This is a genomic window from Iodobacter arcticus (genome assembly GCF_042664895.1).
In the GTDB taxonomy this organism is placed as follows: Bacteria; Pseudomonadota; Gammaproteobacteria; order Burkholderiales; family Chitinibacteraceae; genus Iodobacter; species Iodobacter arcticus.
Genome location: NZ_JBHTBQ010000004.1, coordinates 114,998 through 172,668, shown reverse-complemented (window position 1 = coordinate 172,668; position 57,671 = coordinate 114,998). Strand labels below are relative to the sequence as shown.

Below are 57,671 nucleotides of genomic sequence, written 5' to 3'. Positions count from 1 at the left end.
CTCGCCGTCGCTAGTAAGCGCAGTCAGGTAGTTAGAAATCGCACCATCGTAAGCAGCGGTATGGCTAAAGGCTTTTTTTGCCAGCACTTTACGGGTAGCCAATAATAAAGAACCGTCGTTGGCTTGCATTTCTTTGATCAGATCAGCGTAATCGCTGGCATCAGTCACAATCGCCACATGCGCATGGTTTTTTGCGGCTGAGCGCACCATGGCTGGGCCGCCAATGTCGATATTTTCAATCGCATCTTCGTAGCTGCAATCAGGCTTAGCAATGGTCGCTTCAAATGGGTAGAGATTCACGCAGACTAAATCGATATTGCCGATTTGGTGTTCTGCCATCGTCGCCACGTGTGCAGGTAAATCGCGACGGCCTAAAATACCGCCATGGATTTTTGGATGCAGCGTTTTTACACGCCCATCGAGCATTTCAGGAAAGCCGGTGTAATCAGCCACTTCGATCACAGGCACGCCGTTGTCGCTAAATAATTTGGCAGTCCCACCTGTGGACAAAATTTCAACGCCTTGCGCTGCCAATGCCTTGGCAAAATCGAGCACACCGGTTTTATCGGATACGCTGATAAGCGCGCGGGTAATTTTGGTCATGATTTCAGCTTCCCTGTATATAAAGATACAACACGTTTCTTGTGAAAACTTACAGTAAATCGTAAATCTGTAATTTCTTACGCAAGGTATTGCGGTTAATACCCAGCATATCGGCCGCTCGGGTCTGATTGCCCTCTACGCGTTCTAATACTAATTCTAACAGTGGCTTTTCAACACGAGCCAAGACCATATCGTACATTGCACACGGCGGTTCGCCGTCCAGGTCCTGGAAATACTGATCGAGAGAAGCGTAAATCGCCTCGGCGATCAGATCGGTTTGAGTACTCATAAATCTCCCGATTCATTTTTTTGTGATTCTGTATCTACGGCTAAATCATCAAACTGCAAGCGCTCACCAAGGGTAAGCAAGCCATCAAAGTAATTACGGGTGGCGTTGGCCTGCCCCGAAGTCGATTCCTGAGCATACATAGACTGGCGAAATTCATTACTGCCGCGTAAGCCTTTGGTGTACCAAGCAATATGTTTACGCGCAATACGGCAGCCAGAGTATTCGCCATAAAAGGCATAAAGATCATCCAGATGGCCGAGCAATACATCGCGAACCTCTACCACTTCGGGCGCGGGCAAAAGCTCACCGCTAGCCAGATAATGGGCAATTTCGCGGAAAATCCACGGCCTGCCCTGCGCTGCCCGCCCAATCATAATTGCATCTGCACCAGTTTCTTTAAGCACCAGCGCCGCTTTTTGCGGGCTATCAATATCGCCATTGGCGATCACAGGAATCTGAATCGATTGTTTTACTTGAGCAATCAAAGCATAGCGCGCGTTGCCCAAGTACATATCTTCACGCGTTCGGCCATGAATAGCCAGCGCGGCTATCCCTGCTTCTTCAGCTATTTTGGCCACACGCATAATGTTTTCTTCGCCATTGGCAAAGCCGAGGCGGGTTTTCAGTGTAACTGGCACATCTACGGCGCGCACCACGGCATGCAGAATCTTTGCAACTAAGTCTTCATTTTGCAACAGGGCTGAACCCGCCAGCTTATTGCAAACCTTTTTAACCGGGCAGCCCATATTAATATCAATGATTTGCGCGCCGTGCGCCACATTATGCCGCGCCGCGGCAGCGAGTAATTCTGGATCAGAACCGGCAATTTGCGCGGAAACCGGCGCAAGTTCGCCTTCAAAATTAGCGCGGTGTAAGGTCTTCTGGTGCGAGCGCATGCTGCTGTCAGCCGTAATCATCTCGCTCACCGCATGTCCCGCGCCAAATCGCTTGCAAAGCATGCGAAAAGGACGATCGGTCACACCCGCCATGGGGGCGACAATCAGATTATTTACAAGGGGATAGGGGCCGATATGCATATGCTGCTGGCGCAGTAAAAGGCCGCGCATTCTAACGCCTGCCTAATTTTTAAGCAACAGCCTTAAAGCGGATTTTTGTGAAAAAAGTTGAGAAAAAACCTTAAATCTGTAGACACAGAGAACACGGAGTTTAAAAAGCAGAACACAGAGAAACCGCAAGTTAGAACAAAGGCGGCATGCAACGCTTTGGTGATCGCTAATGCTTTACAAGCATCGCATCATTCATAGGGAGGGTGAAACTCCATGTGCGCTAACCAAAATACAAAAAGATCTTTTTAGTGCCTTCGGCACGTTGATTTAGGTGCGGGCGTCCCGCGGGACCTTCCTTTCTTGTGTGGCCAAGAAACGAAGCCAAACCACAACACCAATAACACGAAAGCCCCTTCTGCGGTCCAATCGAGTCGGCGGCGGGCGGGATTGGCGCGCTGCCTCGCTCCCTTGCCGAAACCCCGCCCCGCTTGTTCCTCGCACCGGCGTGTTTCAAGGGGAGATTTAAGCCCTATACAGAGAGTGTGGTTATATATGCTGGTTCGTTGTTTACTACTAAAAAACAAATTGCTTAACACACATGGGGTGAAACCCGCGTATTTATTCAGCATTGCTCAAGGGTTTCAGCCGCCCTACATTTTTGCAAAAAAATAGCGAGCCCGTAGACTCGCTATTTTTAACAACTAAGCAATCATCAGCTTAGTTTCTTAGTCAGAATCTCAGTCACCATTCCTGGGTTGGCTTTGCCCTTGCTGGCTTTCATACACTGGCCCATTAAGGAGTTAATCGCAGCCAGTTTGCCGCTCTTATACTCTTCAACCGCCTTAGCATTCGCTGCCAGCACTTCGTCGATAATCGCTTCGATTGCACCGGTGTCGGTGGTTTGCTTCAGACCATCGCGCTCGATAATCACGTCCGCTGTGTCGCCTGATTCCCACATCTTTTTCAGCACGTCTTTAGCGGTTTTATTGTTGATGGTGTTATCCATCACACGCTTCACCAAACTAGCCAAAGCGGCAGCAGAAACCGGGCTATCACTGATCGATTTTTCTTCACGATTGAGCGTGGCCGATACATCGCCCATGATCCAGTTGGCGGCGAGCTTAGCGTCCGCGCCTGCGGCAACCATGGCTTCAAAGTACACAGCCATATCTTTAGAGCTAGTCAAGGTGCTGGCGTCATAAGCAGACAAGCCGTATTGTGTGCTAAAGCGCTCGCGCATCAGCTGTGGCAGCTCGCTCATTTCACTCTTAACGCGCTCTATCCAGTCTTCCGAGATGCAAAGTGGCGGCAAATCTGGGTCTGGGAAATAGCGATAATCGTGCGCGTCTTCCTTGCTGCGCATCATGCGGGTTTCGCCGCTATCTGGATCAAACAAGATGGTGGCTTGCTGAATCTTATGCCCATCTTCGATCTGATCGATCTGCCACTGCGTTTCAAACTTGATCGCCTGTTCCATAAACTTAAAGCTGTTCAAGTTTTTAATTTCGCGGCGTGTGCCTAATTCTTGCTGGCCTTCTGGGCGCACCGACACATTCACGTCACAACGGAAACTGCCTTCCTGCATATTACCGTCGCAAATACCGATCCATGTCACCAAGCTATGTAAGGCTTTTGCGTAAGCAACGGCCTCGGCAGCGGAGCGCATTTCTGGCTCGGAAACGATTTCTAGCAGCGGAGTACCGGCACGGTTCAGGTCAATTCCCGTCATACCGTGGCAATCTTCGTGCACTGATTTACCTGCGTCTTCTTCCAAGTGAGCACGCGTTACATTAATGACTTTCGTGACGTCGCCAACCTGAATCTCAATCGCACCACCCTCAACCACCGGCAGTTCAAACTGGCTGATCTGATAGCCCTTAGGCAAATCAGGGTAAAAATAGTTTTTACGCGCAAAAATCGACTTACGATTAATCTTGCCGCCAATCGCCAAGCCCAGCTGAATCGCACGCTCTACCGCGCCACGGTTCATGACCGGCAAGGCACCCGGCATCGCTACATCGACAACCGAAGTCTGTGTATTTGGCTCAGCGCCGTAAGCGGTGCTGGCGCTGGAAAAAATTTTCGACTGAGTCGAGAGCTGGGTATGCACTTCCAGCCCGATCACTACTTCCCATTTCATTTTGGTGATTCCTGTGACGGGTTAAAGGCTGGGCGCACGCGTGTGCCAGTCTGTGACTTGCTGCAATTGATGCGCCGCATTCAGCATTTTGGCTTCACTGAAATAGTTGCCAATCAGTTGCAAGCCAACCGGGCGGCCATTTGCAGCAAAGCCTGCTGGCAAGCTCATGCCTGGCAAGCCTGCCAAATTCACCGCCAGCGTGTAGATATCTTCTAAATACATCGCAGTTGGGTCGGCATTTTTCTCGCCCAGATTCCACGCGGCCGTTGGCGCAACCGGCCCGGCAATCAGATCACAATGCTCAAACGCAGCTTGAAAATCGTTGGCGATAATGCGGCGGATTTTTTGCGCTTGCAGATAGTAAGCATCGTAATAACCATGGCTCAGTACATAAGTACCGGTCAGGATGCGGCGTTTTACTTCTGCGCCGAAGCCTTCCGCACGGCTTTTTTCATACATTTCAGCCAAGCCCGAATATTCCGCAGCACGATGACCAAAACGCACGCCATCAAATCGGCTTAGATTACTCGAAGCCTCCGCCGGGGCAATGACGTAATAGGCAGGAATCGACAGCTTGGTATTGGGTAAGCTGACTTCCACAATGGTGGCGCCTAGCTTTTTGTATTCGCTGATGGCTGCATCTACGGCAGCAGCCACATCGCTCGCCAGCCCTTCCGCAAAATACTCCTTGGGCAGGCCAATTTTTAAACCCGCCAGAGGCGCGGCTAAATCGCGGCTGTAATCTTCTTTGGCATACTCAAGCGATGTGGAATCACGCTCGTCGAAGCCCGCCATCACATTCAGGAGCAGCGCGCAATCTTCGGCGCTTTTACCAATCGGGCCACCTTGATCGAGCGAGCTGGCGAAAGCGATCATGCCAAAGCGGCTAACAATACCGTAAGTAGGCTTAATGCCGGTTACACCGCAAAATGCCGCAGGCTGACGAATCGATCCGCCGGTGTCCGTTGCCGTAGCAATCGGGGCCAAACGTGCAGCCACCGCAGCAGCCGAGCCACCTGATGAGCCACCAGGCACCGCGGATTTATCCCAAGGATTTTTTACTGCGCCATAAAAGCTGTTTTCATTGGATGAGCCCATCGCAAACTCGTCCATATTAGTGCGGCCCAAGCTCACCAAACCCGCCTTGCGGCATAGCTCGATTACATTGGCATCATAGGGTGCAACAAAGTTATCCAGCATTTTGGAGCCACAGGTGGTCTTCCAGCCCTGCTGACAAAAAATATCTTTTTGCGCAATCGGTACACCCGTCAACACGCCAGCTTGCCCACTTGCCAACAGCGCATCAGCAGCTTTTGCTTCGGCAAGGGTTTTATCCTCGTCCAAAGTAATAAAGGCATTCAAGTCGCTCATGGCTTTAGCACGCGCTAAATATTCGCTGGCCATTTCAACCGCAGAAATTTCTTTGGCTGACAGCATGGCTGACAGTTGTTTTACTGATTTTTCTATCATTATTTTTTAGCGGGGATGATCCCTGCCCCTCACTCAATCACTTGCGGAACAAGATATAAACCAGCTTCAACCGCTGGCGCCACCGCCTGCCATGCCTCGCGACGATTAGGCTCACGCGCCACATCATCCCGCAGACGCAGCATCACATCTTGCGCATGCGCCATCGGCTCGATACCTGTGGTATCGACGGCGCGCATTTCTTCAATCAAAGTAAGAATTTGGTTTAACTGGCCTTGGGTAGCCGCTAATTCATCACCGGTCACCGCGATGCGGGACAAGCGGGCGATGCGCGCTACATCTTCAATAGACAGGGACATGTCGGATTTACCCCGTAAACATTTATTAACGTCAACTCGATAGGGTATCATACAGGGTTTGATTACTACCACCCGTCGTCATGCTAGGGTGGAGGCATCGAGGTTCAAATGTGCCGCGGAACTTTTTCGCTTGCACCACCGCCCAACAGGCCCTGCCCTTACTGATGTAGCGCAAGGCAAAGTCAGGTGGCAAAACCCTATATCGTGCCGTGGGTGAAGATGCCGGCGGCCTGCAAGATGCATTTATAATATTGTGCGAGACCCGAATATTTGGGCTTCTTTCCGCGGTGAATGATCCATGATCGCTCGCCTGATTGACGAACAAATCATTCTAATCTTGCTTGAAAATGAGCAAAACTTAATAGCCCGTGGGTATTTTACCGGCGGCCTTCAACACCTCTATTAAAAGTGTGAGACCCGAATGTTTGGACTTCTTTCCGGCTACTTTGCCAACGACATCGCCATTGACCTTGGTACTGCCAACACGCTGATTTATATGCAAGGCAAAGGCATTGTGCTTGATGAACCTTCCGTAGTGGCCATCCAGCAAGAAGGCGGCCCATCAGGCAAGAAAACTATTTTAGCAGTAGGTGCAGAAGCCAAGAAAATGCTGGGCCGAACACCTGGTAGCATTAACGCCATTCGCCCAATGAAAGACGGCGTAATTGCCGATTTCACCATCACAGAACAAATGCTGAAGCAGTTCATTAAAAAAGTGAACCCAAGCCGCATGTTCTCCTCCCCTCCCCGTATCGTGATTTGCGTGCCATGCGGCTCTACCCAGGTTGAGCGCCGTGCAATCCGTGAATCCGCTCTGGGCGCAGGCGCACGTAAAGTTGAATTGATCGAAGAGCCAATGGCCGCAGCGATTGGTGCAGGTATGCCCGTTGAAGAAGCAACTGGCTCGATGGTGGTGGATATCGGCGGCGGCACCACCGAAGTTGGCGTGATCTCGCTGGGTGGTATTGTTTACGCATCAAGCGTGCGCGTAGGCGGCGATAAGTTCGATGAATCGATCATCAATTATATTCGCCGCAATTACGGCATGCTAATTGGTGAAGCCACCGCTGAAGAAATCAAAAAACGCATCGGCAGCGCCTTCCCCGGCGCAGAAGTGCGTGAGATGGAAGTCAAAGGTCGCAACCTAGCCGAAGGCATTCCACGCTCGTTCACGATTTCTTCCAATGAAATTCTGGAAGCGCTGACTGAACCACTCAACCAAATCGTATCCGCAGTAAAACAAGCACTGGAGCAAACTCCGCCAGAGCTGGGTGCCGATATTGCCGAAAAAGGCATGGTACTGACCGGCGGCGGCGCATTGCTGCGTGATCTGGATCGTCTGTTAATGGAAGAAACAGGCTTGCCGGTATTTGTAGCTGAAGATCCGCTGACTTGCGTTGTACGTGGCTCGGGCAAAGCGCTAGAGAAGCTAGACAAAGCAGGCAGTATCTTTACTTACGATTAATCACATCTTGAGGCGGCAAGTCGAAATAACGATTTGCGATAAAACATACGCAAACCATCCTGAGCAAGATGGTGGTTTGCGTTTTACTTAGCTTTTGAGAATCATCGGCCGTCTTTCATGCAAGCCTCTCAGCCCGCCTTTTTTAAGCAGGGACCTAAACCGCTGACGCGGTTTTTCCTGTTTTCTGTCCTGTCTATTTGCCTAATAGTCGGGGATGCCAACTTTCAAATGCTTGGTCCTGTCCGCCAGCAGCTTTCAGTGTTGCTTTATCCCTTACAGTGGCTGGTTACCGCGCCCTTTGAGCTACTTAAAGACACCAGTACTTTTTTATCAAGGCAAGCTGAATTACTCAGTGAGAATCGTAAGCTACATGATGCCCAATTACTGGCCAGCGTCAACGCCATGAAATTGAAAGCATTAGAAGCTGAAAATGCACGACTCAGGCAGCTCAACACCGTACAAGCCAGCCAGCCCAGCCAGCTTACAGAAATCCTCTATAACGGCCGCGATCCGTTTACGGCCCGGCTGATTGTAGACCGGGGCGAAAGGGCCAATATTCGAGCGGGGCAAATTGTGGTCGATGCCAGCGGCGTGGTCGGCCAGGTTGTGCGTGTGCAACCCATGACCAGTGAAGTGCGGCTGATTTCTGATCGCAACCATATGGTGCCAGTACAAATTGAGCGCAATCAACTACGCACCGTCATCTATGGTATGGGACGAGATTTGCCCTTAGAAATTCGCAATATGTCATCTAATTCAGATATTAAAGAAGGTGACACGCTGATTACTTCAGGAATTGATGGTTTGTATCCTGCTGGGCTACCTGTTGCTAAAGTCAATAAAGTTGAGCGCAACAATGCCTTTGCGCGGATTTACTGCACCCCGCTGGCCGGAATTGAGCAACACCGCTTCTTGCTAATTCTAGAAGCCAATCGTGCCCTTACACCTTATCCTGCCCATGCCTCAGATGCGGTCACCAAGCAAAAGAAAGGTCGCTAATGCCCATTTCACGCCAGTTACTTCGCCCGGTCAGCAGCAGCTTTATTCTGTCTACTTTTATTCTTTCTTTAAGCGTTAATCTTTTGCCATGGCAAGCGGGTTTAGTGGGTTTTGCACCTGATTTTGTTGCGCTATTTATTATCTACTGGACACTCAATCAACCTCGCCGCGTAGGTGTAGGCTTAGCGTTTTTCCTAGGCCTTTTGATGGATGTAGCGGATGGCAATATCTTGGGGCAGCATGCACTGGCCTACACCGTCATCGCCTATCTCACTCTTGCCCGCCAGCGCCAGCTAGCTGTCTTTCCTTTTTGGCAACAAGCTTTTGTTGCGCTTGGGTTAATGCTGGCCGGGCAAGCTTTAATGCTGCTGCTACGCACCGCGATGGGCGCTCCTTTTCCGGGTTGGGCTTACTTTGCCGGTAGTTTTGTGGCGGCCTTTATCTGGCCACCTCTTTCCAATATTCTGCTTTCCCATCAACGCAGACCGACGACTGACGAACTATGAGCCGCGGCGAACTTAAAAATCAGCACCGAGAGCGTTATGCTTTCCAGCTGCGAATTATCGCGGCTGCCCTCTTTGTTTTATCCTTATTTGCCTTGCTATTTGGGCGTTTTTTTTGGCTGCAAGCCGTTCAGCACGATAAATACATGACGCTGGCCGAACAAAACCGCATCTCACTCGTGCCTATTCCGCCATCACGCGGCATTATCCGGGATAGAAACGGCGTGGTTCTGGCGCATAATTTCTCTGCCTATACGCTGGAAATCACGCCCTCCAAACAAGCCAATCTGGAAGAAACAATCGAGCAACTCTCCAGCATTGTTGAAATCACTGCCAAAGATAAACGCCGCTTTAAAAAGCTGCGTGATGAAACACGTGATTTTGAAACGCTACCGATCCGCACTCGCTTAAGCGATGAAGAAGTCGCCCGCTTTGCCGCCAATAGCTACCGCTTTCCCGGCGTAGAAATCAAAGCGCGCTTATTCAGGCATTATCCACTAGGTGAAATTGCCAGCCATTTAATCGGCTATATCGGCCGCATCAATACCAAAGATTTAGAACAGCTTAATGAAGAAGGAGTCGTTGCCAATTACCGTGGCACTGATCATTTAGGCAAAATTGGCATTGAGCAAAGCTATGAGCAGCAATTGCATGGCAAAACAGGCTTTGAAGAAGTAGAAATTGATTCCGGCGGGCGGGCCGTGCGCACTTTACGCCGCACGCCTCCTGTGCCGGGCAGCGATCTCACGCTCTCTATCGACATTAAATTACAAAAAGTAGTAGAAGATTTATTCGATAAGCGCCGTGGCTCTTTGGTGGCCATCGATCCAAAAACAGGCGGACTATTAGCCATGGTTTCCAAACCGGGCTTTGATCCTAATTTATTTGTAGATGGAATTGATCCTTTAAACTGGAATGAGCTCAATACCTCGCCAGATAAACCCCTGCTTAATCGTGCCACGCGTGGCGAGTATCCTCCGGGCTCAACCTTTAAACCTTTTATGGCATTAGCCGCGCTTGAGGGCGATTTTCCCTTAACCCGCCAGACGATTAGCGATCCCGGCTATTTTATATATGGCAATAATAAATTCAGGGATTCACACGCAGGCGGCTATGGCTCGATGAGTTTTGATCGCTCTATTGTGGTATCCAGCGATACATATTTTTACCAGCTGGCCGTGCAAATGGGCATCGATAATATCGCCAAATTTATGGCAACACTCGATTTTGGTCGTCCAACTGGCGTTGATTTAAATGGCGAGCGCCCGGGTATTTTGCCTAGCCCGGAATGGAAGAAAAAACGCTTTAAAACCCCGGCTACACAGAAATGGTATTCAGGTGAAACCGTATCGATTGGTATTGGTCAGGGCTATAACAGCTACACCCCCATGCAAATGGCGCATGCAACAGCTACTTTAGCTAACCGCGGCGTGATGTTTCGTCCGCATGCCGTCAACAAAATTATCGACCCCATTACCGGCATTGTTAAAGTGGTTGAGCCACAACCTGTTAAAACCATGACATGGAAAAGCGAGAACGTAGAGCGCGTCATTCGCGGCATGGAAGGCGTAATCCGCGAAGGCACGGGCGCACGCTCTTTTGCCGGAGCTAATTATATTGCCGCTGGTAAAACCGGTACGGCGCAGGTCTATAGCTTGAAAGGCAGCAAATACAATAAAAATATCAGCGAGCGATTACGCGATCACTCTTGGTTTATTGTCTTTGCCCCCGCAGCAAATCCAACCATTGCACTCGCCGTTATCGTAGAAAACGGCGGCTTTGGTGCGCAAGCGGCTGCGCCAATCGCAAAGCAGGCACTGGATTACTATATCAACGGCAAATTGCCTGCTATCCCTAAAGCCAGCGCCAGCAGTACAGCCACTCAAGCCGCCAGCAATCCAGAGGAAGCCACCGGTGATTAAGCATATTTGGATGCGTTTTATTCGGCCTATTGATCCTTGGCTCTTATTGTTTACATTTTTAGTACTGCTGCTTTCCACGATTTTGCTATTTTCTGCCTCAAATCGTGATCTGGATATGATCATCAATAAAATCACCTTTATGGGCATTGCTCTTACGGTGATGTGGGTGGTGGCTAATACCTCGCAGCAAACCTTGATACGTCTCGCCGTACCCGCCTATGTGGTGGGCTTGTTGTTACTGATTGCCGTGGCGCTTTTTGGCGATATTAGCCACGGTGCGCGGCGCTGGCTGCATGTTGGTGTAACTAAAATTCAGCCTTCAGAATTAATGAAGTTGGCTTTGCCGATGATGCTAGCCTGGTATTTCCATCATTTTGAAACCAGCATTCGCTGGAAGCATTATTTATTTGCCGCCATGCTGATGATTGTGCCGGTTGGCCTGATTATGAAGCAGCCTGATCTGGGCACCAGCTTACTGATTGCATCATCAGGGTTTTATGTGCTGTTTTTTGCTGGCCTGTCTTGGAAATTTATCGGCCTGATGGGCGCTGCGGGCGGTGGACTAGCCTATGTAGTCACCCACTGGAATTTATGCATTAATATCTTGCACGAATACCAATGCCGCCGTGTTGCCACCATGCTTGATCCCATGCAAGATCCGCTGGGCGCCGGATACCATATTATTCAAGGCACCATTGCCATTGGTTCGGGCGGCCTCTTTGGTAAAGGCTGGCTTAACGGCACACAAACCCACTTAGATTTTATTCCTGAACGTACTACAGACTTTATTTTTGCGGTATTTGGTGAGGAATTTGGCCTGCTCGGTAATGCTATTTTACTGATCTTATATTTACTGATTATTGGCCGTGGCTTAGTCATTGCCAACAACGCATCGACTTTATTTGGTCGCTTATTGGCCGGAGCCATTACGCTCACCTTTTTCACCTACGCCTTTGTCAATATGGGCATGGTCTCTGGCATTTTACCGGTGGTGGGAATTCCCCTACCACTGGTGTCTTATGGCGGCACCTCGATGGTGTCGCTGCTCACCGGCTTTGGCCTCTTAATGAGTGTCCAGGGTGACCGCAAGTTGATGAAATCATGAAGCTACAACATTATTCTGCACTGATCGCCGCGCTATTACTGGCAGCATGCAGCACAACGCCCTTGCCTCCACCACCTAGCAAACCCTTACCCACCAATTTGCCGCCTGGGCCAACTACACCGCCCCAGTACAGCTGTAGCTACGTGGCCAAAGGCAGCGGTGCATTTTATAAAGATGATGGCCCAATGGAAGCCTTGCCCACAGGCATCGATCAGATTCCTGAGCCTCTAGCACGTTGGGAGCCGCTACATCGTTGGGCAAATAATCCTTATACCGTGCTGGGGCAAAACTTTAGCCCTCTGCCGCGCCCCGGCGAGCTGAAGCAACGCGGCACTGCATCTTGGTACGGGCGTAAATTTCACGGGCAAAAAACATCCACCGGCGAAATCTACGATATGTTCGCGATTACGGCAGCGCACCCCACGCTGCCTATTCCATCTTATGCTCGGGTCACCAATGTAAAAAATGGCCGCAGCATTATTGTGCGTGTCAACGACAGAGGCCCGTTTCTGCATGGCCGCGTCATCGATTTATCTTTTCTAGCCGCCTGCCGCCTTGGGTACACCATGAATGGCAGCGCCGAAGTGGAGGTAGAAAGCCTGCTAGCCAGTGATACGCCAAGCAATATAGCGGCAGCCGTTCAGCCAGTCATAGCAGCCAAACCCAAGCCCATAAGTATTCCGCTGGCGGATGCAGGTAATGGCGCAATCTACTTACAGCTAGGTGCTTTTGGCTCGCTCGCCAATGCCGAAAACTTCCGCAATCATGTATCTGGGCAGCTCGATAGCGAAGCCAATAAGCTCCTAATTCAAACCATAGGCCAGCTTCATCGCGTAAGGCTTGGCCCCTACCCCGATCGAAAAACCGCCGAACTGGTAGCAGCCAAAATTAGCGGTGAGTACCAAAGCGTGCTTAGCCACTAGCACCGTGACGAGCTTAAGTGCCCGCATTAGGCCCTCGCCATCACTGGCGAGGGCCTTTTTGTAAATCATCATCTCAATTTAAAACATTGCTTAGCCAGTAATAGGCTCTTTCCCCAGTCATTAACTTTTATCTAATCCCAGCAATAGACTGCACTGATTAATATTGGCTATAACACATTCAGCAATACCCAATCATCTTAAGTAGATCACATTACATTAAGGCTGTTTTAAACGATGGGATAATATTTCCAAGAAATAAACTCAGCGTTTTAATCTCTGTATTGCATTTAATTCAAGGTGATTGTGTGTCCCATCATCAAGCGGTGTCATCACATGAAGCCGAACACTCTTTTGAGCAGATTCGCCGCCTGCTCAGCGTACTTTCCGCCTGCGTGTTTATTTTTAGTATTGCAGCCGTCAGCTGGTCTATTTATCGCGGCTACCATGACACCCTTAGCAGCACCGAAAAAGAAATCCTCACCTTGGCCCGGGCCATTGATGAGCACTTAAGCCGCACGATGGAAAACAGCCTGCATGGCCTGACTAATCTTCAGAATGATGAGATTTTCCAAAGCTGCCTCGCTGCCAAAAACGAGCCCTGCCTCTATGCCTTGCTAAGCCGCCAGTTAGGCCCCTACCCTCAGCTCAGCACCTTTGCCGCCGCCGATGCCAAAGGCGAGATAGCCGTATCCACTTTGCAGCACCCTGCGCCTGAGCACAATATTGCCCAATCGCGGGCCTTTAACGTGCCCAAAATGCAGCCACAGGCGCGATTCTATATCGCGGAACAACAAACGGATCCCAGTGGAAATCTGGAAATTATTCCGCTGGTACGCGCCCTGATAGATAAACAAGGGCAGTTTAATGGCGTATTAATTGCCGGTATTAAGCCAGCTTACTTCGAAACATTCTACGCATCACTCAGCCAGAGAAAAGGCATTATCATTCGCTTATTCAGAGATGATGGTATTTCGCTCGCGCGCTTTCCCCGCGATGAGCGTGATATTGGCCGTGATATATCCGGCAAGCCATTTTTTGAATCTGATTTTTCCCGGCAAGAAAGCGGCTTATTTACCGAGCATAGCCATGTGGAGCAAATGACACGTATTTTTGGCTGGCGCTATTTAAATCAATGGCATTTAGGCATTTCTGTAGGTTTGGATAAAGATGAAGCATTACAGCCATGGAAACACGAAAGCCTGCTCAATGCAGGTATTACACTACTGATGTTGTTTTTTGGTGGCTTATTACTTATCTATGTATTTCGCCAATTATCACGTTTAGAAAAAACGGAAGCCGATCTTTATCTAACCAAAGTAGCCGTAGAGCACGGCGCTGATATGGCTATCTGGCTAGATTCGCAAGGCAGAATTCGCTATGTCAATACCACTGCATGCACTCGGCTTGGTTATAGCGAAGTTGAACTACTATCCATGCAATTGCGTGATATTAATCCTAACTTTAACCCGGATCATTGGCAAAGATTTTGGCATAAATTAAAAACCAATAAATATTTAAGAGATGAGATATCACTAAAAGCACGGAATGGAGAAAGCATTCCCACCGAAATCAACTCCAATTTTATTGTTTTTAAAAAGCTCGAATTTAACTGTGCTGTAGTGCGTGATATTTCTGAACGCCGCATGGCTGAGCTGGCCATTATTAAAAGCGAACAACAACTGCGTTTAGCTTTGGAAGCATCCAGCACCGGCTTATTTGATATGCCTATGCTAGGCGACCAAATTGCAATCACTAGCCCGGAATACGACCGGCTTCTTGGCTTAAAGCCCGGCGATGAAAGCTTTAAAAAATGGCAAGACCAAGTACACCCTGATGATAAAGTGCAATCACTTGCTCATTTTCAGCAATATTTAAAAGGAGAGGCAGCACAATTAATCAGCGAATACCGCCGTAAAACACAATCCGGTGAATATCGCTGGTTTCAATCACGCGGCAAATTTGTAGCCTTTGATGCTAGCGGTAAGCCTACCCGTATTATTGGCACGATGACCGATATTACCGAACGCAAAGAAGCGCAAGAGCGCATTATTGAATTAGCTAACTTTGATTCTGTAACTGGCTTGGCTAATCGTAATTTACTGCGTGACGAGCTGCGACTTGCACTCGCTTCTGCGGCGCGCAACCAGCAAAGCCTAGCCGTATTTTTCCTCGACTTAGATCGCTTTAAAACAATAAATGATTCACTTGGCCATGCAGCAGGTGATGCGGTGCTGGCTCAGGTGGCTAATCGCTTTAAAAAGTTGATTAGCCCGGGCGATATTCTGGCTAGATTGGGCGGCGATGAATTTGTGATTGTGCTGACCAATATCTCTCATTCGCTGATTGCTGGGTCGATTGCCGAAACAATTCTAGCGTCTTTTGCTAAGCCATTTGAATTAGAAGCAGGCCATTTTTCAACCTCCACCTCAATTGGTATCAGCATTTACCCAGAGGATGGCACAACAGCAGATAATTTAATCCGCAATGCCGATGTAGCGATGTTTCAAGCAAAAGCACAGGGGCGCAGCAATTTTCAATACTTCACACCAGAAATGAATGCCCGTGCCTCTGAAAGGCTGGAGCTGGAAACCAGTATGCGAACGGCGCTGCTTAATCATGAATTTATTCTGCATTACCAACCGCAAATCAGCTTAGAAGATGGCCGTATTATCGGGGCAGAAGCACTCATTCGCTGGAATCACCCCAAACATGGGCTTATTTCACCGGCTAAATTTATTCCTATTGCAGAAGAAAGCCGCTTGATTATTCCGATTGGTAATTGGGTACTGCAAGAAGCATGCAGGCAAGCGGCCAAATGGCAAGCAATCGGCTTAGCGCCGATTAATATGGCCGTTAACTTATCGCCACATCAATTGCATCAGGCTGATTTCCTTAACCTCATTAAATCTGCCTTAAATGATGCACAACTCGACGCGCGTTATTTGGAATTAGAAGTCACCGAATCGGTGATTATGCAGGAAGTAAAGCAAGTCATGACCACCCTGCATGATATTAAGCAGCTTGGGGTTAAGCTTTCTTTAGATGATTTTGGAACGGGCTATTCCAGCCTTAGTTACCTCAAGCGCTTTGCTTTTAATAAATTAAAAATAGACCAAAGCTTTGTAAGAGACGCATGCAGTAATAATAACGATGCAGCAATTGTATTAGCCATTATTGGTTTGGGGCAAACACTGGGCATGGATGTATTGGCAGAAGGAGTAGAAACCCGTGAACAATTGGCCTTTCTAAAGCAAGCACAGATTGCTTCAATACAAGGCTATTTATTTAGCAAGCCTGTAGCAGCGGCTGAATTTGAAGATATGTTATCTGCACATAGAAAATTGGCACTATAAAAAATGCCGGGCGATTAAACCCGGCATTTTTTTATTCGTCGTTGGCTTTTAATTCTGTTACCAAATCAATATATTTCTGTTTGGCATCATCAGAGCTCATTTCTGCTAATTCAGACCACGCATCAAACTTGGCACGGGCTACAAATTGAATGGCCGATGGGCGATCGCCTGTTGCATTGCCTTCCGCAGCTTGTTTAAATAAAGAATAAAGCTTGAGCTTAGTCGCCACATCCGGCGCATCGTTTAATTTAACCACATCATCTTGCGCGGTTTGAAACAGGGTAGCCAGATCAGACATTGTGTTCTCCAAGGAAAAAATTAAACGATCGTTTCAATAAGGCAAAAGTATAGCCCGAGTACCCAGATAAACCAAGCAGCGCGGGCCTGTTGATATCCCTTAGAGCGCTAATTGATACACTCGCTTACCTTTTACCAGCGTATGCACCACCTGCCCCTTCATTTCCATGCCCACAAACGGCGTGTTTTTGCCTTGACTCTTTAATGCAGCAGGCGTCACTTGCCAATGGGCTTCAGGGTCAAAAATCACCAAATCTGCACGATGCCCCACTTCTAAACCTGCGGCAAAACCCAGCATCTTTGCGGGAACAGCGGTGATCTTCGCCAGTGCTTGCGCCAACGGAATATGCTGGCGCTCTGCCCATGCAAGGGTGAGTGGCAAGAGCAGCTCCAAGCCTGTTGCACCCGGCTCTGCCTCAGCAAATGGCAGTAATTTACCGTCGTCATCCACCGGGCTATGATCCGAGCAAATGGCGTCAATCGTGCCATCCGCCAGCGCGGCCACAATGGCATCACGATCGCGCACCGATCTTAAAGGCGGATCAAAGCGGTAATTGCTATCAAAAAAGCCAATGTCCACATCGGCCAGATGAATATGATTGATGCTCACATCACAAGTAATTGGTAAGCCCTGCTTTTTAGCCGTGCGCACCAAATCGAGCCCAGCCATCGATGAAAGGCGGCATAAATGCACACGTGCACCGGTTTCTTTCATCAGCAGCAGAATATTAGAAATAGCCACGGTTTCGGCCAGCACCGGAATACCCGCCAAACCCATACGAGTAGCGTAATCGCCGTCATGTGCCACACCGGCGTTTAAATCAGCCTCCTGGGGTAGCAAGCGTAAAGCCACATCAAACGTCGCTGCATATTGCATGGCACGATACAGAATCTGTAAATTGCCTACCGCTTGATCGCCTTGCGAAAACGCAACACAACCCGCATCGCGCAGCTCGGCCATTTCGGTGAGTTCAAGGCCTTTAAGTTGACGGCTTAACGCGCCCACCGGATAGAGTCGAGCCAAATCCAGATTTTTAGCGCGCTGGCGCAGCATGGTCACCAAGCTAGGCTCGTCGAGTGGCGGATCGGTATCTGGCGGGCACACAATGCTGGTGACACCACCGGCCACCGCAGCGGCCATTTCAGACGCTAAGGTCGCTTTATATTCAAAGCCCGGCTCACGTAGGCGGGCAGCTAAATCAACCAGACCGGGGCTGACTAATAAACCCTTGGCATTGATGGTTTCATCAATCACAAAGCCAGCAGGAGTAGCTCCCACCCCAACAATTTTGCCGCCAGCAAGGTATAAATCAGCCACCTGATCGGTGTTATTTAGTGGATCAATTAAACGCCCACCAAGAATTGCGATATTTTTCATTTTTGTTTACCCACTTTGCGGGCTAAACATCCCGAATACGGCCATACGCAGATCAATACCGAAGAAACATTTTTCATTTTATTTATTCGCTTTCTGATTACGGGCCACAATCGCTAATACCGCCATGCGCACAGCAATACCAAAGGTTACTTGCGGCAAAATCACCGCTTGCGGGCCATCGGCTACGGCAGAATCGATCTCTACGCCACGATTCATTGGGCCGGGATGCATTACGATGGCATCCGGCTTAGCCAGCGCCAGTTTTTCTGGAGTAAGGCCGTAATACTTAAAGAATTCTTGAGTAGAAGGCAAGAAAGCCCCCGCCATCCGCTCATTTTGCAAACGCAGCATGGCAATCACGTCGACGTCTTTCAGGCCTTCGGCCATATCGTGATACACGTGCACACCCAACTGCTCGATGCCTGTCGGCAGCAAGGTTTTAGGTGCAATCACGCGAATTTCCGGGCAACCTAAAGTACTAAGCGCATGAATTTGCGAACGCGCCACGCGCGAATGCAAAACGTCGCCGACAATCGCCACGCGCAGCTTGGTAAAGTCGCCCTTAAAGTGGCGAATGGTAAACATATCCAGCATGGCTTGCGTAGGGTGGGCATGGCGACCATCGCCTGCATTCACTACGGCAATGCCTTTCTTAACGTGCTTGGCAATTAAATGCGCCGCGCCTGACTCTGAATGACGCACCACAAATAAATTAGCCCCCATCGCTTCCAGATTGTGGATGGTATCGAGCAGCGTTTCGCCCTTGGCGGTGCTAGAGGCTTGGATATTAAGGCTGGACACATCGCCACTTAAACGCTTTGCGGCTAGCTCAAAGGTAGTGCGGGTGCGGGTCGAGTTTTCAAAAAACAAATTAAAAACGGACGTACCGGCTAGATCTTGCCATTTATTATTCAGTAATTCGCCGTTCTCAACGTATTCGGCCGCCTGATCGAGGATTTGCGTCAGAATACGCTTAGGCAAGCCTTCGGTCGTCAACAGGTGGATCAGCTCACCTTGAGCATTTAACTGCGGGTTATACATCGGTATCCTCGTCGGAGCGATCAACAGAAACCTCGGCCGAGCGGTGGCTTAATGCCTCGCCAATCTCCGGGGAATCGAGATAAGTTTGTAAAATCTGCATCGCAGCCACTTGATCAAGGGCTGGCTTCTGACGGCGGCCACGTACCCCGGCCTCATTAAGTGCGCTGCAAGCGGCGGCGCTAGATAAACGCTCATCTACCAAAAATACCGGCAAACCAAAACGCCCGTGCAGGCGATTGGCAAATTTGCGTGAAAGACGCGTCATCTCATGCGGCGTGCCATCTAAATGACTAGGCAAGCCGACAATTAAACTAGCAGGCTGCCACTCGCGAATCAGCTGCTCAACCCGCGCAAAGCGACGCTCGTTTGCGTCACAGGTGATGGTTTCTACAGGGTGGGCAATACCCAACTCGGATGAGCCAACGGCTACGCCGATCCGCACTTCACCAAAGTCAAAAGCTAGGAGAGTACTCATTATTTTCCAGATGACAGCCCAGATTTCGAGCGTTTTCAAAATGTGGTGTGCCCAAACAAAGCCGCAGCAGAATTAAGCGTGGCCTGCTTCTTTGGACAACATTGCAATATCAATACCCAGCAAGCCCAAGGCCGCGGCATAACGCGCTTCAGGCGGTAAATCAAAAATGATTTTCGGATCGGCTTCTACGGTGAGCCAAGAGTTCTGTGCGATCTCGTTTTCTAACTGCCCTGCATCCCAGCCGGCATAGCCCAAGGTTAAAAACACCTGATCCGGCCCTTCACCGTCCCCCAGCGCCTGCAAGACATCTCTTGAAGTAGATAGCCCCATTTCATCCGAAACAGCCAAGCTAGATTGCCAGCTACCCAGCGGCGTATGCAGCACAAAGCCGCGATCGGTTTGCACCGGCCCGCCAAAGTGTACCGACAGCGCAGCCATATCGGGGCGATGCAGCTCGATATCGATCTGCTCAAATAGCGACGCCAGCGTCATACCCAGCGGCCGATTCACAATCACCCCCATCGCTCCCCGCTCATTGTGCTCGCACACAAAAGTCAGGGCTCGGGAGAAAATGGGATCAACGAGGCTAGGCATCGCAATCAAAAAATGACGAGAAAAGTTCATTGCGTTATCCATGCCTGCAATTATCGCACAAGGTGCTAAAAATGGGCGCATCACCAATGCCAATGGCACAATACGACATTCATATTCATTACGCCTCCTCTGCCCATGACATCACTCATTTGGTTTCGCCGCGATCTGCGCTTATTTGACCACGCAGCCCTGCATCACGCCTTAAAAGCATCCCAAAACGTGATTGCGGTATTTATTTTTGATACTGCCATTTTAGATGGATTATCAAAAGAAGACCGGCGCGTGGCTTTTATTTGGCATAGTTTGCAGCAATTAAAAGCAGCGCTGATTGAGCAAGGCTCGGATTTAATCATTCGCCACGGCATGGCCAGCGATGAAATCCCCCGTCTAGCGGCGGAGTTCAAAGCCACAGCAGTTTACTGCAACCACGATTACGAGCCAGCGGCCATTGCCAGAGATCTCAGTGTAGCCGAGCAATTAGCCACCATGGATTGCCGCTTTTACAGCTTCAAAGATCAGGTTATTTTTGAAAAAGACGAAGTGCTCACTAAAACCAGCGGCATGTATAGCGTATTTACCCCGTATAAACGCGCTTGGCTGGCTAAGGTGAATGACTTTTATTTCAAGTCCTACCCTATACGTCCTTATTTAAATCGCCTTGCGCCTCTGAGTGGCAAAGCGATGCCCACACTGGCAGAGCTGGGCTTTGATGAAATCGATGTCAGTAATCTTAAGCCCGGCATGGATGGCGGCGAGGCACTGTTTGATGACTTTTGCGAGCGCATCGGTGATTACCAGCAAGCAAGGGATTTTCCAGCGATAAAAGGCGTGTCTTATTTATCTGTGCATCTGCGTTTTGGCACGGTATCGATCAGAGAATTAGCAAAAAAAGCCTGGCAGATAGGCGGTGCAGGAGCAGAGACATGGCTTTCTGAGCTCATCTGGCGCGAGTTTTACCAGCAAATTTTATGGCATCGACCAACAGTCGTTCAGCACGCATTTAAGCCCGAATACGACACGCTGCCCTTCCCAAATAATCCTGAATACTTTGCCGCATGGTGCGAAGGCCGCACAGGGTTTCCGATTGTGGATGCCGCCATGCGCCAGTTAAATCAAACCGGCTTTATGCATAATCGCCTGCGCATGATCGCCGCCAGCTTTTTAGTGAAAGACCTATTAGTAGACTGGCGCTGGGGCGAGCGTTATTTTGCCGAAAAACTCAATGATTTTGATTTAGCCGCCAATAATGGTGGCTGGCAATGGGCCGCATCCACCGGCTGCGATGCCCAGCCTTATTTCCGGATATTTAATCCTGTAACGCAATCGGAGCGCTTTGATCCGCAGGGTAAGTTTATCCGCCGCTATTGCCCCGAGCTGGCAGCGCTCAGTCATAAAGAAATCCATGCGCCATGGTTGGTTAAAGCGATTTTTGGACAAAAAGCCAGCGATGACTATCCGCCACCGATTGTTGACCATGCGGTACAACGCCTCGCTGCACTGGCCTTATTTAAACGAAACTAAACCGATAGGGCGCATCGCCCATCTCATTTGCCTCAAGCAGACTCAAGCTCATGCCAATCATTTTTACGCCAGCCCGGATTATTTTTACCGTAATCTGCCTGCTCTGTACTTCTGCAGCGCTCGCTTTTTTTATCATCATGCAAGAAAAAGAGCAGGACGGGCACTGGCCATGGCCGGTGAATGGCGTGCTAATTAATCAATACTCACAAGCTGCCCAAGTATGGGATGACGATCACCGCTTTTACACAGTTCCCGCTCACACCCGCTCTGGCGATGAGCTGGATGTTGATCATGCTTTTGAGCCTGCCTCAGGACGCTGGTGCAAAATCGGCCCTCACACTGTTACCCTAAAAACCGATGGCTATTTTAAAAATTGCCCCTGCTTTGCGCTTGATGCGGGCCGGGCTTGTATTCAATTTTAACGTTCTAAAGCGGCAATAGATCACAACCAGAGGCCAAGCAATAACGGCATGATAGCCAGCTGACTTTTCCATGCATTGTGCCCATGACTCGTACTACCCGAATTATCTATACCCTGCTTTTTCTGAGTATCAGTTGCCTTAGTACCTATGCTTCTGCCATGTATTGGCCCTGGCCCTTAAATGGCAAAGTGGTGAATCAAAGCCGCTTGCCCGTTGCCGTATGGGATGGAGAACACGGTATTTATACCCTGCCCGCACATAGTTTTAGCCCCAAAGTGCTTGATATCGATCATCTGTACTCCAGCCAGAATAATCGCTGGTGCAAAATTGGATTACTCAAAGTACAAATTGATAGCAAAGGCAATATTAATCAGTGTGAATGCTGGGTAGATAATGCTGGAGACGCATGCAATAGCAGCCCTGTCGTCACCGAAATAAAATCCAGCCAAGCGCCAAAAGTAGCTCAGGCCGCACAACCTGCCAGCATTCCGGCCAGCTCAAACTAAGGCTGCACGCTTATACCCCCACATACTTCGGATAGGTAAAGCAAAGAAAATGGATAAGATTAAATCCAAAGTGCAGCAGAATCGCCATCTCAATGCGCCGGCTCTGTTGATACACCAAGGCATAGCCCAAGCCTGCCAAACTAGCTAAAGCCATATACATCGCGCCACCTGCAAAATGAGCCAGCCCAAATAACAGCGCCGAAGCGGCCACCGCCAGCACCGAACCCGAAGGTTTACTACTGATCCGGTGCAAAGATTCTTGCACAAAGCCTCGAAAAAACGCCTCCTCAGCGATGCAAGTCAGCAATAAATTAACGACAACAAATACCGCCGTAGCCGATGGCAACTTAAAATCAAAACGGAAAAACTGGCTCAGCAGGCCGGCAATGCTCAACAGCCCAATCGTTGCAAAAACAACTAGCCATGAACGCCTAAAATCCGCTTTTAGCCCGGCGAAGCTTGTCGCCTTGCGGCAAAACAAAACCAGCAACAATAAGCCTGCGATTCCCTTATCAAAATTGGCATAGAGCGTAAATGGCGGCGCATCTGCACTCAATTGCACGCCCTTAAAAATCAGTAAATTATTAAACCCCGGCACCTTATGCATCGCCAAAGCCAGCGCCAGCACCGCCGCAATCACGCCCAAAGCTAGCCGTAAAACAAAAGATAGCCGATCGCAGCTCGCCCCCGATAGTGCCAAAGCCAGCACTAAAACGAGCAATAAAGCAGTAAACCCCATCACTCCCGTTGCCAACGCAACAGCGAGTGCCAGCACAAAACACACTAGCCAAGGCCAAATAGCAAACCTGCCCCACTGCACCGCAGGTAACCATGCACATACAATGGCCAGAATTAAAAACACATAGGCTGGGGAGCTTAGAAGTTTGAGCATTTTTAATCAGCAAGAGGGGTAGAGAGGAAAGATGATACGGGAAATAGCTGACATAAAATGGCCTCCGAAGCAGGAGGCCATTATGCATCTCAAACAGAATTAACGAGCGATTTACGTATAGTGATGCTCGTCGTAAGCACGGCTTAGATAATTATTAACTTGATCGTTAAAAGCGATCCAGTGAGGCGTCTTCTGATGAGAAAGCAAGCAGTCCTTGCCCTCCCAATGCTCAATCAGAGCAAAATTGAGTGGCTGAGCATGATTCTGCCACAGTTGATAGTAACGGCAACCATCCTCCTTGATTGACTCTACAACCATGGTGTTGAGTAGCGCAAGAAAAGCGTCTTTATGCGCAGGGTTAATCTCAAAAAATACATTCAATATAATCATGGGGTGCTCCATTATAAAGATCCTTGCTGGATCAACTCGATTTGATGGCCATCTGGGTCTTCGATAAAGGCGATAATGGCCGAGCTTTGCTTCATCGGCCCAGGCTTGCGGCTAACCCGATAAGCTAACTCGCTGGCCTGCTTACACAGGCCTTTGATATCATCGCTCTCTATCGCGATATGGCCATAATAATTTCCATGCGTGTAATCCTGCTTGTCCCAGTTCCAAGTCAGCTCGATGGCAGCCTGCTCGCTCTCTGGGCCATAGCCTAAATACACAAGGCTAAAGCGTCCTTCCGAAAAATCAATACGACGTAGCACCTGCATTCCCAGTACTGCTTGATAAAATCTTATCGATGCATCTAGGTCTGCCACACGAAGCATGGTGTGCATCAATCGCATCATTGGCATTCCTCTTAGTAGTGAATGGAGAAGACCATTATTGCAAGTTTACCTATTCATAAAAAGTGAAACATAATGAACATATAATTCACTTTTTATGAAAGATTAAATCGCATGATAAATAGCAGCCAACTTAAAGCCCTCTGTGCCGTCATAGAACAAGGTGGTGTCAGTGCAGCGGCAAACACGCTGTTTTGTGTGCCGTCCAATATCACAAAAAAAATTAAAGAATTAGAAAGTGAATTTGGGCTTTGCCTCTTCCACCGCGAGCGAAACCGCTTGATCCTCACCGCAGAGGGAAGAACCTTCTACCAAAAAGCGCAGGAATACCTCGCCTTGCACGCGCAAGGAAGATCATTGTTTTACGACGAGCCCATCGTGGGAGAATTACGAATCGGTGCACTCGATATTGCACTTAGCCATCATCTACCCGAACCCATCGCCCACTACCGCATAGCCCACCCCGAAATAAAGCTGAACATTGTGCACGGCCATTCGCTTGAGCTAGAGCGCCAGTTACAAGCAGGAGAATTAGATCTTATTTTTTCAGATGGCCCAATCGAGCATCCTCTGATGGGCGGGGTTTTGGCTTTTACTGAACAACTGGTGCTGGTCGGTGCCGAGCCAGTAGAAATCCCCAAGCAAACGCTCTACGCCTTTCCCTCCACCTGCCACTATCGTCATCTAATTGAGGCGAGTTTAAATATGCAGGGAATTCGGCCACAAACACTGCTTGAAATCGAATCCTACCCTATTATTTTTGCCTTAATCCAAGCAGGAAAAGGCTGCGCCTTTATCCCCAGATCCCTCGCCGAGGCTCAAGGCGTGCCCCACTATAGCGAGCCAATCCAGAGCAATATCTACGCCCTGTGGCGTAAAGGAGCAATCTGCCATTTGGGCAGCGAGTTTATTGAAAAGGTTACGAATGTGAGCTTGATAAGCGATGCAAAAAATAACGAAGCCAAAGTGATAAAAACACAGCAAAAGCCAAGCCAAACGTAACTCCTACTTATTTCACCCCAATCAATTTAAGCAAACCAACTGAAATACCATCAATTTAAAGCAGTTAAAGCCGCCTCTGTAGCTACTAAGCGAAACAAGCCTATCTGTTCGCCCATGACCATGCTGGCTTATCCAAATCATGCTGCCCTAAAATCGACGTTTCACCGCAGTCTTTTTGCAAAATAATCGAATTGCAATCTGCTTCACGCTCAAGTGCTGCAACCAGACGGCTGGCATGGCTAACAACAATCACCTGGCTGTGCAGCGCAGCGGCAGAAATCAAGCGTGCTAAAGCAGGCAATAAATCGGGATGCAAACTGGTTTCTGGCTCGTTCAATACCAAAAGCTCCGACGGGCGCGGGCTAAGCAAAGCGGCGATCAGCAATAAATAGCGTAGCGTGCCGTCCGATAACTCCCTTGCCGCCAAAGGGCGCAATAAGCCACGCTGCCACATCAAAACACTAAAGCGCCCATCACTCACGGCAATCTCGATCCGTGCGCCGGGAAAAGCATCGTCAACCGCCGCCATCAAGGCCGCCGCATCGCCGATCTCAATAATGGTTTGCAGCGCTGCAGCCAAATCAGCGCCATCATTCGCCAAAATAGGCGTGTAAGTGCCAATCTGCGCCTGCCTAGCGGACGCGCTGGCATCGGTACGTAAATGATCATAAAAACGCCAGCGACGCATCGCCTCGCGCAGCTGCAAAACCTCGGGCGCATTAATCGGATCAGCACATTGGCTAAAAATACTATCGTAAGCAGGCACATGCTGGCTGATTACTTGCCAGCTACGCCCCAGCCGCGTTTTGGCAACAGCATTACGCCTGTCCATCAGCAAGGTAACTTCCCGCTGAACACTTCCCGCCCAGATCTGCTCACGCTTTATTTCAGGATCGGCTGCAAATAACGATGAGCTGGGTGTGGGCAAACCTAAATCAATCGCATAAGAAAAATCATCGCCAGCAAAGCCCAACTTGAGTGAAACCACAGCCTTCCTTACCGTAGCTTGAATCGGCACCTCACCACGGCGCATTGCACTAGAAATACTCTCCGGCCCCGCCCACAAAGTGGAAGCAAAGCCCCCCTCCTGCGCCAAATGCCCAATCAAACGCCCCGCTGCCGATTCCGCAATTAAGCGTAAAGCACGGTATAAACTCGACTTCCCGCAGCCATTAGCACCACTAATGACATTGAGCTGAGCCAAGGGAACAACTAAATCGCGTAAGGAGCGGTAATTGGCAATAGCAAGTTTATGCAGCATGGCAATCAATCAGCAAAAACACCATCATAAAGGCAAGTGCGCCCTGTGACATGGGTGTTTCTTTACAAAATGCACAGAGATGGAAAGCTTGGAATAAGAGACTAGGATTTCAGATTAATAGCAGGGCACAGCTTATTTGCATTAATTAAAAAAATCACCTTTAAAACCATAAATAAATAATTAAATAAGCTGTTTATTACTGACTACCATATTTAATCGATCGACCTGATTATGCCTCTTACTCAATGGACTCTGTGTAAATGGATTTCTTGAATGCGGGGCTTGGTTTTTGAATTTGTAGGGCGGGTGAAACCCGCGAGCGATACTGAATAAATACGAGGGTTTCACCCACCCTATGATATTTATAATGAGATTGAGCAGGAGGCATAATCAGGTCGATCGTGCAGATCATAACAATATTACTGGCTGCGTTGCGCAGGGCGTTAATGTCGTCGATGCGGCGTAAATTGCTGGCGGCATCGTTTTATTTAGTAAACATTTGTTGGGCTTTGCAGGCTTAGGCATAAGGTACAAAGCCCTATGTGAAGAGTGGCGGGTTAGCCATAGGCCTAACCCGCCACTCTTTATTACCGCCGGAATGATGATGAATACAGACAGCCTATTTGATTGACATCAGCGCGGGTTGATCAAGAGAGAGCGTTAAATCTAATAGATAACTGATCAAGGGCAATTTCTAATGCAGCAGCTTCTGAATCGCATAAAAAATCAGACCATTCACAAGAGTCATCTGCAACAGTCACTTCAATAATGACTTTATCTAATAAGTGCTCTCTTTGCTCATAATAAGCAGGTTCGGCATATATTCGTTCTTTACGTAACACACGTGGAAAGAACCTGCCTTTCGGTGAGTAACAAATTTGAATAGAAAGCTTTAAATATCCAAAGACATTAATATCAGGAGTTTCAATTGGTGCGAGCTCATACTCAGAAATTATTTTGATCAAACTATCTGTCGTAAACATTCTTACTTACCTCCCCCAACTTCATGACAATGTCGCTTGTAGCATCCGCGAGGAATCCGACTATTGGCATCCTTTTGTGCCGCCACACAAGCGTCTGGCTTCGTTTTAGCTGTAGCAGAACCATACATTCTGTCAGGGCAAATCGCTTTAACATCAATTTGCTGAACATTACAAACTACTTCACAAGTTTGTGATTTATTAAGCAAATTATCTAACCAATTAGCCGCTCCTTGTATGCAGCCTTCAATAGAAGGGATTTTCATAGGGGGTATTGGCATAGGCATTGGAGCGGGAACAATAACGCAAAGCGGTGGGAGACACAAAGGAACTGGTATCGGGTAGGGATATTTTGGCTTTGTTAAGCCAAAATCTTCACTCAAACCAAATTTATCCGTGCTACCAACCGGATTCCCACCCACATACCCATAAGTATTAATCCCGCCAGCCAAACCAATCGGATCAGATTCAATATATCTGCCTGTTGCAGGGTCGTAATCGCGGAAGTAGTTGTAGTGTTTACCGGTTTCTTTATCAAAATACTGACCGGGGAAGCGCAGGTTGTAGCTGAACGTTTTACCTGTTTTACCTGTTTTACTTGGGTCTTCGTCAGCCAAGCTATTGCCGAATGGCTCGCCATCCCAGCGCCAGAGGATTTGCTTGCTGGTTGGATCGGTAATCTGGCGGGGCGTGCCAAGGTGGTCGGCCCAAATATAGCTGATGCGGCTTGAGCCAACCGTCGCCACCGGTATATCGCCTAACCAAACGGTTTCCTGCACGCGCTGACCGCTTGGCAGATATTCACCCAACAAACGGCCCTGTGGATCATAGACAAACAGGGTAGTGCCCGTGGGGGAAGTTTTTTGTACTCTTTGCCCAAGCGCATTGTAGCTATAGCTGACGACCACCTTAGCTTTAGTGGATTTTATTAAGCGGCCAGCGTTGTTGTACGTCAGCACCCAGCCATTATCGTTAGCACGATTACCTGCCGCATCGTAAGTGTAAGTGGCTTGATTTGCACCGCTGGATGACAGCAGGCGGTTGCTATTGTCAGCGTGCTTATAATTTGTACTCGCCGCTCCAACGGTTTGGTCGCTGCGGTTGCCATTGAAATCGTAAAAATAGTTAAACGAGCTGTTATTACTGACGGCCAGATTTAGCCGGTCGAGCAGATCGTAACTATATTCCTGGCTGCGTTGCGGGGCGTTAATGTCGTCGATGCGGCGTAAATTACTGACGGCGTCAAAGGTATAAACGCGGTTGCCATCGGCAAGGCTTTGCCCAGCAAGCAGGCCTGTATTGGCTGCAACCCTTGCCCAAATCTGACCATTACTCCAGCGCCAGCTTTGTGCACCGATATGGCTGGACCAAACCAGCTGATCCAGCAAAGGCTTGCCGTTAATTTGCACACCACTGATTTGCCCCGCTGCATTACGCAAGTAGCTGATGATGATGCCACTAGGGTAGTTGATGGTTTCTACTTGACCGAGGTGGTTAGAGGTATAGCCAATTTTTGCAAGCGTCTTGCCAATTTGGTGCTGCGCTTGAGCAAGATTGCCCTGTGCATCATAACGGTAGCTGGTGCTGCCACTTGGATTAGTGATGCTGGCGACTTTCCCCACCAAGCTTGTGTCATAAGTAAAAGCATTGATGCCATCACCAAAATCAACACTCCGCACACGACCCAGATCGTCGTAGGTATAGGTGGCGGTCTTTTTTCTGGCGTCGGTATAGGCTTGAATCTGCCCGCTGGCCGTGCGGGTATAGCTACTGGTGCCTGTATCTGGGCTGACTAATTTAATCAGATCATCAAAACCGTTGTAGCTGTAGCTGGTTTTAAAGCCTTCTGGATCAGTTACTTGCACCAAATTATCGCGGGCGTCGTAGCTCATCAGTGTGGCTTTACCCGCTGCATCGGTGCTTTTGCTTAAGCGATTTAAAGCATCGTATTCATAGCGGGTAACCCGGCCCAGCGGATCGGTGCTGGTTTGGCGATTGCCATTGGCATCATAGCTGTAGCTATAGATCTGGCCTTTTGCATCCCATTCTTTTTCTAGCCTGCCTAAAGCATCGTAACGCTTAAAGCGGCTTACCACTGTGGCGTGAGTTGGTAAGGCACTGACGGATGATGCCGCAGCAGCAGGGGCAATGGGTGCTGCAAAAGCAGCTTGGCTCAAAAGAAAAATACTGCCCAGCAACACTTTGCCCGGCAGAGCTGTAGATATAAACATAGGTTGGCCCCTGAAAGATTATTTGGCAGGTTTTACTGACTGAGCCTGTTGCACTTGCAGCAGACCATTAGCGAGCGTGCTATCAGGATCGTAACGATCCACTTGCTCCTGTAAACCTGCCTTATTCAGGGTGTAAACCTCACGATGGCCTTGGTTATCGGTAATTTCGCTCAGGCGATGCGCTGCGTCATAAAGATAATTAATTACTAAACCATCAGGCAGCGTGGCCTGCTTTAATAAGCCCGTTGGCCAATAGTCAAAACGACTTAATGCCGCGCCGACTTGCCTGCTAATTAAGCGATTGCGGGCATCGTAAGTGAGCGTCGATTTAATTCCATCTGGCGAGAGGATTTCTAATGGATTGCCATTGGCGTCATAGCGGGTGAACTGGGTAATCTGCTGAGCAGGATTAGTCAGCGCCGTTACATTACCTTGAGCATCGTATTGATAACTACTGGTTTTACCATCTGGATCTGTGCTGGTTTTAACTTGCCCAAAATCGGCATAAGTCCAGCTCCAGCGGCGGGTTTGCCCGTCGGCTGTGATGGCTTTATTCAGCAGATTGGCATTAGCGTCGTACACAAAGCTAGTAACACGGCCAGGCTCGGTCACTTTAAGCGGTAAGCGCCATGTAGCATGCCATTCGGTACTGATGGTACGGGCAAGCGGCGTGCCAGCGGCTTCGGTGCGGCTGGTTTCTAAATTACGGGCCAAATCGTAAACGTAGGTGGTTTTGTTGCCATTAAAGTCTGTACGGCTGGTCACATTGCCGTTGGTGTCGTAGAGCAGATTGTTGCTGGCTGCACTGCAGCCTGCACCACCCGGTTGATCCTTGCCCTGCAAACGCCATGTTCCCGCGATCAATTTGAACTGATAGCGCCTTACCGAGCCCAATGGATCCGTTTCTTCAGTCCAGCGCGTACCGCTGGCAGGATCACCGCCAAAATTAAGCGTAAATTTATCCACACCACCCGCATGCTCGGACGAAATCGCCTGACCTTGTTCGTTGTAAGCCCACGAAGCAAAGCGCTGACCATTTTCATCGATTAGGCCAGTGAGTAAAGATGGATTGCGAGTGTCTTCGTAGAGATATTGACGACTGGTGTTGTCAGCGTAGGTGACTTTGCTGAGGCGGCCAGCATCGTACATATAGCTAGCGACCGTAAGACCATTGGCTTGAGTTTGGCTCGCGTGAATCCCATCGATGTAACTAAATGTTAGGACGGAGCCCAAATTGTCTTTAACTTGGCTTAAGTGATTATTGGTGTCGTAGCTCAACTCTAAAATACGGCCATTAGGCGCAACGACTTGGGTTAGTTTCCCAGACTGATCATAGCTCTCGGTATTAATTCCATCGGCAACTACAAACCCTGTATTCGTTACAGTTAGTTGGTAATGATTAGCAAAGGAGCTCGTAGTGGCTTTTCCTGTTAAATCAAACAAAAAGCTTTTACCATCCTCTCGCTCAACCAAATAGCCTGAAATCCCACTGGCGGGTGTTTGACTGCCAATATAAGCCAACCAGCCATGATCAACATCATTGGCCGGAGCCAGCATATAGTTACTCTTAGAGACGGGTATAACTCGGCGCATGAAGTTGTGACGCCAGCCAATACCGACACCAAGATCAAAGGAATCATTGCCATTGTAAAAACGTTTAAAACTCAAACCATTGGCCAAAGAAAAATCCGTTTCTTCTTGAAACTTGTTACCGGATAAAGTGGATATTGGATTGCCAGTCCAAGGACATGAAAGACCTTTATCAAGATCAGATTTTTTTGGTTGCGTACAACTTGTGTTTATAGGGCATGCAGATAAAGGTGAACATATGCCAGTATTGGTCAAGTATTGACCAATACTGCACTTTGATTTACATGCATTCGATGTGCTATCAAAAAACGAGCCAGATGGGCAATCATCGCAAAATTTGGCTCCGCTACCTAAATTATAAGTTCCTACCACCCCGTTACCACAAACGGGGTAAAACCAGCTAACCATAGATATGGTTGTCGTAACTTTACCGCTAGAGTCCGTTGTGGTATCAACGCGTGAACACGTCCACCCACTTAACCCTTTTGTATCATATGGAAGGGCACCATCAGACCATCCAATGTCGCCACCCCATGATCGAATAAGGACATTAGTATTTTTAGCCATCCATTGACAAGCAGCAAGATGCTGCCCCGGCAAAAAAATGGCTGAGCCACTTTCATTTGCCGCTCGAATATTAGGAATTGGACCATGTGCATAAGCAAAATTCACAATTAATGAAATTAAAAAAACTATAATTTTCATAAATATCTTTATCCAATTTTAATTAATTATCTTTTTTAGTGGTACATAATTTATGCAACTAGTTAAACTCAAAGCTATATAACGCCCGCATAATTATCTATGCACAATCTGCATTTTCATAGTAAATTTGGCACTTATAATTTCAGATATATTATACCAATAATAAAAAGGGTGAATACGATTTCTCGTATTCACCCTTTTTTATTAATACCTAATACTTAATACCACTTAAGCCTTGTTATATCTCAACGCCATTTTCTCCAGCGATACCGGTTTCATTTTCTCTGCCATCCCTGCCGCGCCAAAGGCGTCGTAACGGGCTTCGCATATTTCGCGCATGGCGACGATGGCGGGTTTTAGGTATGCGCGGGGGTCAAAATCTGCGGGGTGCATGGCTAGATGACGGCGGATGGCGGCGGTCATGGCTAGGCGCAAATCGGTATCGATATTGATTTTGCGCACGCCGTACTGGATGGCGCGGCGGATTTCTTCTACGGGAACTCCCCATGTAGGTTTCAACTCACCACCGTATTTGCGCATTTCTTCGAGTAATTCTTGCGGTACGCTGGATGAGCCGTGCATCACCAAATGCACATCGGGGATGGCGGCGTTAATGGCACGCACGCGGTCAATCGCCAGTACTTCACCGCAAGGTGGCTTGGTAAATTTATACGCGCCGTGGCTGGTGCCAATGGCAATCGCCAGCGCATCTACACCCGTGGCTTTCACAAACGCCAGCGCTTCTTGTGGATCAGTCAGCATTTCGGCATGGCTTAATACGCGGTTTGCGCCTACGCCGTCTTCTTCTTCGCCCATGCCGGTTTCTAAGCTACCCAAACAGCCCAGCTCGCCTTCTACCGATACGCCACAAGAGTGGGCCATGCGTACCACTTCGGCCGTCACCGCAGCATTGTAGGCGTAGTCTGATGGTGTCTTGCCGTCTTGCAATAGGGAGCCATCCATCATCACGCTGGTAAAACCCATCTTGATTGCGGTTAAGCAAACAGCAGGGCTAACACCGTGATCCTGGTGCATCACGATAGGCAGATGCGGGTAGCTGGCTACTGCGCCTTCGATCAGTGTTTTTAGAAATTGCTCGCCTGCATATTTACGCGCACCGGCACTGGCCTGCAGGATCACTGGGCTGGACGTGGCATCGGCGGCTTGCAAAATAGCCTGAACTTGTTCGAGGTTATTCACGTTAAATGCGGGTACGCCATAACCGTGTTCAGCGGCGTGATCAAGGACTTGGCGAAGGGATACGAGTGACATGGCTAAGATCCAGATTATTGTTGCTGCGATGCAACACATATTAGTATCCCACGCCGCCCTATCCAATCGGGAGTAACGCCATTCGGGAAAACGCTAAAACCACTTTGCTGTGATTTCAATCGTAATTGAATAACTATTCAGCTAAAAAAACATGAATATTGAGCCATAAAAGCCACTTAATACCGAATGCATAAAAGGCAATCCAGAAGCAATAATACTTTGCAAATACTTCTTTTAAAAAATGCAGAGAGGGCTGGTTTTGATACCCACCCTGCAATTTTCTTTAATAAAATATGCAGGCAAACAATGCAATCCACCCGGATCAACAAAGTCTTAAAGGCGCTTGCTTCAGCAGGCGGCAGCGGCTTAGAAAGGCCCGTTTGATTCGCGCAGTTGATCGGGTAAACCATCATGCTCACCCAAATCATGCTTAAGCGCATCTTGCCAGTGGAAATCGCCAATCTCGGCATTTCTTTTAGGGTGCAGCGGGTAATCGACTTTATTGTCGGCACGATTGGTGTCGCCCACCACCAGCAAACGCACATCGCTATCGGTGTTATTAATAAACACATGGGCGATGCCTGTACCGGCAGGAAAGCCCACCGCATCTCCCGCCTCTAAGCGATGCAACACGCCATCTAGCCAGCAATCGGGATTGCCTTCGATGACGTAAACGAATTCTTCTTCGGTTTTTTCAGAATGCGGCCAAGAGGTGCGCCGGCCCGGTGGCAATAGCTCATGATGGATGCCAAGACGTGTCAGACCAAAAGTGCGGCCAAAAGGCGAGCCGATAGATAGCCGCTCGGCACTGCCGGAATAACAGGAATTATCCGCCATCTTGATTTCTTGCCAGTGCTTGATAAAAGGCGGGCGAGTTGTCATTGCTTATCCTCTTCTCGAATTAAACAGGCGAAAAAAAAGCCAGCATCGTGGCTGGCGTTAATCTTACTGAGAGAGTAGAAGCGCCGTCTATAAAAGACGTAAATCATCTCAAGTGTGTTCACTTGTAGGGTGCAATAAGTCTGAGGCTTTATCCAGACGCATTGCGCCGTTCTTCGCCAACCACCTTGCGGCGTAATGCAGCCAAGCAAAAAACGCTTGGCTTTATTACGCCCTACGAAAAACATTCTGCTCAAATTGATAGGATTGGGATATTTCCCGCCCCCTACAACCTTAAGCGCCGCGCTGTTCCAGAATCTCTACGGCTGGCAATACTTTACCTTCAAGGAACTCAAGGAATGCGCCACCGCCGGTTGAGATATAGCTGACATCATTGGCAATATCGTACTTAGCCACAGCGGCCAGTGTGTCGCCACCACCGGCAATCGAGAATGCAGGCGATGCTGCAATCGCACGGGCCAGTACTTCGGTGCCATGACCAAACTGATCAAATTCAAATACGCCAACTGGGCCATTCCAAACGATGGTGCCTGCGGTTTTTAATACTTCAGCGAGCCTTGCTGCGGTATCCGGGCCGATATCAAAAATCATATCATCGCTTGCTACATCGCTAATGGCTTTAACCACGGCTGGCTCGGTTGGGGAGAATTGCTTACCAATCACTACATCGCTAGGCAAAGGCACATCGCCGCCGCGGGCGCGGATTTTGGCGATCACGCGCTTGGCGTTGTCGACCAGATCGGCTTCGGCTAAAGATTTACCAATTTCATGGCCTTCGGCTAGCAAGAAAGTATTGGCAATCCCGCCGCCAACGATCAGGTAATCCACTTTATCAGCCAAAGATTCAAGAATCGTCAGTTTGGTCGATACCTTAGAGCCCGCCACAATCGCCACCAGCGGTGAAGCCGGTGCTTTCAGCGCTTTGCCTAAAGCATCCAGCTCGCCCGCCATCAACAGGCCCGCTGCCGCGATAGGGGCAAATTTAGCCACGGCATGGGTAGACGCTTCGGCACGGTGAGCCGTACCAAACGCATCGTTTACAAATACATCGCACAGCGCGGCGTAGGCTTGGCCCAACTCGTCCGCGTTTTTCTTTTCGCCTTTGTTGCAGCGCACATTTTGCAGCAGCACTAGCTCACCGGCTTTCACTACAAAACCGTTGAAATCATTCACAACGCTTACATGGCGATCCATCAACTCACCAAGGCGCTTCGCCACAGGGGCAAGATCGTCTGCAGGCTGAAATTCGCCTTCAGTTGGGCGGCCCAAATGGCTCATTACAATTACGCCAGCGCCCGCTTGCAACGCAGCCTCAATCGTAGGAATCGACGCGCGAATACGGGTGTCATCACCAATCACGCCGTCTTTCATTGGCACATTCAGGTCTGCACGGATCAGTACTTTTTTGCCCGCTAATTCAAGCTCGGTCATTTTGCGAAAAGCCATGGTGGATTCCTTTGGAATGGTGAGTAAGTAAGTGTCATTGCAAATACGCAAGCAGAGCATAACGCCCCAGCCCCACCTGCGCTTAAGATGTTTTACGCATTTTAACATACTGATTCTGAGATCTATGAAGCCAGCACCTGCACTATTGCGCAATCGCAATTTCCTTTTACTCTGGCTAGCCAGCTTAATTAGCAACTTTGCACTCGCCATCGCCATGCTGGCCGAAACATGGCTGGTGATCAAAACGCTGGGCGCAAAAGAGCAATTGGGGCTGGTGATGATCGCCGGATCTGTGCCACGAATTATGCTGATGGCGGTGGGCGGCGTGCTGGCCGACCGGATGAAGCGCAGCCATATTATTTGGGCCTCGGTGGGCTTGCGGGTGCTGTTGCTGCTTGTGCTGGTGGGGATTATTGCCAACGATCAACTTAGCATTGGCGTGATGGTGGGCTTTGCGCTGATTTATGGCGCGCTGGATGCTTTTTTCTGGCCCGCACGCGATGCGCTCATCCCCAATATTGTGGCAGATAGCGATTTAACCCGCGCCAACTCCATCATGCTGACGACTAATCAAGTGGGTCTGGTGTTTGGCCCCGTACTGGGCGGCACCATGCTGGCTTTGTTTAGCTATGAAACGGTATTTTCGCTCACGGCCATCATGCTACTAGCTGGGCTGATTGCCATGGCGCTGATCCAAGAGCCCACCTTACTGGCAGGCCGCAAGCGATTCAGCATGCTCATCGAGCTAAAAGAAGGCATGCAGTACATGATTCAAACTCCCGTGCTGCGGGCCTTGATGCTGGTTTATGCTGCGGCCAATTTACTCTTTATGGGCCCATTGGGATTAGGCGTGCCGCTGGTGGTAACCGATCTATTACAAGGCAGTGCCAGCACACTTTCCTTTATGCAAAGCGCTTTTGCGGCAGGCATGGTCTTGGGCGGATTACTGCTCACCCTCTACCCTCCCACTCAAAAACGCTTGCTGATGATTACTGTGGTGATTGCCATCGAAGGCCTGCTGCTGGCCTCCTTAGCACTCGCTACTTGGCTGCCCGTAGCCATCGCGCTGCAAGTATTAATCGGGCTAGGCGTTGCCGCCAATAATGTGCCGATGGTGTCGCTGATCCAGCATTACGCCGACAGGCAAAAACTAGGGCGAATTATGAGCCTGAATTCAATGGTATCCATGGGCCTTGCCCCGCTCTCCTACGCTCTGGTTACTGCTTTGTTTTCTATGCATATCAGCATTCAATGGGTGCTATCGGTCTTTGGCCTGCTACTGGCGCTGCTGATGATGGGGATGACGGTGAAGATGCGGGTGATTCGGGAGATTGATTAGTTAGTTAGCTGCCATAAAAAAACGCAGCCACCGCTGCGTTTTTTATAAAACATAAATTAGAAATTAAGTTGTGCGCCCACATACAGGCCATCGGCCATGCTGACCGATCGGTTGCCGTCTTCGCCCTTCACATGGCTGTATTGATAACCCGCATCCAGCGATACCATTTTGGTCATATCCCAGCGAACACCTGCACGCATTTCTTTATAATTTTCAACGCCACTGGATGCAAATCCCGATGGTGCAAAATAGCCTTGGCCATAAATAGTAAACGCGCCGACAGGAATATCTACGCCACCGCCTACAGCCGCGGCGTAATGATTATCCTGATGTTTTAAATCCATATACACCAGCTTGCCACCTGCTTTAAGCTTGGCAATCCCCAGCGGTGCTTGCACACCAAGGCCCAAAGAGCCCACATTACCCCGGCCATCATTCGTCAACCAATCTGCACTGGTGGTCATCAAAAGCAGGCTGCCTTCATAGGATGCGCCAAAAAAGCCATCGCCCACTCTGGCGGTTAAACCACCCGCCTGTGCGGCCATAGGTAAAGACAAAGCCAAAATTGCGCCTAGTAGTGTTTTTTTCATGCCAGCTCCAGCAGCGTTAACGAGGATATTCGTCAAATAGTAAGCTGTTGAAATAGCCATTGGGTAGGCTATTAATTCCATTTTAATGACGATTTTGTACAAGGCTTATCACCCCCCATGCCGCGCCCTAAATCAAACGCCCCTGATCGCAGATTTAAATGATCACATTGTCATTACGCATTAAATAAACGCCCCTGCGGGATTGATGACAATCCCCATATTAAAAATCTATTTACTTAGCAAATAAAAAATCAATTTTAATCTATATTAAAAACCATCTTTAATTCTTACAAAAAGCACCGGCTGTTATCCTTCAAGTTTTCTAATTCATAACCGATAAACAGATAGACAACAAATCTTTACACTTTGTTTTCAGGATAAGCATCCTGTCGGACTTAAGCCTTATTAATAGAAAACAGCAGTAGAATGAGCTAAGCCATTGCTACTCACCTCTTTATAAATAGTAAGTTATGCCTCTTGCTCAATGAGCGCTGTGTTGATGCTCTTCTTGAGAACGGGGTCGGCCTTTGAATTTGTAGGGAGGGTAAACCCCGTGAGCAATGCTGAGTAAATACGTGGTTTTCACCCGCCCTACGATATTTATAATGAGATTAAGCAAGAGGCATAATCAAATAGTAAGTTTTATTGCAAGAAATCCTAAAAAGTTTAATCAATCAGTGATCAGTATTAAATGGTATTTATTCAGAAAGCAATCCAGTAAGTATTTAAGTACACCACTTTAAAACTCGCAATTGGATAGCAAGATGAGCATCTTTACCGGCATGTCTACCAGTCAAATCCTTGCTTTGACAACGGCACAAATCGCCAGTATCGATACCGCCAGCCTTGCATCTCTCTCTACCCTTCAATTAGCCACGCTAAGCACTCGTCAAATTGCAGCATTCAACACCCGGCAAATCAGCCAATTAAGCAGCAACCACATCATCGCCCTTAGCTCTAGCCAGGCCGCAGCGCTCAGCACTACACAAATTGCCGCGCTCTCTAGCGCTCAGATTGGCGTATTGGAAAGCAGTGATTTTGCTGCGCTTAATACGGCGGCCATTGCCAACTTAAATACCCGGCAAATCAGCGGCCTGAGTAGCGGCCATATTGCAGCGCTTTCATCTGTTCAAATTGCAGCATTAAGTGTTGCACAGGTCAGCTCATTATCGAGCACCCAACTGGGCGGGCTTGAAACAGCCGATATCGCCGCACTCAAAACCAGCGCGATTGCCGCCCTATCCACCAGCCAGATCAACGCACTCAGCAGCAGCCAGATTGCGGCGCTTAGCTCAAACCAAGCCGCAGCAATCACCTCAGCCCAAATCAGTGCCCTATCAAGCACCCAAATTGCAGCCTTTGAAAGTGCAGATTTTTCGGTGCTTAAAACCAGCGCCATCGCCGCTTTATCCAGCGATCAAATCAATGCCTTAAGCACTCTGCAAATTAATGTGCTGAGCACCAACCAAGCCACAGCACTCAGCTCCACCCAAATTACGGCCTTCTCAAGCACCCAGCTGCTTGCAATGGAAACCACAAATATTGCGGCGCTTAAAACCTCTGCCATTGCCGCCTTATCCAGCCAGCAGCTTAATGCGCTCACTACGCTGCAAATTGCCGGCATGAGCAGCAATCAAATTAGCGCCCTAAGCACGGCCAATATGGCCAATGGTTTAAATAGCAATCAAATCAGCGCGCTGACCACTCAACAAGCCGCAGCTTTAAGCGCTGCACAGGTAGCCGCGCTCACAACGACTAACTTTTCAGCACTGGAAAGCGCAGATATCGCCGTGCTAAAAACCAGCGCCATTGCCGCCTTAAGCAGCAGCCAGATCAATATACTCAGCAGCAGCCAGACTATTGCGCTTACATCCAACCAAGCTGCAGCACTTACTTCCCAGCAAGCAGCGGCTCTCTCTACCACCAGCATTGCCGCGCTAGAAACGATTGATTTAGCCGCGCTAAAAACCAGTGCCATTGCCGCATTAAATACCGCTCAAGCCAGCGTACTCGGCAGCAGCCAGATTGCTGCGCTAAGCACCAGCCAGATCACCGCCATCAGCACAGAAAACTTTAGCACCGGGCTAAACAGCGTTCAGATTGCCGCCCTCACCACTCAGCAAGCCGCAGTGCTTAGCTCATCGCAAGTAGCAGCACTATCGACCAGTAATATTGCTGCACTAGAAACTACTGATTTAGCCGTGATCAGAACCGCAGCCATTGCCGCCATTAGTAGCCAGCAACTCAATGCATTAAGCACCCAGCAGGTGGCGAGCTTAAGCACCAGCCAGATCACGGCAATTACTACTGCAAATATCGCCAGCGGCTTAAACAGCAATCAAGTTGTGGCCCTTACCACTCAGCAAGCCGCAGTGCTTAGCTCATCGCAAGTAGCAGCACTATCGACCAGTAATATTGCTGCGCTGGAAACTGCTGATTTAGCCGTGATCAGAACCGCAGCCATTGCCGCCATTAGTAGCCAGCAGCTCAATGCATTAAGCACCCAGCAGGTGGCGAGCTTAAGCACCAGCCAGATCACAGCGATTAGCACCGCTAATATCGCAAGCGGCTTAAACAGCAATCAAGTTGTGGCCCTTACCACCCAGCAAGCTGCAGTGCTTAGCTCATCGCAAGTAGCTGCACTATCGACCAGCAATATTGCAGCACTAGAAACCGCTGATTTAGCCGTGATCAGAACCGCAGCCATTGCCGCCATCAGCAGCCAGCAGCTCAATGCATTAAGCACCCAGCAGGTGGCAAGCTTAAGCACCAGCCAGATCACGGCGATTAGCACCGCAAATATCGCAAGCGGCTTAAACAGCAATCAAGTTGTGGCACTCACTACCCAGCAAGCGGCGGCACTTAGCTCATCGCAAGTAGCTGCACTATCGACCAGCAATATTGCTGCACTAGAAACTACTGATTTAGCCGTGATCAGAACTGCAGCGATTGCCGTTTTATCCAGCCAGCAAATGAATGCTTTAACAACCAATCAAGTTGATGCGCTCACAACAAATCAAGCCATTGCACTGACCACCAGCCAGGTGGCCACCTTGTCGACTTTAAATCTGACGGCACTGGAAACCGCCAACCTCTCCGTACTCAGAACAAATGCCATCGGGGCCTTATCCAGCAATCAAATAAACGCGCTAAGCTCCGATCAAACGGCCAGCTTAAGCAGCAGCCAAATCAGCGCATTAAACACGGCACAAATTGCCAGCGGCCTAAGCAGTAGCCAGATTGTGTCGCTCTCATCAAGCCAAGTTGCTGCACTAAGCTCCACCCAAGCGGCGGCGCTTTCAACAACCAATCTGGCCGCGATGGAAACCAGAGATTTAATTGCACTCAAAACCAGCGCCATTGCAGCCTTAAATACGGCGCAAATTTATGCGCTTAGCACCGATCAAATCGCCAACTTAAGCAGCAATCAGATATTGGCAATCAATACCGCGGCCATGAGCAGCCTCAGTAGCAATCAAATCGTTGCCCTCACCAGCCAACAAGCCGCCGCGCTTAGCTCTGCACAAATAGCGGCCCTTACAACAAGCAATCTGGCTGCGATGGAAACGGGGGATTTAATTGCACTTAAAACTAGCGCCATCGCGGCTTTAAACACTGCACAAGCCAACGCGCTGACTACAGATCAAATCGCCAGCTTAAGCACCCATCAAATACAGGCTTTTAGCACGGCAACAATGGCCAAGCTAAATAGCAATCAAATTGTGGCACTCACTAGCCTTCAGGCCGCCACACTCAGCTCTGCCCAAGTGGCCGCCCTTACAACGACCAACTTGGCGGCAATGGAAACGCGGGATTTAGTGGCACTCAAAACCAGCGCCATCGCGGCTTTAAGCACTTTGCAAATTAGCGCCCTAACCACGGATCAGATCGCCAATTTAACAACCAATCAAATTGCATCCTTAAGCACCACAGATATTGCCTACGGCCTGAGCACCAGCCAGATTGTGGCGTTTACCTCCAACCAAGCCGCAGCGCTCAGCAGTAGCCAAGTTGCCGTGTTATCAAGCAGCAATCTGGCAGCCATGGAAACCGTTGATTTTGCGGCGCTCAAAACCAGCGCCATTGCCGCGCTCTCCAGCACTCAAATCAATGCGCTAAGCAGCAATCAGGCGATGGCGCTGACTTCTGCTCAGGCGGCGGTGTTGTCTTCTAGGCAAGTTGCCGCGCTGTCTACCCTTCATATTGCTGCACTAGAAAGTAGCGATTTAATTGCCTTACAAACCAGTGCAATTGCAGTACTCAATAGCGCCCAAATGGCTGCAATGAGCAGCAGCCAAGTTGCCAGCCTGAGCACAACGCAAATTGCGGTATTAAATACCACAGCCCTAAGCAGTGGGCTAAATAGCGATCAAGTTGTCGCACTGAGCAGCAGCCAAGCCGCCACCTTAAACAGCACTCAGGTAGCCGCCCTTACAACAGCAAATCTGGCGGCAATGGAAACGCGTGATTTAGTAGCGCTTAAAACCAGCGCCATCGCAGCGCTTTCTAGCAATCAGCTCAATGCGCTGACTACAGATCAGATTACCAACTTAACAAGCAGCCAGATCGCAGCGATCACCACGGCCAATGCCGCCAATGGCCTGACGAGCAATCAGATTGTGGCGCTCAACACCAGTCAGGCCGCTATTTTAAGCAGCGCACAAGTGGCGGCCTTATCCACAGCAAATTTAGCCGCGATGGAGACCCGCGATTTAGCACTGCTCAAAACCAGCGCCATTGCCGCTTTGAATACTGCACAAGTGAATGCTTTAACGACAGATCAAATCGCTAATCTGACCAGCAATCAAATTGTGGCTTTAAGCACGGCTAACCTTGCCTCTGGCCTGAACAGCAGCCAGATTGTGGCGCTCACATCCAGCCAAGCCGCTGCGCTAACAACAGCCCAAGTGGCGGCGCTTTCAACTGCCAACCTTGCCGCAATGGAAACCGCCGATTTTGCGGCGCTCAAAACATCGGCCATTGCCGCTCTGTCTACTAACCAAATTAAAGCGCTGACATCCGATCAGGCCATTGCGCTGAACACCCTGCAAGCTGCGGCGCTTAGCTCTACGCAAGTTGCTGCGCTTTCAACGGCCAGCATTGCCGCACTCGAAACCACCGATCTGATTGCCTTAAAAACCAGCGCTATTGCGGCTTTAACATCCGCCCAAGTGGTGGCACTCAGCACCGGCCAAATCGCCAGCTTGCTGACCAGCCAAATCGTTGCACTCAATACAGCAGATATCGCCAATGGGCTAAACAGCAGCCAAATTGTGGCGCTAACCAGCAATCAGGCAGCTGCACTTAGCTCTAGCCAGGTTGCCGCTTTATCGACCGCTAATCTGGCCGCGATGGAAACCCGCGATTTAGCGCTGCTCAAAACCAGCGCCATTGCGGCTTTGAATACTGCGCAAGTGAATGCTTTAACAACTGAGCAAACCGCTAATCTGACCAGCAATCAAATTGTGGCTTTAAGCACGGCCAACCTTGCCTCTGGCCTGAACAGCAGCCAGATTGTGGCACTCACATCCAGCCAAGCCGCTGCGCTAACAACAGCCCAAGTGGCAGCACTTTCAACGAACAACCTTGCCGCAATGGAAACCGCTGATTTTGCAGCACTGAAAACATCGGCCATTGCCGCTCTATCTACTAACCAAATTAAAGCCCTGACATCCGATCAGGCCATTGCGCTGAGCACCCTGCAAGCGGCAGCGCTTAGCTCTACGCAAGTTGCTGCGCTTGCAACGGCCAGCATTGCCGCGCTGGAAACCGTCGATCTGGCTGTCTTAAAAACCAGTGCCATTGCAGCACTGAGCAGCGCCCAAGTGGCAGCGCTAAGCACCAGCCAATTCGCCAGCCTAAGCAGCAATCAAATTGCCGCTTTAAGCACCGCCAATATAGCCAGCGCTCTGAATAGCAATCAGGTTGTGGCGCTCACAACAAGCCAAGCTGCGGTGCTTAGCTCCGCCCAGATTGCCGCGCTATCGACCAGTAATCTAGCCGCGATGGAAACCCGAGATTTAGCCTTGCTTAAAGCCGCCAGCATTGCGGCGCTATCCAGTAATCAGGTGAATGCGCTCACAAGCGAGCAATTTGCCAGCTTGAGCACCAGCCAGATTGCGGCACTCAATACCACGGCCATTGCTGGTGGCTTAAGAACCGATCAAATTGTGGCAATGAGCAGCAGCCAAGCCGCAGCTTTAAGCGCCACTCAAATAGCGGCGCTTTCCACCAGTAATCTGGCCGCGATGGAGACCAGTGATTTTGCAGCGCTCAGCGCAGCTGCCATTGTCAGCTTATCCAGCACTCAAGCAGGAGCGCTAAGCACCGATCAAATCATTGCGTTGACCACCACTCAAGCCGCCGCACTCAATACCCGCCAGGCTGCGGCGCTCTCCAGCGCCCAGCTGGCTGCGCTTGAAACCAGCGATTTAGCAGTTATTCAGGCGGCATCGATTGCCGTTTTATCCAGCGCCCAGATCAGCGGCCTGAGCACTACACAGCAAAGCAGCTTGAGCACCAGCCAAATTGCCGCGCTGAACACCACGGCAATCGCTAGCCTTGGCACAGATAAAATAAGCGCCTTAACGTCAACGCAGGCCAGCGCACTCAATACCGCGCAAATTGCTGCACTATCGACAACGCAAATTGCAGCAATTGAAACAAGCGACTTTACCGTGCTGAGTAACGCAGCCATTGCTGCGCTTTTAACAACGCAAATCAGCGCGCTCAATACCGCCCAAATTGCTGCGCTTAACTCCAGCCAAGCCAGCGTGCTGACTACGCGGCAAGTTTCGGCCTTATCAAGCACGCAGCTTCAGGCAATGGAAACCAGCGACCTAGCCATACTGGCCAGCACCGGCATTGCCGTTTTATCCAGCAGCCAAACAAGCGCACTGAGCACAGATCAAATAGCCAGCCTGAGCAGCAAGCAAATTGTGGCCTTAAATACCAGCGCATTAACAGGGCTAAGCACAGCGCAAATTGCGGCGCTCACGTCCAATCAATCGGCAGCCTTCATCACCAGCCAAGTTGCCGTGCTATCGACCAGCCAAATCGCCGCTTTTGAAACCAGCGATCTGGCCGAGCTAAAAACCAGCGTAATTGCGGCGCTCAGCAGCAGCCAACTGCAAGCGCTGAGCACCCTGCAAATTGCCAACCTGAAAACCACACAGATTGCCGCTTTGAATACCGCCGAAATGGCGAATTTAAGCAGCACTCAGCTTGCCGCCTTAAACACCAACCAAGCAGCGGCTTTAAGCAGCACGCAAGTCGCCGCACTTTCAACGCTACAAATCATCGCTCTGGAAACCAGCGATGTAGCGGCGCTCAGCACCACGGTCATTGCCGCTTTATCCAGTAATCAGCTCGCCGCACTCACTACCGAGCAAATAGGCGCTTTACGCACGGCAGCAATCGCCAGCTTAAGCAGCAGCCAAATTGTGGCGCTGACTTCAAACCAAGCGGCAGCGTTAAGCTCTAGCCAAGCTGCAGCCTTAACTAGCCTGCAAATGGCAGCGCTTGAAACTACCGATTTGGCCGTGCTCAGCAGCAGCGCCATCACCGTGCTTGCCAGTACCCAAATCAACGCCCTCAGCACCCAGCAATTTGCCAGCCTTAGCACCAGCCAAATTGCCAGCTTAAATACACAGGCCATGGCCAGCTTAGGCAGCGATAAAGTCATTGCCCTGAGCACCAGCCAAGCCGCGGCGCTAACAGGTGTTCAGGCCGCAGCGCTAACCACCAGCAATATCGCCGCGCTAGAAACCACCGATTTAGCCGTATTCAGTAGCAGCGCCATTGCCGCATTGTCGACCAGCCAAATAACGGCCCTCACCACCAAACAAATCGCGGCGCTGAGCACCGATTCCATTGCCAATGGCTTAACCATTAATCAGGTTATGGCACTCACATCCAGCCAAATTGCTGCGTTTTCCATTGCCCAGATTGCCGCTCTGTCTGAAAACACCATAGGTGGGCTAGAAACGTCTTACCTCACCTTAATCAGCACCAGCGCCATTGCGGCTTTATCAAGCACACAAGTCGGCTCGTTGACGGCGGCGCAAATTGCCAAACTCAGCACCACGCAAATTGCCGTGCTGAACACCAATGCCGTCGCCAATTTAAGCGCCGATCAAGTCATTGCACTCACGACCAATCAAGCATCCGTACTGACGACCAGTCAAGTAGCCGTACTTTCAAGCACCGCGATTGCTGCCATGGAAACCAGCGATTTAGCCACGTTCAAAACCACAGCCATCGCGGTACTCAATAGCAATCAAATCAGCGCGCTGACTGTGGAGCAAATCACCAGCCTAAGCACCAAGCAAATTGCCGTACTCAGCAGCAATGGCATCGCACGCTTAAGCGCCGATCAAGTGATTGCACTCACCTCCAGCCAAGCCGCAGCGCTGAGCACCAGCCAGATAGCGGCGCTGAGCACTACCGGCATCGAAGCAATGGAAGTTGACGATTTTGCGGCGCTTAAAACCAATGCCATAGCCGCGCTCACAACAAATCAAATCAGCGCACTGACGGCCGATCAAACCATTACGCTGAGCACACAACAAGCCGCCGCGCTCAGCAGTAGCCAAGTTGCGGCGCTCAGTGCCAGTAATATTGCGGCACTAGAAACCCGCGATCTGATCGTACTTAAAACCACCGCCATCGCAGTATTAAATACCGCCCAAATCGCTGCGCTGAGCGGCGAGCAAATTGCCAGCCTGACGACCAATCAGGTCTTTGCCTTGAGCACAGCAGCCATTGCCAGCGGCTTAACCGCCGATCAAATGGTGGCGTTGACTTCAAAGCAGCTTGCAGCCCTTAGCACCGCTCAAATTACCGCGCTCACCACCACAAATATTGCCGCCATGGAAGCCGCTGATTTTGCTGCGCTTAAAACCAATGCGATTGCTGCTTTATCTACCAGCCAGATCAATGCACTTAATGCAGATCAAACCGCAGCCCTGACCACTCAACAAGCGGCAACGCTAAGCTCCAGCCAACTGGCAGCACTCACGGCCAGCAATATGGCGGCGATGGAAACCAGCGATCTGGCCGCTCTGAATACCACCGCCGTGGCGGTCTTAAATACCGCCCAAGTGGCCGCCTTAAGCGGCGAGCAAATTGCCAGCCTGAGCAGCAACCAAATTGCAGTATTAAGCACCTCGGCCATCGCCAGCGGGCTGAACGCCGATCAAATTATTGCGCTAACCACCAAGCAAACCGCAGCGCTGACCACCGCCCAGGTGGCCGCGCTTTCCAGCAGCAATATTGCGGCACTGGAAGGCGTGGATTTAGCCGCCATTAAAACCAGCGCAATTGCTATTTTATCCAGCGAGCAAGTGGCCGCCCTCAGCCCCGAGCAAATCGCCAGCCTGAACACCAAGCAAATTGCGGCGCTCAATACCACGGCGATGGCTAATTTAAGCGCCGATCAAGTTATCGCACTCACTTCAAACCAAGCCGCAGCGCTGACAACAAGCCAAGCCGTAGCACTCAGCAGCAACAGCATTGCCGCGCTGGAGGCCGCCGATTTTGCTGCACTTAAAAGCACCGTGATTGCCGCTCTTTCCAGCGATCAAATCAGCGCACTGACCGCCGAACAAACCACGGCGCTTACCACCGCGCAGGCTGCCAGCCTGAGCAGCAGCCAGATTAGCGGGCTATCGGCCAGCAATATCTCATCGCTTGAAACCAGTGATTTGCTGGTACTGAAAACCAATACTGTTGCAGTATTAAACACGGCACAGGTAGCCGCATTAAGCGTTGAACATATTGCCAGCATGAGTAGCAGTCAGATTGCTGCGCTCAATACGACCGCCATTGCCAACGGCTTTAGCGCAGAGCAAATCGTGGCGTTAACGACCAAACAGGCGGCAGCGCTTACCACGGCTCAGGTGTCCGTGCTATCCACCAGCCATATTGCTGCGCTAGAAACCGCAGATTTAGCCGCCATCAAAACAGCGGGCATTGCGGTCTTGTCTTCTGCTCAAGTTGCTGCACTGACAGAAGATCAAGCTGCAGCGCTAAGCTCCAGCCAGATTGCTGCGCTCGCCCCCAATAGTCTTGCGGCCATGAGCGTGGCAGATATTGCAGTATTAAAAACCAGCGGCATCGCGGCATTAAGCTCGGCGCAGATCACGGCCATGAGCAGCTCGCAAATTGCCAGCCTAAGCACCAATCAGATTGTGGCTTTAAGCGCCGCCAGCATGGCAACCGGCTTTACCACCGAGCAAATTATTGCGCTGACTTCAATCCAGGCGGTGTCACTCAGCGCCAGCCAGCTGGCGGCTCTTTCTACCCGGCAAATTGCCGCGTTTGAGACCAGTGATCTTTCGGTGATCAATACAACAGCAATGGCGGCTTTATCCAGCAATCAACTCAATGCCCTGAGCACCAGTCAGGTAGCCAGCTTAAATACCAATCAAATTGTGGCGCTCAATTCGGCCAGCCTTGCTACAGGCTTTACTACCTCGCAAATTATTGCCCTGACTGCTACTCAGGCGGCGGTGATCACATCCAGCCAGCTGGCCGCGCTAACCACCAGCCATATTGCTGCGCTAGAAACCACTGATTTTGCCGTGCTTAACACCAGCGCCATCGCGGCCTTGTCGGAAAGCCAAGTCGTTGCCATCACCACCTCGCAAGCCGCCGTGCTGAGCAACAGCCAGCTGCAAGCCTTCTCAGTGGGCAATTTGGCGGCGCTAGAAACCAGCGATCTGGCCGTGATCAGAAGCAGCGCCATTGCATCGTTAAGTACGTTACAGATTACAAGCCTGAGCACCAACCAGCTACAAGCCTTAACGACCACACAAAAAATGGGGCTGACCGGCGCTCAGCAGGCGGCCTTTAGCTCCGAACAAAATAGCGCCTTAGGAGCCCTTAGCCCAATTATTCTGGATCTGGATGGCAATGGCGTCAGTACCAGCAGCCTAGAGGCCGGGACTCAATTTGATTTACTCGCCAACGGCAGCAAAATCAAAACCGGCTGGGTAGGCCAAGGCGATGGCTTGCTAGTCATGGATAGAAACCATGATGGCGTGATTAACGATGGGAAAGAATTATTCGGGACATCCACCCTGCTCGCCGATGGCAGTCAAGCCGCCAATGGCTATGCAGCCCTAGCCGAGCTGGATAGCAATCACGATGGCGTGATTGATCGCTACGATAGCGACTTTGAAGAACTGCGTGTCTGGCTAGATAACAACCAAGATGGCATTAGCGACGCCAGCGAGTTAAAACGCTTGATCTCACTGGATATCAGCAAACTTAATTTAGATGTGCGCCAGGCTGCCGAAAAAGACCACGGCAATTTCATTGGGCTGAAATCAACATTTGAAACCACCGACGGACAAATCCATACCGCCGCCGATGTTTGGTTCACCACCGAAAAACCCGCTGCAGCCACCGATCTGCGCACACAAGTGGTCAATATGGTGCAGACCATTTCTGCCTTTAACGAGGCTGAAAAAGCCCAAGCATGGCAAGCCCCAGAACAACTGCCTGTCGCCATCAACAGCGATGCGATGCTGGCGTCACCAACCGTCAGCAACGTCAGCCATATGGCATCCCTGCTGAAAAACTTCGACTCCAACGGCCGACTCATCGGCGGCACAGAAGCCCTCGTCTCCAGCGAGCAAACTCTAAGGCTCAATGGCCTTGCCAATACACAGGCAACAGGGATATTGGCGATGAGCAAGTGATGTTACGAAGCAAAACACCATGCTCTAAGCAGTTTTCTTTTGCTTTAGCAAACAAAAAAATAACTTAATAACTACGATCCCTGCATTGGGCATTTTAAAGCCCCCTTGAAACACGCCGGAGCGAGGAACAGCGGGGCGGGGGATCGCTTGGGAGCGAGGCAGCGAGCCAATCCCGCCCGCCGCCGACTCGATTGGACCGCAGCAGGGGCCTTCGTGTTATTGATGTTGTGGCTTGGCTTCGTTTCTTGGCCGTTCAAGAAAGGAAGGCCCCTGCGGTGGCTACCGCTCCATAATCAACGTGCCGGAGGCACTAAAAAGGTCTTTTAGATCTTTTTAGTGCCTCCGGCACGTTGATTTTCGTCAGCAAACGCGGCGGGTTTCACCCGCCCTACGCAATTTACAGCCCACGCATTGCCCCGCGAGGGCAGGCGCCTTGCCCTCCGTCCTAAGGCCGCTTACCCCAATACCGGGTAATCGCTATAACCCACTTCATCACCACCATAGAATGTCGCCTGATCTGGCGTGTTCAATGCGGTGCCTTGTTGATAGCGTGCCACCAAATCTGGGTTGCCAATAAACGGGCGGCCAAAGGCGATGGTATCTGCGGTGCCAGTGGCTAAACGTGCTTCTGCGGTTTGTGCATCGTAGCCACCGCAAGTGATAATCACACCCCGGTATTGCTGGCGTAAATCAGCGCGGAAGGTTTCGCTTAAAGGCTGACCACCGGCCCAATCTGGCTCGGCGATATGTAGGTAGGCTACGCCAGCACGGTTAAATTCCTCTGCCAGATACATCGCCATTGCTTCGGATTCGTCATCCACAATATCGTGAGCTACAAAGTTAGGCGATAAGCGTACGCCTACTTTATCTGCGCCCACTTCTGCTGCCACGGCATCAATCACTTCCAGTAAAAGACGAGCACGGTTTTCCATATTGCCGCCGTATTGATCAGTGCGCTTATTGCTGCCCGTAGCTAAGAATTGCTGTAGCAAATAACCATTGGCCGAGTGGATTTCTACAAAATCAAACCCTGCCCGCATCGCACGCTCAGCTGCGGTCACATAATCGGCCACAATCCCTGGCAGCTCTGCGGTTTCTAAAGCGCGTGGCGCATCGCAAGGTGCTCGGGTCGGCGTGCCATCTGGCAGAATCACAAAGCTGGTTGATTTCACCGCCTGAATGGCCGAAGGGGCCACGGGCGCTACGCCGTTTTCTTGCAAATGGCGATTAGAAATACGGCCCACATGCCAAAGCTGCATCGACATCTTGCCGCCCTTGGCGTGCACTGCATCTACGACCTGCTTCCAGCCCGCTTCTTGGGCATCGGTATACATGCCGGGGGTGAGCGAATAGCCCTGGCCCTGACGGGAAATTTGTGTGGCTTCAGTAATAATTAAACCAGCACTGGCACGTTGTGCGTAATAGATGGCATTCATTTCAGTCGGCACATCGCCCGGCTGGCTAGCGCGAGAGCGGGTTAGCGGTGCCATAATCATGCGATTAGCGAGTGTGGTTTTGCCGATGATGATGGGAGTGAATAATTTATCTGCGGACATAATATTTTCTCAATGAATAAAATATAGTAAGGACTCAGGTGAGCACAAAAACCCAAATCTTGAACCACGGAGGGCACAGAGAACACGGAGTTTCACAGAGAAAATCAACAACTGAATACTGTGCTCTGTGTCCTCGTTTTACTCTGTGGTTCAAGGTTTAGCGCTCTATCCCTCAATCAACGCTGTTTTTTAAATTTACAAAATTGAATAAAAATCAAACTTACTCAGCCACCTTCACCACTAGCTTCCCAGCGTTCTTCCCTTCCAACAGGCCAATAAAAGCTTGCGGGGCGTTTTCCAGTCCTTGTACTACATCTTCGCGGTATTTGATTTTGCCCTCTTTAATCCACTGGCTCATGGCGGTGAAGAATTCGCCGTAGCGATGGCCGAAATCGTCCCAGATAATAAAACCCTGCATGCGAATGCGTTTTCTCAGCAGCGTACCCATCAAGAGAGACAAGCGATCAGGGCCATCGGGTAGGCTGGTGGCGTTGTATTGCGAGATCAAGCCGCAAAGCGGTACACGCGCTGCAGGGTTGAGCAGAGGCAGAACCGCATCAAATACCGCGCCACCTACATTTTCGTAATACACATCGATGCCTTTAGCGCAGGCCGCTGCCAGTTGCTCGGTAAAGTCGCTAGCGCGGTGATCGATACACGCATCAAAGCCCAGTTCATTCACGGCGTAAGCGCATTTCTCTGCACCACCGGCAATCCCAACCACGCGGCAGCCTTTGATTTTGGCAATTTGCCCAACAACTGCACCTACCGCCCCAGTTGCCGCCGCCACCACCACGGTTTCACCCGCCTTAGGTTGGCCAATTTCCAGCAGGCCCATATAGCCGGTAAAGCCTGGCATGCCCAATATCCCAAGAGCGTGCGATGGAGACGCCAAAGCGCCCAGCTTTTGCAAGCCAGTACCATCCGAGATGCTGTAATCCTGCCAGCCACCAAAGTTCACCACTAAATCGCCCACGGCATAATCGCCATTTTGCGATGCTTCAACGCGGCTAACCGTACCGCCGCCCATTACAGCGCCCACTTCAACCGGCGCGGCATAAGAAGGCGCATCGCTCATTCGGCCACGCATATAGGGATCGAGCGATAGATACAAGGTCCGCAGTAATACTTCACCACTGCCAATAGCTGGGACGGCGTGCTCTTCTAAGCGAAAATCAGCAGGCGTAGGTGCACCATGCGGACGGCTGGCTAAAACGATGCTGCGATTCAGTATTGATGTCATGAGTAAGCTCCAGAGTGTTTGATCCTCGAAACTGAGGAAAACGATAGGAAACAAAACCTTTTGCTTCCTATGAAGTTAGGGTCTGTTGACGTTTCATTCACAATTGCGCTGAGCCGGAAAACGACCAGGCACAAGGCATGCGACGAAGGCAATAACTGGTTATTGTCGAGGAGCATAACGAAGTGAATGGCCGTTTTCCGGCTCAGCCCTTCGGGTTGACTGCATTTTTGGGGCTGCACGGCGTTAAAAATCGCTAATGGTACTCGTGCCATGTCGCAATTTTTGCCTTGTTCAGCCCCAAAACTGAAGTCAACGCAGCCGTGAATGAAGCGTCAACAGACCCAAATTAAACAGCGCGAATTTCATAATCCATACGGGGGAAATGAAGGTGCAGCAGGCCGCAAGCAGTGCTTTGACGGGCAATCACTATTTTTTGCTCATCCAAATAAACCAGCTCGCCCACTACGGTTTCCTGCGGGTAGCCTTCTGGCTGCACGCTCACTTTTTGACCCGCTTTAAATAGAAAATCTTGCATTTCAGCTAGCGCAACAGGCTTAGCCTGCCTTGCTGCAGCAAACGCATCGCCCGCCGAGATACTGCTCATCTCGCCATGGCCAAATGCCGCTATTCTGGCCATCCACGGCAATAAAGCCTTGGTGTTTGGGGCCAGCGCCTCTAAGGCATGTGCACCCTGCAAAAACCACAGGGTGTGAAATACCGCAAAATCGCCCGCGCAGGGATTGATACCACCCAGAAAATGAGCACCGCTTAAAGCTTGATCAAGCTGATCAATCAAGGCGCGCAGCTGGATAGTTAATTGCGCCTGATCGGCCAGCAATTGCGATTTTTGTAAAGGCAATTGGGGATGCATGGCGATGCGATCATCGAGTAGGGCTTGTGGAATATGCTCCACACGGCTTGCCATTAAGTAACGTGCAGCACGCCAAAAGATATCCACATCAAATAAGCGGCCCAGTAAATCGGCTTGCGCCGCCTGTGGCCCAGAAGCTAAAGCAGGCAGAAGGGAGCGATGTTCTAGCTCCGCAATAATCAACGCCGAATCACAATAAATATCTGCGCCAATTTGCAATACAGGCGCACGCCGGTATCCACCGGTGAGTTCCATTAAATCGGGCTTAGGCAATACCGGAGGCATAAGCAGGGATTGCCACGCCAGCTGTTTAAACCCCAGATAGCTTCGCACTTTTTCTGAGTAAGGCGAGGCCTGGTAATGATGCAAAATCAGCGCAGTATTCATATCAGTAGCTGCCTTCTAAAACGAGCTTGCTGGTGGCTAAATCAACATCGCCGTGTTCACCCAAGGCCACCATGCCGTGGGCTTTTAGCTGCTCAAGCACCGCTTCAATGGCTTTGGGCTGCAAATCGTAATCACGCATGCGGGTTTTAACGCCCATGGCTTCAAAGAAATCGCGGGTTTTGGCAATGGCGGCATCGATTCGTGCATCTTCTGTGCCTTCTTTAATGCCCCATACACGATCGGCGTATTGCAGCAGTTTTTCACGCTTGGCGACACGGCGCACATTCAGCATGGATGGCAAGATAATCGCCAGTGTTTGCGCATGATCGATATTGTATAAAGCGGTCAGCTCATGCCCCAGCAAATGCGTTGCCCAATCTTGCGGTACACCGGCACCGATCAAGCCATTGAGCGCCATCGTGGCGGCCCACATTAAATTAGAGCGCACGGTGTAATCATGCGGAGTTGCCAGTGCTTGCGGGCCTACTTCGATCAGGGTTTGCAACAGGCTTTCGGCAAAGCGATCTTGCACAGGCGCATTGGCTGGGTAAGTTAAATATTGCTCAACCACATGCACAAAGGCATCCACCGCGCCGTTGCCAATTTGCCGCGCTGGCAGGCTGTAGGTTTTAGTAGGATCGAGGATGGCAAACTGAGGGAACACATGGCGATTCATAAAGGGCAGCTTGGTCTTGATTTCGCTGCGGGTAATCACCGAGCCATTATTCATTTCCGAGCCAGTGGCTGGCAGAGTCAGCACCGCGCCCAAAGGCAAGGCCGCTTTAATATGCTGGCCACCCGTGGTAAAGATTTCCCAAGGATCGCCTTCGTACACCGCAGCAGCGGCGGCAAACTTAGTGCCATCAATCACCGAGCCACCACCCACAGCCAGCAGAAAATCAATTTTCTCTGCCTTAATCTGCGCCACGGCTTTCATCATGGTTTCATAAGTTGGATTGGCTTCAATACCAGAGAATTCAGCAACGCTATGGTTTTTTAAGGCCTCCATCACTTCGGTGTAAGTGCCATTTTTTTTAATACTGCCACCGCCGTAAAGTACGAGCACACGGGCTTTTTCAGGGACTAGAGTAGCCAACTTAGCAATCTGGCCTTCGCCAAAAACGATTTGAACGGGGTTGTAAAATTCGAATTGTTGCATGGGAAATCCTTTGAAGTTAACGATAAATAGACCAGTCGTCTAGCTTGGATATCAAAAAAATCGGCAACGCTGCCGAAGTGTTTATTACACATATTGTGCTCAGGAAAAGCTGAGCCCTCGTTCTCTTTGGGTGGTACAAGCCACCGTTTTTCTAAGCCTTGGCAAAGTTATTCTCCACCTTGGCCATTAATAACAATAAACCTGCGCGTGGGCACAAAGGCGTGCCCACCCTACAAATCTTTCACGCCCAAAAGGTAACAAGTCGTTTGCATGGCAGTGTCTAACGCGCTGCTATCCTGACGTATTTTGGTCAGCAGGCTGGCCCCCAACCACATCTGATACAGCATCAAGGCCACGGACTGCGCATCCATATTTGGGATCAAAGACCCATCGCAGCGTGGCTCATCTAACCACTTAGCTAGACGACCAATGACATCATTAGTTCCCTGCTTAAAAACTTGCCGCATAGGCTCAGATAAATCGGCGACTTCTGCGGAAAGCTTGACCACCATGCACTGATTCGCTTGGCTACATGCACCTTGGGACATCAGCCAAGTGCGCCAATAGTGCATCAGCCGCTCGCTACCGCAATCGTATTGCGTCTCTAAAGACTGCATATGCAGCTGATAATTAACAAAATAACGCTCTAAAAGCGCACAACCAAAGTGCTCTTTTGAGGGGAAATAGTGATAGAACGAACCTTTAGGCACTTCTGCAGCCGTTAAAATCTCGGCCAGACCCACAGCGAAGAAGCCCTTTCCCTTGAGAATGGACTCGCCCACTGCCAATAAATGTTCGCGTGTATCTTCGTGTTTTTTCTTTGCCATGGACGCAGTCTCTCACAAGAATAGACCAGTCGTCTATTTTTTGTGTAGGGTGGGCACGTTTTTGTGCCCACGCGTTGGGGAAGAGAAATATCCACGTGGGCACGATAAAGCGTTGTGCCCACCCTACATTTGGTGGCTCAGGCGTAACACGGCGGGTTACACCCGCCCTACAAGAGCGGCCCCACCATCAATCCAACAAACCTTCAAACAAAGGCGTTGATAAATAACGCTCACCAAAGGAAGGAATAATCACCGCGATCAACTTGCCTGCGTTTTCTGGGCGCTTGCCTAGCTCGATAGCGGCCCAGGTTGCGGCTCCTGCGGAAATCCCAGCCAGAATGCCTTCTTGCGTGGCAAGGGCACGCGCCGTAGCAAAGGCGTCTTCATTTTTTACCCGAATCACTTCATCGTAGCTTTTAGTATTGAGCACATCGGGAACAAAACCTGCGCCAATCCCTTGAATAGGGTGCGCTCCTTTCTGCCCGCCACTCAGCACAGGGCTGGCATCGGGCTCTACGGCTACCGCTTTAAATGAAGGCTTACGCGCTTTTAATACTTCAGAGATCCCCGTGATTGTGCCGCCTGTACCCACACCTGCGACCAGAATATCGATCTGGCCATCGGTATCATTCCATAGCTCTTCAGCGGTTGTGCGGCGGTGGATTTCCGGGTTGGCTGGGTTTTCAAACTGCTGCGGTAAAAAGTAATTGCTGTGTTCAATGACCAAAGCTTTTGCGGTAGCAATCGCACCGCCCATTCCTTCTGCGGCAGCCGTCAGAACCAAAGTAGCGCCATAGCCGCGTAATAATGCACGGCGCTCTTTAGACATACTTTCTGGCATAGTGAGCACTAATTTATAGCCACGTGCCGCACAAACCATCGCCAAACCAATGCCGGTATTGCCGGAAGTAGGCTCCACAATCACCGTATCCGGCCCGATCAGGCCAGCGGCCTCGGCAGCATCGATCATCGCCACCGCAATGCGATCTTTCACCGAGTGCGAAGGATTAAAGAACTCCAGCTTTGCTACAATCGTTGCCCCGCTTGCTTGTGCAACACGATTTAACTTCACTAAAGGCGTATTGCCGATCAGGTCGGTAATACTATTGGCGATTTTCATGCAGCATCCTTGTCGTCAGTTTAATAAAAGATAGTTGATTGTAGCGGCAATATAATTAACAGATAAAGTGACTAAAAAATCTAAGGAAAGATCAATGAAGGTTTATCGCGTTGGCGGTGCTGTAAGGGATAAATTGCTAGGCCTGCCGGTAAGAGATATCGATTGGGTGGTGGTTGGCAGCACGGCAGAGGCAATGCAATCATTAGGCTACACGCCTGTTGGTAAAGACTTTCCGGTATTTTTACACCCCAAGACGCACCAGGAATATGCCCTTGCCCGCACCGAACGCAAATCCGGCCATGGTTACAAAGGCTTTACCGTGTTCGCAAGCGAAGAGGTTAGCTTAGAAGAAGACTTGCTGCGCCGCGACCTGACCATCAATGCAATCGCCGAAGACGACACCGGCCAGATCACCGATCCATTTAATGGCCAAGCGGATCTAACTGCCAAACTATTACGCCATGTGTCCCCCGCTTTTAGCGAAGACCCCGTGCGTATTTTGCGCCTCGCCCGCTTTGCTGCCCGCTTTGGGTTTGATGTTGCACCAGAAACGCTCGCCCTGATGCAGGAAATGGTAAATAGCGGTGAAGTCGATCATCTGGTGGCAGAAAGGGTGTGGCAGGAGTTTGCCAAAGGGCTGATGGAAGACACACCATCCCTGATGTTTGAAATGCTCCGCCGCTGCGGAGCGCTGGCCCGCATTGCGCCAGAAATCGACGCATTGTGGGGCGTGCCACAGCCTGCCGACTATCATCCGGAAATCGATACCGGCGTGCATGTGATGATGGTGGTCGACTACACCGCCAGCCAAAACTGGCCGCTTGTCACTCGCTTTGCTGCGCTTTGCCATGATTTGGGCAAGGCCATTACGCCTGCCCACATTTTACCTAAGCATATCGGCCACGAGGCACGCGGTGTGGCCCTCGTTGAGGCTTTATGTGAAAGATTGCGCGTGCCCAGCGATTGCAGAGATTTGGCTCGCATGCTGTGCCGTGAGCACACGCATGTCCACACCGCAGAACAACTCCGCCCCGCCACCGTGCTGGAAGTTTTTCAGCGCTGCGATGCATTCAGAAAGCCTGATCGCTTTAAGCAAATGCTCGACGCCTGCCTCGCCGACGCTCGCGGGCGCACAACTTTTGAAAACTGCGAATATCCCCAAGCCGCCTATTTATTAAAGCTGCTAGCCGCAGCCAATACCGTAAATAGCGGCGAGATTGCCCAAAGCTGTGAAGATAAAGCGCACATCCCAGAGAGAATCAGGAAAGCCAGAATTACCGCGATTCGTGACGCGAGCACTGGCAAACCCAAACTTTAAAACACCGATGAGAAAGTCTGCTTATCCCAAAAAAGAAAAGCCCGCCAGTTGCCTGGCGGGCTCCACAATACGCTACACATCCATCAGACAAGCAGTAAACCGATACCTTTTAGAGAGAGAATTGGAGGACACCTGTCTAATTTTCTTGCAGCGAAC

42 protein-coding genes (1 of these 42 cut by a window edge) are annotated in these 57,671 nt (G+C 50.1%); 14 read left to right on the top strand and 28 right to left on the bottom strand.

What is annotated here, in order from left to right; genetic code table 11:
• The 6 genes from purH to gatC all read right to left on the bottom strand — a co-directional run.
• Window positions 1-603, bottom strand: partial view of a bifunctional phosphoribosylaminoimidazolecarboxamide formyltransferase/IMP cyclohydrolase gene (gene purH / locus ACFQNF_RS02275; RefSeq protein ID WP_380185810.1) — the beginning only. It extends 960 nt beyond the left edge of the window; only the first 603 of its 1,563 coding nucleotides appear in the window; its start codon is at window positions 601-603; the stop codon falls past the left edge of the window.
• A gap of 49 nt (window positions 604-652) precedes the next feature.
• A complete protein-coding gene (locus ACFQNF_RS02270) occupies window positions 653-892 on the bottom strand; it encodes a helix-turn-helix domain-containing protein (RefSeq protein WP_046351523.1) in 240 nt (79 codons plus the stop codon).
• Window positions 889-1,929, bottom strand: coding sequence for a tRNA dihydrouridine synthase DusB (dusB, locus tag ACFQNF_RS02265; RefSeq protein ID WP_380185915.1), 1,041 nt, complete (start codon window positions 1,927-1,929; stop codon window positions 889-891). The genes ACFQNF_RS02270 and dusB overlap by 4 nt, the downstream gene beginning before the upstream one ends.
• A gap of 682 nt (window positions 1,930-2,611) precedes the next feature.
• A complete protein-coding gene (gatB, locus tag ACFQNF_RS02260; protein WP_380185808.1) occupies window positions 2,612-4,039 on the bottom strand; it encodes an Asp-tRNA(Asn)/Glu-tRNA(Gln) amidotransferase subunit GatB in 1,428 nt (475 codons plus the stop codon).
• A 21-nt stretch (window positions 4,040-4,060) separates the two neighbouring features.
• Window positions 4,061-5,509, bottom strand: a complete 1,449-nt coding sequence (gene gatA / locus ACFQNF_RS02255; protein ID WP_380185806.1) for an Asp-tRNA(Asn)/Glu-tRNA(Gln) amidotransferase subunit GatA — start codon at window positions 5,507-5,509, stop codon at window positions 4,061-4,063.
• 29 nt (window positions 5,510-5,538) lie between these two features.
• A complete protein-coding gene (gatC, locus tag ACFQNF_RS02250; RefSeq protein WP_046351520.1) occupies window positions 5,539-5,826 on the bottom strand; it encodes an Asp-tRNA(Asn)/Glu-tRNA(Gln) amidotransferase subunit GatC in 288 nt (95 codons plus the stop codon).
• A gap of 421 nt (window positions 5,827-6,247) precedes the next feature.
• Here gatC and ACFQNF_RS02245 point away from each other — a divergent pair, with 421 nt between their 5' ends.
• The 7 genes from ACFQNF_RS02245 to ACFQNF_RS02215 all read left to right on the top strand — a co-directional run bounded on the left by ACFQNF_RS02245 (window position 6,248) and on the right by ACFQNF_RS02215 (window position 16,096).
• A complete protein-coding gene (locus ACFQNF_RS02245) occupies window positions 6,248-7,291 on the top strand; it encodes a rod shape-determining protein (protein ID WP_380185805.1) in 1,044 nt (347 codons plus the stop codon).
• A 117-nt stretch (window positions 7,292-7,408) separates the two neighbouring features.
• Entirely contained in the window at window positions 7,409-8,290 is an 882-nt protein-coding gene (gene mreC / locus ACFQNF_RS02240) for a rod shape-determining protein MreC (protein WP_380185804.1), read from the top strand.
• Window positions 8,290-8,796: a rod shape-determining protein MreD gene (mreD, locus tag ACFQNF_RS02235; protein ID WP_380185803.1), complete on the top strand. Its 507-nt coding sequence runs from the start codon at window positions 8,290-8,292 to the stop codon at window positions 8,794-8,796. Before mreC ends, mreD begins: the two co-directional genes overlap by 1 nt.
• Window positions 8,793-10,715 (top strand): penicillin-binding protein 2, encoded by a 1,923-nt coding sequence (gene mrdA, locus ACFQNF_RS02230; RefSeq protein WP_380185802.1) that lies wholly within the window; start codon window positions 8,793-8,795, stop codon window positions 10,713-10,715. The genes mreD and mrdA overlap by 4 nt, the downstream gene beginning before the upstream one ends.
• A gap of 10 nt (window positions 10,716-10,725) precedes the next feature.
• A complete protein-coding gene (gene rodA / locus ACFQNF_RS02225; RefSeq protein WP_380185913.1) occupies window positions 10,726-11,820 on the top strand; it encodes a rod shape-determining protein RodA in 1,095 nt (364 codons plus the stop codon).
• Window positions 11,817-12,743 (top strand): septal ring lytic transglycosylase RlpA family protein, encoded by a 927-nt coding sequence (locus ACFQNF_RS02220; protein WP_380185801.1) that lies wholly within the window; start codon window positions 11,817-11,819, stop codon window positions 12,741-12,743. Before rodA ends, ACFQNF_RS02220 begins: the two co-directional genes overlap by 4 nt.
• 305 nt (window positions 12,744-13,048) lie before the next feature.
• Window positions 13,049-16,096 (top strand): bifunctional diguanylate cyclase/phosphodiesterase, encoded by a 3,048-nt coding sequence (locus ACFQNF_RS02215; protein WP_380185799.1) that lies wholly within the window; start codon window positions 13,049-13,051, stop codon window positions 16,094-16,096.
• A 31-nt stretch (window positions 16,097-16,127) separates the two neighbouring features.
• On the opposite strand, the gene ACFQNF_RS02210 is transcribed toward ACFQNF_RS02215, so the two are convergent.
• The 5 genes from ACFQNF_RS02210 to ACFQNF_RS02190 all read right to left on the bottom strand — a co-directional run bounded on the left by ACFQNF_RS02210 (window position 16,128) and on the right by ACFQNF_RS02190 (window position 19,911).
• Window positions 16,128-16,394 (bottom strand): acyl-CoA-binding protein, encoded by a 267-nt coding sequence (locus ACFQNF_RS02210; protein WP_380185797.1) that lies wholly within the window; start codon window positions 16,392-16,394, stop codon window positions 16,128-16,130.
• A gap of 99 nt (window positions 16,395-16,493) precedes the next feature.
• On the bottom strand, window positions 16,494-17,771 hold the full coding sequence (locus ACFQNF_RS02205) for a dihydroorotase (protein WP_380185795.1): 1,278 nt from the start codon (window positions 17,769-17,771) through the stop codon (window positions 16,494-16,496).
• 78 nt (window positions 17,772-17,849) lie between these two features.
• Window positions 17,850-18,812: an aspartate carbamoyltransferase catalytic subunit gene (locus tag ACFQNF_RS02200; protein WP_046351512.1), complete on the bottom strand. Its 963-nt coding sequence runs from the start codon at window positions 18,810-18,812 to the stop codon at window positions 17,850-17,852.
• Window positions 18,805-19,287, bottom strand: a complete 483-nt coding sequence (gene ruvX / locus ACFQNF_RS02195; protein ID WP_380185793.1) for a Holliday junction resolvase RuvX — start codon at window positions 19,285-19,287, stop codon at window positions 18,805-18,807. Before ruvX ends, ACFQNF_RS02200 begins: the two co-directional genes overlap by 8 nt.
• Before the next feature lie 72 nt (window positions 19,288-19,359).
• The gene (locus tag ACFQNF_RS02190) at window positions 19,360-19,911 is read right to left on the bottom strand and encodes a YqgE/AlgH family protein (RefSeq protein WP_231743278.1); all 552 of its coding nucleotides are present in this window, start codon (window positions 19,909-19,911) and stop codon (window positions 19,360-19,362) included.
• A 105-nt stretch (window positions 19,912-20,016) separates the two neighbouring features.
• Between ACFQNF_RS02190 and ACFQNF_RS02185 the strand changes: the two genes are divergently transcribed.
• The 3 genes from ACFQNF_RS02185 (at window position 20,017) to ACFQNF_RS02175 (ending at window position 22,330) form a co-directional block, all read left to right on the top strand.
• The gene (locus ACFQNF_RS02185; protein WP_380185792.1) at window positions 20,017-21,402 is read left to right on the top strand and encodes a cryptochrome/photolyase family protein; all 1,386 of its coding nucleotides are present in this window, start codon (window positions 20,017-20,019) and stop codon (window positions 21,400-21,402) included.
• A gap of 50 nt (window positions 21,403-21,452) precedes the next feature.
• The gene (locus ACFQNF_RS02180; RefSeq protein WP_380185790.1) at window positions 21,453-21,824 is read left to right on the top strand and encodes a hypothetical protein; all 372 of its coding nucleotides are present in this window, start codon (window positions 21,453-21,455) and stop codon (window positions 21,822-21,824) included.
• Between the two features lie 83 nt (window positions 21,825-21,907).
• Window positions 21,908-22,330: a hypothetical protein gene (locus ACFQNF_RS02175; protein ID WP_380185789.1), complete on the top strand. Its 423-nt coding sequence runs from the start codon at window positions 21,908-21,910 to the stop codon at window positions 22,328-22,330.
• 10 nt (window positions 22,331-22,340) lie between these two features.
• Here ACFQNF_RS02175 and ACFQNF_RS02170 read toward each other — a convergent pair whose 3' ends face one another.
• The 3 genes from ACFQNF_RS02170 to gloA form a co-directional block, all read right to left on the bottom strand.
• Window positions 22,341-23,222: a CPBP family intramembrane glutamic endopeptidase gene (locus tag ACFQNF_RS02170; RefSeq protein ID WP_380185788.1), complete on the bottom strand. Its 882-nt coding sequence runs from the start codon at window positions 23,220-23,222 to the stop codon at window positions 22,341-22,343.
• A 111-nt stretch (window positions 23,223-23,333) separates the two neighbouring features.
• Window positions 23,334-23,612 carry a putative quinol monooxygenase gene (locus ACFQNF_RS02165; protein ID WP_380185786.1) on the bottom strand — a complete coding sequence of 93 codons (279 nt, stop codon included), beginning with the start codon at window positions 23,610-23,612 and terminating at the stop codon, window positions 23,334-23,336.
• 11 nt (window positions 23,613-23,623) lie between these two features.
• A complete protein-coding gene (gene gloA / locus ACFQNF_RS02160; protein WP_380185911.1) occupies window positions 23,624-24,013 on the bottom strand; it encodes a lactoylglutathione lyase in 390 nt (129 codons plus the stop codon).
• A gap of 114 nt (window positions 24,014-24,127) precedes the next feature.
• On the opposite strand from gloA, the gene ACFQNF_RS02155 reads away from it, so the two are divergent.
• Window positions 24,128-25,015: a LysR family transcriptional regulator gene (locus tag ACFQNF_RS02155; RefSeq protein ID WP_380185784.1), complete on the top strand. Its 888-nt coding sequence runs from the start codon at window positions 24,128-24,130 to the stop codon at window positions 25,013-25,015.
• Window positions 25,016-25,115: 100 nt separating this feature from the next.
• Here the strand turns inward: ACFQNF_RS02155 and ACFQNF_RS02150 are convergent, their stop codons facing one another.
• The 7 genes from ACFQNF_RS02150 to ACFQNF_RS02120 all read right to left on the bottom strand — a co-directional run bounded on the left by ACFQNF_RS02150 (window position 25,116) and on the right by ACFQNF_RS02120 (window position 35,400).
• Complete coding sequence (locus ACFQNF_RS02150; RefSeq protein WP_380185783.1) at window positions 25,116-26,276, bottom strand: AAA family ATPase; 1,161 nt, start codon at window positions 26,274-26,276, stop codon at window positions 25,116-25,118.
• A gap of 647 nt (window positions 26,277-26,923) precedes the next feature.
• Window positions 26,924-27,259 carry a hypothetical protein gene (locus ACFQNF_RS02145; RefSeq protein WP_380185781.1) on the bottom strand — a complete coding sequence of 112 codons (336 nt, stop codon included), beginning with the start codon at window positions 27,257-27,259 and terminating at the stop codon, window positions 26,924-26,926.
• A gap of 2 nt (window positions 27,260-27,261) precedes the next feature.
• Window positions 27,262-29,487 (bottom strand): RHS repeat domain-containing protein, encoded by a 2,226-nt coding sequence (locus tag ACFQNF_RS02140; RefSeq protein WP_380185779.1) that lies wholly within the window; start codon window positions 29,485-29,487, stop codon window positions 27,262-27,264.
• A gap of 18 nt (window positions 29,488-29,505) precedes the next feature.
• Window positions 29,506-31,485, bottom strand: coding sequence for a DUF6531 domain-containing protein (locus tag ACFQNF_RS02135; protein ID WP_380185778.1), 1,980 nt, complete (start codon window positions 31,483-31,485; stop codon window positions 29,506-29,508).
• 525 nt (window positions 31,486-32,010) lie between these two features.
• Window positions 32,011-33,054, bottom strand: a complete 1,044-nt coding sequence (gene fba, locus ACFQNF_RS02130; RefSeq protein ID WP_293936300.1) for a class II fructose-bisphosphate aldolase — start codon at window positions 33,052-33,054, stop codon at window positions 32,011-32,013.
• Window positions 33,055-33,420: 366 nt separating this feature from the next.
• Window positions 33,421-33,936 carry a cupin domain-containing protein gene (locus ACFQNF_RS02125; protein ID WP_380185777.1) on the bottom strand — a complete coding sequence of 172 codons (516 nt, stop codon included), beginning with the start codon at window positions 33,934-33,936 and terminating at the stop codon, window positions 33,421-33,423.
• A 291-nt stretch (window positions 33,937-34,227) separates the two neighbouring features.
• Window positions 34,228-35,400, bottom strand: coding sequence for a phosphoglycerate kinase (locus tag ACFQNF_RS02120; protein WP_380185775.1), 1,173 nt, complete (start codon window positions 35,398-35,400; stop codon window positions 34,228-34,230).
• Window positions 35,401-35,524: 124 nt separating this feature from the next.
• Here ACFQNF_RS02120 and ACFQNF_RS02115 point away from each other — a divergent pair, with 124 nt between their 5' ends.
• The gene (locus ACFQNF_RS02115; protein WP_380185773.1) at window positions 35,525-36,739 is read left to right on the top strand and encodes an MFS transporter; all 1,215 of its coding nucleotides are present in this window, start codon (window positions 35,525-35,527) and stop codon (window positions 36,737-36,739) included.
• A 56-nt stretch (window positions 36,740-36,795) separates the two neighbouring features.
• On the opposite strand, the gene ACFQNF_RS02110 is transcribed toward ACFQNF_RS02115, so the two are convergent.
• A complete protein-coding gene (locus tag ACFQNF_RS02110; RefSeq protein ID WP_380185772.1) occupies window positions 36,796-37,329 on the bottom strand; it encodes a YfaZ family outer membrane protein in 534 nt (177 codons plus the stop codon).
• Between the two features lie 764 nt (window positions 37,330-38,093).
• Between ACFQNF_RS02110 and ACFQNF_RS02105 the strand changes: the two genes are divergently transcribed.
• A complete protein-coding gene (locus ACFQNF_RS02105) occupies window positions 38,094-49,034 on the top strand; it encodes a beta strand repeat-containing protein (protein ID WP_380185770.1) in 10,941 nt (3,646 codons plus the stop codon).
• 455 nt (window positions 49,035-49,489) lie between these two features.
• Here the strand turns inward: ACFQNF_RS02105 and ACFQNF_RS02100 are convergent, their stop codons facing one another.
• The 6 genes from ACFQNF_RS02100 to cysK form a co-directional block, all read right to left on the bottom strand.
• Window positions 49,490-50,590 carry an alkene reductase gene (locus tag ACFQNF_RS02100; RefSeq protein WP_380185769.1) on the bottom strand — a complete coding sequence of 367 codons (1,101 nt, stop codon included), beginning with the start codon at window positions 50,588-50,590 and terminating at the stop codon, window positions 49,490-49,492.
• 220 nt (window positions 50,591-50,810) lie between these two features.
• A complete protein-coding gene (locus ACFQNF_RS02095) occupies window positions 50,811-51,833 on the bottom strand; it encodes an NADP-dependent oxidoreductase (RefSeq protein ID WP_380185768.1) in 1,023 nt (340 codons plus the stop codon).
• 346 nt (window positions 51,834-52,179) lie between these two features.
• Complete coding sequence (locus ACFQNF_RS02090) at window positions 52,180-53,091, bottom strand: glutathione S-transferase family protein (protein WP_380185766.1); 912 nt, start codon at window positions 53,089-53,091, stop codon at window positions 52,180-52,182.
• 1 nt (window position 53,092) lies between these two features.
• Entirely contained in the window at window positions 53,093-54,250 is a 1,158-nt protein-coding gene (locus ACFQNF_RS02085; RefSeq protein WP_380185765.1) for an iron-containing alcohol dehydrogenase, read from the bottom strand.
• Window positions 54,251-54,480: 230 nt separating this feature from the next.
• Window positions 54,481-55,077, bottom strand: a complete 597-nt coding sequence (locus ACFQNF_RS02080; RefSeq protein ID WP_380185763.1) for a TetR/AcrR family transcriptional regulator — start codon at window positions 55,075-55,077, stop codon at window positions 54,481-54,483.
• A gap of 187 nt (window positions 55,078-55,264) precedes the next feature.
• Window positions 55,265-56,197 carry a cysteine synthase A gene (gene cysK / locus ACFQNF_RS02075; RefSeq protein ID WP_380185762.1) on the bottom strand — a complete coding sequence of 311 codons (933 nt, stop codon included), beginning with the start codon at window positions 56,195-56,197 and terminating at the stop codon, window positions 55,265-55,267.
• A 94-nt stretch (window positions 56,198-56,291) separates the two neighbouring features.
• On the opposite strand from cysK, the gene ACFQNF_RS02070 reads away from it, so the two are divergent.
• The gene (locus ACFQNF_RS02070) at window positions 56,292-57,515 is read left to right on the top strand and encodes a multifunctional CCA addition/repair protein (protein WP_380185760.1); all 1,224 of its coding nucleotides are present in this window, start codon (window positions 56,292-56,294) and stop codon (window positions 57,513-57,515) included.
• Window positions 57,516-57,671 lie beyond the last annotated feature (156 nt).

Coding starts and splice junctions, on each gene's coding strand:
- ACFQNF_RS02270 (WP_046351523.1), bottom strand. CDS start 892: ATGAGTACTCAAACCGATCTGATCGCCGAGGCGATTTACGCTTCTCTC.
- dusB (WP_380185915.1), bottom strand. CDS start 1,929: ATGCATATCGGCCCCTATCCCCTTGTAAATAATCTGATTGTCGCCCCC.
- gatB (WP_380185808.1), bottom strand. CDS start 4,039: ATGAAATGGGAAGTAGTGATCGGGCTGGAAGTGCATACCCAGCTCTCG.
- gatA (WP_380185806.1), bottom strand. CDS start 5,509: ATGATAGAAAAATCAGTAAAACAACTGTCAGCCATGCTGTCAGCCAAA.
- gatC (WP_046351520.1), bottom strand. CDS start 5,826: ATGTCCCTGTCTATTGAAGATGTAGCGCGCATCGCCCGCTTGTCCCGC.
- ACFQNF_RS02245 (WP_380185805.1), top strand. CDS start 6,248: ATGTTTGGACTTCTTTCCGGCTACTTTGCCAACGACATCGCCATTGAC.
- mreC (WP_380185804.1), top strand. CDS start 7,409: ATGCAAGCCTCTCAGCCCGCCTTTTTTAAGCAGGGACCTAAACCGCTG.
- mreD (WP_380185803.1), top strand. CDS start 8,290: ATGCCCATTTCACGCCAGTTACTTCGCCCGGTCAGCAGCAGCTTTATT.
- mrdA (WP_380185802.1), top strand. CDS start 8,793: ATGAGCCGCGGCGAACTTAAAAATCAGCACCGAGAGCGTTATGCTTTC.
- rodA (WP_380185913.1), top strand. CDS start 10,726: ATGCGTTTTATTCGGCCTATTGATCCTTGGCTCTTATTGTTTACATTT.
- ACFQNF_RS02220 (WP_380185801.1), top strand. CDS start 11,817: ATGAAGCTACAACATTATTCTGCACTGATCGCCGCGCTATTACTGGCA.
- ACFQNF_RS02210 (WP_380185797.1), bottom strand. CDS start 16,394: ATGTCTGATCTGGCTACCCTGTTTCAAACCGCGCAAGATGATGTGGTT.
- ACFQNF_RS02205 (WP_380185795.1), bottom strand. CDS start 17,771: ATGAAAAATATCGCAATTCTTGGTGGGCGTTTAATTGATCCACTAAAT.
- ACFQNF_RS02200 (WP_046351512.1), bottom strand. CDS start 18,812: ATGTATAACCCGCAGTTAAATGCTCAAGGTGAGCTGATCCACCTGTTG.
- ruvX (WP_380185793.1), bottom strand. CDS start 19,287: ATGAGTACTCTCCTAGCTTTTGACTTTGGTGAAGTGCGGATCGGCGTA.
- ACFQNF_RS02190 (WP_231743278.1), bottom strand. CDS start 19,911: ATGAACTTTTCTCGTCATTTTTTGATTGCGATGCCTAGCCTCGTTGAT.
- ACFQNF_RS02185 (WP_380185792.1), top strand. CDS start 20,017: ATGACATCACTCATTTGGTTTCGCCGCGATCTGCGCTTATTTGACCAC.
- ACFQNF_RS02180 (WP_380185790.1), top strand. CDS start 21,453: ATGCCAATCATTTTTACGCCAGCCCGGATTATTTTTACCGTAATCTGC.
- ACFQNF_RS02175 (WP_380185789.1), top strand. CDS start 21,908: ATGACTCGTACTACCCGAATTATCTATACCCTGCTTTTTCTGAGTATC.
- ACFQNF_RS02170 (WP_380185788.1), bottom strand. CDS start 23,222: ATGCTCAAACTTCTAAGCTCCCCAGCCTATGTGTTTTTAATTCTGGCC.
- ACFQNF_RS02165 (WP_380185786.1), bottom strand. CDS start 23,612: ATGATTATATTGAATGTATTTTTTGAGATTAACCCTGCGCATAAAGAC.
- gloA (WP_380185911.1), bottom strand. CDS start 24,013: ATGCGATTGATGCACACCATGCTTCGTGTGGCAGACCTAGATGCATCG.
- ACFQNF_RS02155 (WP_380185784.1), top strand. CDS start 24,128: ATGATAAATAGCAGCCAACTTAAAGCCCTCTGTGCCGTCATAGAACAA.
- ACFQNF_RS02150 (WP_380185783.1), bottom strand. CDS start 26,276: ATGCTGCATAAACTTGCTATTGCCAATTACCGCTCCTTACGCGATTTA.
- ACFQNF_RS02145 (WP_380185781.1), bottom strand. CDS start 27,259: ATGTTTACGACAGATAGTTTGATCAAAATAATTTCTGAGTATGAGCTC.
- ACFQNF_RS02140 (WP_380185779.1), bottom strand. CDS start 29,487: ATGTTTATATCTACAGCTCTGCCGGGCAAAGTGTTGCTGGGCAGTATT.
- ACFQNF_RS02135 (WP_380185778.1), bottom strand. CDS start 31,485: ATGGTTAGCTGGTTTTACCCCGTTTGTGGTAACGGGGTGGTAGGAACT.
- fba (WP_293936300.1), bottom strand. CDS start 33,054: ATGTCACTCGTATCCCTTCGCCAAGTCCTTGATCACGCCGCTGAACAC.
- ACFQNF_RS02125 (WP_380185777.1), bottom strand. CDS start 33,936: ATGACAACTCGCCCGCCTTTTATCAAGCACTGGCAAGAAATCAAGATG.
- ACFQNF_RS02120 (WP_380185775.1), bottom strand. CDS start 35,400: ATGGCTTTTCGCAAAATGACCGAGCTTGAATTAGCGGGCAAAAAAGTA.
- ACFQNF_RS02115 (WP_380185773.1), top strand. CDS start 35,525: ATGAAGCCAGCACCTGCACTATTGCGCAATCGCAATTTCCTTTTACTC.
- ACFQNF_RS02110 (WP_380185772.1), bottom strand. CDS start 37,329: ATGAAAAAAACACTACTAGGCGCAATTTTGGCTTTGTCTTTACCTATG.
- ACFQNF_RS02105 (WP_380185770.1), top strand. CDS start 38,094: ATGAGCATCTTTACCGGCATGTCTACCAGTCAAATCCTTGCTTTGACA.
- ACFQNF_RS02100 (WP_380185769.1), bottom strand. CDS start 50,590: ATGTCCGCAGATAAATTATTCACTCCCATCATCATCGGCAAAACCACA.
- ACFQNF_RS02095 (WP_380185768.1), bottom strand. CDS start 51,833: ATGACATCAATACTGAATCGCAGCATCGTTTTAGCCAGCCGTCCGCAT.
- ACFQNF_RS02090 (WP_380185766.1), bottom strand. CDS start 53,091: ATGAATACTGCGCTGATTTTGCATCATTACCAGGCCTCGCCTTACTCA.
- ACFQNF_RS02085 (WP_380185765.1), bottom strand. CDS start 54,250: ATGCAACAATTCGAATTTTACAACCCCGTTCAAATCGTTTTTGGCGAA.
- ACFQNF_RS02080 (WP_380185763.1), bottom strand. CDS start 55,077: ATGGCAAAGAAAAAACACGAAGATACACGCGAACATTTATTGGCAGTG.
- cysK (WP_380185762.1), bottom strand. CDS start 56,197: ATGAAAATCGCCAATAGTATTACCGACCTGATCGGCAATACGCCTTTA.
- ACFQNF_RS02070 (WP_380185760.1), top strand. CDS start 56,292: ATGAAGGTTTATCGCGTTGGCGGTGCTGTAAGGGATAAATTGCTAGGC.